45 protein-coding genes are annotated in these 45,251 nt (G+C 34.5%); 7 read left to right on the forward strand and 38 right to left on the reverse strand.

Going from position 1 to position 45,251, the window contains the following annotated elements:
- Window positions 1–122: 122 nt before the first annotated feature.
- The 5 genes from G9F74_RS25065 to G9F74_RS25085 all read right to left on the reverse strand — a co-directional run bounded on the left by G9F74_RS25065 (window position 123) and on the right by G9F74_RS25085 (window position 3,402).
- On the reverse strand, window positions 123–734 hold the full coding sequence (locus tag G9F74_RS25065; protein ID WP_080119695.1) for a hypothetical protein: 612 nt from the start codon (window positions 732–734) through the stop codon (window positions 123–125).
- Window positions 735–851: 117 nt separating this feature from the next.
- Entirely contained in the window at window positions 852–1,388 is a 537-nt protein-coding gene (locus tag G9F74_RS25070) for a C1q-like domain-containing protein (RefSeq protein WP_016108327.1), read from the reverse strand.
- Between the two features lie 131 nt (window positions 1,389–1,519).
- On the reverse strand, window positions 1,520–1,768 hold the full coding sequence (locus G9F74_RS25075; protein ID WP_000500114.1) for a DUF3947 family protein: 249 nt from the start codon (window positions 1,766–1,768) through the stop codon (window positions 1,520–1,522).
- 414 nt (window positions 1,769–2,182) lie between these two features.
- Window positions 2,183–2,461 carry a hypothetical protein gene (locus G9F74_RS25080; RefSeq protein ID WP_002093762.1) on the reverse strand — a complete coding sequence of 93 codons (279 nt, stop codon included), beginning with the start codon at window positions 2,459–2,461 and terminating at the stop codon, window positions 2,183–2,185.
- Window positions 2,462–2,661: 200 nt separating this feature from the next.
- On the reverse strand, window positions 2,662–3,402 hold the full coding sequence (locus G9F74_RS25085; RefSeq protein WP_000135303.1) for an N-acetylmuramoyl-L-alanine amidase: 741 nt from the start codon (window positions 3,400–3,402) through the stop codon (window positions 2,662–2,664).
- Window positions 3,403–4,038: 636 nt separating this feature from the next.
- Between G9F74_RS25085 and G9F74_RS25090 the strand changes: the two genes are divergently transcribed.
- Together G9F74_RS25090 and G9F74_RS25095 are read left to right on the forward strand one after the other, a co-directional pair.
- Window positions 4,039–4,353, forward strand: coding sequence for a thioredoxin family protein (locus G9F74_RS25090; RefSeq protein ID WP_001206937.1), 315 nt, complete (start codon window positions 4,039–4,041; stop codon window positions 4,351–4,353).
- 629 nt (window positions 4,354–4,982) lie between these two features.
- Window positions 4,983–5,864, forward strand: a complete 882-nt coding sequence (locus tag G9F74_RS25095) for a cation diffusion facilitator family transporter (RefSeq protein WP_016108325.1) — start codon at window positions 4,983–4,985, stop codon at window positions 5,862–5,864.
- On the opposite strand, the gene G9F74_RS25100 is transcribed toward G9F74_RS25095, so the two are convergent.
- From G9F74_RS25100 to G9F74_RS25120, 5 genes are all read right to left on the reverse strand, one after another.
- Complete coding sequence (locus G9F74_RS25100; RefSeq protein WP_002093763.1) at window positions 5,854–6,489, reverse strand: phosphatase PAP2 family protein; 636 nt, start codon at window positions 6,487–6,489, stop codon at window positions 5,854–5,856. The genes G9F74_RS25095 and G9F74_RS25100 overlap by 11 nt on opposite strands.
- A 77-nt stretch (window positions 6,490–6,566) precedes the next feature.
- Window positions 6,567–7,322, reverse strand: coding sequence for a sporulation protein (locus G9F74_RS25105; RefSeq protein ID WP_016108324.1), 756 nt, complete (start codon window positions 7,320–7,322; stop codon window positions 6,567–6,569).
- A complete protein-coding gene (locus G9F74_RS25110; RefSeq protein ID WP_016108323.1) occupies window positions 7,304–8,125 on the reverse strand; it encodes a serine/threonine protein kinase in 822 nt (273 codons plus the stop codon). The genes G9F74_RS25105 and G9F74_RS25110 overlap by 19 nt, the downstream gene beginning before the upstream one ends.
- The gene (locus tag G9F74_RS25115) at window positions 8,125–8,307 is read right to left on the reverse strand and encodes a hypothetical protein (RefSeq protein ID WP_000473369.1); all 183 of its coding nucleotides are present in this window, start codon (window positions 8,305–8,307) and stop codon (window positions 8,125–8,127) included. Before G9F74_RS25115 ends, G9F74_RS25110 begins: the two co-directional genes overlap by 1 nt.
- 110 nt (window positions 8,308–8,417) lie before the next feature.
- Window positions 8,418–8,597: a YozD family protein gene (locus tag G9F74_RS25120; protein WP_000658452.1), complete on the reverse strand. Its 180-nt coding sequence runs from the start codon at window positions 8,595–8,597 to the stop codon at window positions 8,418–8,420.
- A gap of 150 nt (window positions 8,598–8,747) precedes the next feature.
- On the opposite strand from G9F74_RS25120, the gene G9F74_RS25125 reads away from it, so the two are divergent.
- Entirely contained in the window at window positions 8,748–8,903 is a 156-nt protein-coding gene (locus G9F74_RS25125) for a DUF3930 family protein (RefSeq protein ID WP_000456536.1), read from the forward strand.
- A 4-nt stretch (window positions 8,904–8,907) separates the two neighbouring features.
- Here the strand turns inward: G9F74_RS25125 and G9F74_RS25130 are convergent, their stop codons facing one another.
- From G9F74_RS25130 to G9F74_RS25175, 10 genes are all read right to left on the reverse strand, one after another.
- On the reverse strand, window positions 8,908–9,570 hold the full coding sequence (locus G9F74_RS25130) for a hypothetical protein (protein WP_000101503.1): 663 nt from the start codon (window positions 9,568–9,570) through the stop codon (window positions 8,908–8,910).
- A gap of 247 nt (window positions 9,571–9,817) precedes the next feature.
- A complete protein-coding gene (locus tag G9F74_RS25135; RefSeq protein WP_000750718.1) occupies window positions 9,818–10,033 on the reverse strand; it encodes a YozE family protein in 216 nt (71 codons plus the stop codon).
- A gap of 72 nt (window positions 10,034–10,105) precedes the next feature.
- Window positions 10,106–10,378: a YokU family protein gene (locus G9F74_RS25140; protein WP_000995765.1), complete on the reverse strand. Its 273-nt coding sequence runs from the start codon at window positions 10,376–10,378 to the stop codon at window positions 10,106–10,108.
- The gene (gene kamA / locus G9F74_RS25145; RefSeq protein WP_000902144.1) at window positions 10,375–11,796 is read right to left on the reverse strand and encodes a lysine 2,3-aminomutase; all 1,422 of its coding nucleotides are present in this window, start codon (window positions 11,794–11,796) and stop codon (window positions 10,375–10,377) included. Before kamA ends, G9F74_RS25140 begins: the two co-directional genes overlap by 4 nt.
- Window positions 11,797–12,006: 210 nt before the next feature.
- A complete protein-coding gene (rocR, locus tag G9F74_RS25150; RefSeq protein ID WP_002038616.1) occupies window positions 12,007–13,392 on the reverse strand; it encodes an arginine utilization transcriptional regulator RocR in 1,386 nt (461 codons plus the stop codon).
- Between the two features lie 208 nt (window positions 13,393–13,600).
- Window positions 13,601–14,458, reverse strand: a complete 858-nt coding sequence (ablB, locus tag G9F74_RS25155) for a putative beta-lysine N-acetyltransferase (RefSeq protein ID WP_000878583.1) — start codon at window positions 14,456–14,458, stop codon at window positions 13,601–13,603.
- Window positions 14,455–15,723: a peptidase gene (locus G9F74_RS25160; RefSeq protein ID WP_000811521.1), complete on the reverse strand. Its 1,269-nt coding sequence runs from the start codon at window positions 15,721–15,723 to the stop codon at window positions 14,455–14,457. The genes ablB and G9F74_RS25160 overlap by 4 nt, the downstream gene beginning before the upstream one ends.
- 15 nt (window positions 15,724–15,738) lie before the next feature.
- Window positions 15,739–16,401 (reverse strand): CoA transferase subunit B, encoded by a 663-nt coding sequence (locus tag G9F74_RS25165; protein ID WP_016108322.1) that lies wholly within the window; start codon window positions 16,399–16,401, stop codon window positions 15,739–15,741.
- The gene (atoD, locus tag G9F74_RS25170) at window positions 16,386–17,084 is read right to left on the reverse strand and encodes an acetate CoA-transferase subunit alpha (protein ID WP_000208115.1); all 699 of its coding nucleotides are present in this window, start codon (window positions 17,082–17,084) and stop codon (window positions 16,386–16,388) included. Before atoD ends, G9F74_RS25165 begins: the two co-directional genes overlap by 16 nt.
- The gene (locus tag G9F74_RS25175) at window positions 17,081–18,391 is read right to left on the reverse strand and encodes an aspartate aminotransferase family protein (RefSeq protein ID WP_001205888.1); all 1,311 of its coding nucleotides are present in this window, start codon (window positions 18,389–18,391) and stop codon (window positions 17,081–17,083) included. Before G9F74_RS25175 ends, atoD begins: the two co-directional genes overlap by 4 nt.
- Window positions 18,392–19,394: 1,003 nt before the next feature.
- On the opposite strand from G9F74_RS25175, the gene G9F74_RS25180 reads away from it, so the two are divergent.
- Window positions 19,395–20,144: a DUF4397 domain-containing protein gene (locus G9F74_RS25180; RefSeq protein ID WP_000083271.1), complete on the forward strand. Its 750-nt coding sequence runs from the start codon at window positions 19,395–19,397 to the stop codon at window positions 20,142–20,144.
- Between the two features lie 33 nt (window positions 20,145–20,177).
- Here G9F74_RS25180 and G9F74_RS25185 read toward each other — a convergent pair whose 3' ends face one another.
- The gene (locus G9F74_RS25185; protein WP_000451750.1) at window positions 20,178–21,296 is read right to left on the reverse strand and encodes a BA2291 family sporulation histidine kinase; all 1,119 of its coding nucleotides are present in this window, start codon (window positions 21,294–21,296) and stop codon (window positions 20,178–20,180) included.
- 253 nt (window positions 21,297–21,549) lie between these two features.
- Here G9F74_RS25185 and G9F74_RS25190 point away from each other — a divergent pair, with 253 nt between their 5' ends.
- On the forward strand, window positions 21,550–21,942 hold the full coding sequence (locus G9F74_RS25190) for a YueI family protein (RefSeq protein WP_000247575.1): 393 nt from the start codon (window positions 21,550–21,552) through the stop codon (window positions 21,940–21,942).
- Window positions 21,943–21,982: 40 nt separating this feature from the next.
- On the opposite strand, the gene G9F74_RS25195 is transcribed toward G9F74_RS25190, so the two are convergent.
- Together G9F74_RS25195 and G9F74_RS25200 are read right to left on the reverse strand one after the other, a co-directional pair.
- Complete coding sequence (locus G9F74_RS25195; protein ID WP_000716471.1) at window positions 21,983–23,407, reverse strand: aldehyde dehydrogenase family protein; 1,425 nt, start codon at window positions 23,405–23,407, stop codon at window positions 21,983–21,985.
- 132 nt (window positions 23,408–23,539) lie between these two features.
- Complete coding sequence (locus G9F74_RS25200; protein ID WP_016108321.1) at window positions 23,540–24,892, reverse strand: hemolysin family protein; 1,353 nt, start codon at window positions 24,890–24,892, stop codon at window positions 23,540–23,542.
- A 359-nt stretch (window positions 24,893–25,251) separates the two neighbouring features.
- On the opposite strand from G9F74_RS25200, the gene racA reads away from it, so the two are divergent.
- Window positions 25,252–25,794 carry a chromosome-anchoring protein RacA gene (gene racA, locus G9F74_RS25205; protein ID WP_016108320.1) on the forward strand — a complete coding sequence of 181 codons (543 nt, stop codon included), beginning with the start codon at window positions 25,252–25,254 and terminating at the stop codon, window positions 25,792–25,794.
- Window positions 25,795–25,891: 97 nt separating this feature from the next.
- Here racA and G9F74_RS25210 read toward each other — a convergent pair whose 3' ends face one another.
- The 12 genes from G9F74_RS25210 to G9F74_RS25265 all read right to left on the reverse strand — a co-directional run bounded on the left by G9F74_RS25210 (window position 25,892) and on the right by G9F74_RS25265 (window position 40,010).
- Window positions 25,892–26,488 (reverse strand): hypothetical protein, encoded by a 597-nt coding sequence (locus tag G9F74_RS25210; RefSeq protein ID WP_000487809.1) that lies wholly within the window; start codon window positions 26,486–26,488, stop codon window positions 25,892–25,894.
- Window positions 26,489–26,758: 270 nt separating this feature from the next.
- The gene (locus G9F74_RS25215) at window positions 26,759–28,609 is read right to left on the reverse strand and encodes a hypothetical protein (protein ID WP_001243344.1); all 1,851 of its coding nucleotides are present in this window, start codon (window positions 28,607–28,609) and stop codon (window positions 26,759–26,761) included.
- A complete protein-coding gene (locus tag G9F74_RS25220) occupies window positions 28,599–30,416 on the reverse strand; it encodes an AAA family ATPase (RefSeq protein ID WP_016108319.1) in 1,818 nt (605 codons plus the stop codon). Before G9F74_RS25220 ends, G9F74_RS25215 begins: the two co-directional genes overlap by 11 nt.
- Window positions 30,417–30,521: 105 nt before the next feature.
- Window positions 30,522–30,782, reverse strand: coding sequence for a hypothetical protein (locus tag G9F74_RS25225; RefSeq protein WP_000391448.1), 261 nt, complete (start codon window positions 30,780–30,782; stop codon window positions 30,522–30,524).
- Window positions 30,783–30,858: 76 nt separating this feature from the next.
- Complete coding sequence (locus G9F74_RS25230; RefSeq protein WP_000129458.1) at window positions 30,859–32,286, reverse strand: basic amino acid/polyamine antiporter; 1,428 nt, start codon at window positions 32,284–32,286, stop codon at window positions 30,859–30,861.
- Between the two features lie 213 nt (window positions 32,287–32,499).
- Window positions 32,500–34,011, reverse strand: coding sequence for an ABC transporter permease/substrate-binding protein (locus G9F74_RS25235; RefSeq protein WP_000129124.1), 1,512 nt, complete (start codon window positions 34,009–34,011; stop codon window positions 32,500–32,502).
- A gap of 3 nt (window positions 34,012–34,014) precedes the next feature.
- Window positions 34,015–34,962: an ABC transporter ATP-binding protein gene (locus G9F74_RS25240; protein ID WP_000614062.1), complete on the reverse strand. Its 948-nt coding sequence runs from the start codon at window positions 34,960–34,962 to the stop codon at window positions 34,015–34,017.
- Between the two features lie 104 nt (window positions 34,963–35,066).
- The gene (locus G9F74_RS25245) at window positions 35,067–35,624 is read right to left on the reverse strand and encodes a YdcF family protein (protein WP_016108318.1); all 558 of its coding nucleotides are present in this window, start codon (window positions 35,622–35,624) and stop codon (window positions 35,067–35,069) included.
- A 63-nt stretch (window positions 35,625–35,687) separates the two neighbouring features.
- Window positions 35,688–36,917: an MFS transporter gene (locus G9F74_RS25250; protein WP_016108317.1), complete on the reverse strand. Its 1,230-nt coding sequence runs from the start codon at window positions 36,915–36,917 to the stop codon at window positions 35,688–35,690.
- A 1-nt stretch (window position 36,918) separates the two neighbouring features.
- Entirely contained in the window at window positions 36,919–37,455 is a 537-nt protein-coding gene (locus G9F74_RS25255) for an NADPH-dependent FMN reductase (protein ID WP_000780368.1), read from the reverse strand.
- Window positions 37,456–37,600: 145 nt separating this feature from the next.
- Window positions 37,601–38,755 (reverse strand): CgeB family protein, encoded by a 1,155-nt coding sequence (locus G9F74_RS25260; RefSeq protein WP_016108316.1) that lies wholly within the window; start codon window positions 38,753–38,755, stop codon window positions 37,601–37,603.
- A gap of 34 nt (window positions 38,756–38,789) precedes the next feature.
- Window positions 38,790–40,010: a glycosyltransferase gene (locus G9F74_RS25265; protein WP_016108315.1), complete on the reverse strand. Its 1,221-nt coding sequence runs from the start codon at window positions 40,008–40,010 to the stop codon at window positions 38,790–38,792.
- 139 nt (window positions 40,011–40,149) lie between these two features.
- Between G9F74_RS25265 and G9F74_RS25270 the strand changes: the two genes are divergently transcribed.
- Window positions 40,150–40,914 (forward strand): DUF2711 domain-containing protein, encoded by a 765-nt coding sequence (locus tag G9F74_RS25270; RefSeq protein WP_016108314.1) that lies wholly within the window; start codon window positions 40,150–40,152, stop codon window positions 40,912–40,914.
- 68 nt (window positions 40,915–40,982) lie between these two features.
- Here G9F74_RS25270 and gnd read toward each other — a convergent pair whose 3' ends face one another.
- The 3 genes from gnd to gntK are packed head-to-tail and all read right to left on the reverse strand — an operon-like array spanning window position 40,983 to window position 44,800.
- Window positions 40,983–41,879: a phosphogluconate dehydrogenase (NAD(+)-dependent, decarboxylating) gene (gene gnd / locus G9F74_RS25275; protein WP_000765981.1), complete on the reverse strand. Its 897-nt coding sequence runs from the start codon at window positions 41,877–41,879 to the stop codon at window positions 40,983–40,985.
- Between the two features lie 18 nt (window positions 41,880–41,897).
- Window positions 41,898–43,247 carry a GntP family permease gene (locus G9F74_RS25280; RefSeq protein ID WP_016108313.1) on the reverse strand — a complete coding sequence of 450 codons (1,350 nt, stop codon included), beginning with the start codon at window positions 43,245–43,247 and terminating at the stop codon, window positions 41,898–41,900.
- Window positions 43,248–43,261: 14 nt separating this feature from the next.
- A complete protein-coding gene (gene gntK / locus G9F74_RS25285; protein WP_016108312.1) occupies window positions 43,262–44,800 on the reverse strand; it encodes a gluconokinase in 1,539 nt (512 codons plus the stop codon).
- Window positions 44,801–45,251: the final 451 nt, after the last annotated feature.

The following is a 45,251-nucleotide window of genomic DNA, read 5'->3' on the forward strand; positions in this document are numbered from 1 at the left end:
TTGAAGAAAATTTAGCCATAAAAAATGCACCTCCAATTGTTAATTATGTGTCTAACAATTGGGGTGCACTTCATTTAGTGAGGGTCTTAACAAACTTGCTATAAAACATCTACTTATCAGCTTCATTCAATTGGAGAAGGAAACCTTGCCGCTTCAAAATGAACAGTATTCAAACCGTTAACGTTTTGTACAATAACGCCATCAATACTACTCTCTGCGAAAATTTCAACTACATCCCCTGCTTCTAATTGAAGAATAGAAGTGACTGAAACATCATTATTAAAAAATACCCCTGTCCCAAAGAAATCATTATCTATAGCTATTGCTGCATTTCCATTTACACGAATTTCTACTCTAGCTCTGTAATTCACATTAAAATCATTTGGAGAAAATGTTATATTTCCTAATACACTATATACTCCTCTAGTCTTCGGCTTAAAAGTGGATGTTACTGGATTATATTCATTCGCTAAATCAAATTGTTCATTTTGAAATAACACTTTAGCAGACGTATTTGCCAGAATAGGTTGATTAACCGTATTCACAGCTCTAAATGCCGACGCTCTTACAAGCTCCTCTTTCTTATTACCACAACAATTTACTTTTACATACTTCCCATCACATTGACTACTTTCCCTATAACAATCATGACTTTTCTTTTTGTACTCTTTACAATACTTACAGTAATAATAAGACGTAGTAAGTCCCCCTTTAAATTTATTATTACATACTATGCAAAATTGATTAGAAAAGCTTGGATGAGCTGTTACTATTATTTTTTTAAAAATGAATCCCCACCTGTTTGGTGAGGATCTATTTTTAAACTTCTATTCATTTTTAAATTACCTAATTTATTTAGTAGGAGACGGAAATCTTGCCGCTTCAAAGTGCGAACCATCTTCTAAAGGGCTTAAAACACCATCTATACTACTTTGTACATAAATTTCAACTGTATCTCCTGCATTCAATTGAATGATTGTTGAAACACTTACAACATTTCCAAAACCTATTGGACCAAAAAAGTCATTATCTATAGCTATTGCTGCATTTCCATTCACACGAATTTCTACACGAGCTCTATAATTTAAATTTGTATCGTTTGGAAAGAAACCAATCGTTCCAATAATAGAATATACGCCTTTCGTCTTCGGCATAAAAATAGACGTTGCTGGATTATACTCATTTGCTAAATCAAATTGTTCATTTTGGAATAACACTTTCACAAAAGTATTAGCAGGAACATTTTGATTTACAGTATTTCTAGCTCTAAATGCTGATGCCCTAACAAGGTTATCCTTGTTGGCATGACACTTACTAGTGTTATTACGACAATCATGTTGCTTCTTTTTATAATCCTTACAATACTTACAGTAGTAATAACAAGACATACTCGTTCCCCTTTCAAGCTTATTACTACATATTATGCAAGATTGATTAGAGAGGTTTGGACTAGCTATTCTTATTTTTAAAAGGGTGCTTTTTACTTGCACCCTTTTGTATTCATTTTATTCCTCTATATTTATAAATTGAATACTGTTCCATATGGAATTGAAGTAAAAGCAATTCCATATGGTGTAAAATGTTGCGTTGGGTAAAAATACTCCATTGAGGAATAATACGGTTGTATACCTTGCTGCATTTGCATTTGTTGTTGCATTTGCAATGCTTGTTGAACAGCTTGAACTGTACTTTGTGCCCCGCTATACGTTATAGCCGTACCATACGCTGGTCGTATGCCAACTTGAGAATCCACATATGAATAAAACATTAATTTCAACTCACTTCCGAATAAGTTATTACAAAGTATGTTATGTATAATTATTTCAGTGAGTGCTAAGAGCTAGTCTACTAGCCTTTAGCACGTTTTTCATTTTAAACGTTTCTATTTCCCTCCTAATTTCCTATTTCACTTCCAAGCTTCATCTGCTAATAATACTTTAACTATTAAAGGTGATTTTATGATCCAAAAATAAATGTACCTCAAATAAAAAACTATATGTGGCTAGCTCTATCAGCCCTCCTTATATAGGTGAACTTACAACCTTTTTCATACATTCTTAATTTATTAGTATTTGTGAATGAAAAGTCACTTCATATATTTTGGAGGGACTTTTCATTCACGATTTTCCGATAATTCCTTAACAAAATAAAAAAGTAGCTTTTAGGCTACTTTAAATTGCTTTTATCCCCAAGAAAAATGATATATATATTCTCCCGTTACACTTTCATTAATCCCAGTAATCCTTACAAATCGCATTAAGTCTGCTCCTTGAAGAAAATACATCGTAAGTGTAACTGGTACCTGTGACCACATAAATTGATAAAGCTCGTTCACTCTCTGCTTTGTTGAAACAGTTACATCATATACAGGACCATTATTCCACGCAGAAGTTTGAACTGCAGTGAACGGAAGGTCTTTCCCATTAACCACTATTCTTGCCACACTTTGAGTTATGTCCACAACAATCTCCTCCGCTATTCCATAATTAGACCGGTTTCCATACTCATATTCTTATAGATATTCTTAGCTTTAATAAATGTTTGAGGAAAACCTCTATTCAAATTAATTTATTTTATAAAATAAAAAAGAGGCCTACTCATCATACGAGTAGGCCTCTTTTTTCGCTTTACATAGGCTTCATTTGCATTTACATAGTATGTTTACTTAACAGTATATGCCCAGCCTTTACGGTCAAGATAATCAGTGAATGCTTTTAATTGAGTATCGCTAGTTGGATCAGTTACAGGATAAACATAGCCATCACTTCTAAGAATTAAGTTACCTGTCATCTTAACTGAGTTTAAAGCACTTACTAATTCAGCCAAGTTTTCTTTACCTATTCCACCAACTTCGACAATATTACGTTTTTGAGGTGGTTGGCTACCTCCACCAGATTGTCCAGTTAAAGCAAAAACGATTGAATTAGCGATTTTATCAACATCCCATTTTGCCATGTCGGAATCATTATCAATGAATCCTAATTCGATAAGAATAGCTGGTGCTTTAGTCCCATTCAATACTGCTAAATCTTTACGTTGTTTCGCACCACGATCACGCCATCCAATATCTTTTGCTAGTTGAGCTGAAATTTTAGATGCTAGTTCATTCTGATCATAATACAGCACTTCAACACCCTGCCCAGTCCCATCACTTGCATTAAGGTGAAAAGCAATAGCTAAATCTACAACATGTGAATTACTATTACGAATAATATTATTTAAATTTTGAGCTTGAGTGCTTCCTACTTCGTCCGTATCATCATAGACTGTGTGTCCTAAAGCTTTTAACTTGGCCGCAACCGCATCTTTAACTTGACGATCCAAAACATGCTCTTTCCGATTTCCCCAGTTAGCCCCTTGTACAATACTATTGTGTCCTCCATGTAAACTATAACGCGCCATTACTCAACATCTCCTTTTTTATTAGTATATTCAGAGATTTCCTCATGGTCTGTCCATATACCTAAGTCCATACCAAGTGCAGACAAATAAGGCGCCAATTCATCTAAAATCTTTTCGCATACCGAATTTAATATAATAAAATTCAAGTAAAGAAAAAACCGCAACCCATTTTTTCAGTTACGGAATCTTTTTTGTATTCTCTTTTGAAAAATTCATTATGAATCACTCTCACTTTCTAATTATCTAGTCCATTTAGTTTTAATGTCACTCTATTAACGATACTTCCCCATAAATATCTAAAGAAATTTCTAATCATGCCATCCCAGCTACTTGCAAAAAATGAAGAAAAAGCTTATAAAGAAAAGTGAGGTTCCTGATATTCGGTTTCTTGATCTAAAGCAATCCCTTAACATTAATGTTGCAATAATGTATTTAACTAAAGATCGTAAGCGAATGATTAGGATATGAAAGAGTAGGCAACACATTAGACACCTACTCACAAGTTGTACCAGACCTACAAGAAAAAGCAGTCGAAGATTTTGCAAACAATCTATTTCAAAAATACTAATGTTTGCAATTACGGATTTCGCATAAAAATACTAGCTTATCCGTGTAACATTGAGAGGAGTCAAAAACATGAGAGAAATCAAGTCTGAAAAAGAATTCAAAGACATCATCGCAAGTGAGGAGCCAGTAGTTGTTAAGTTCTTTACTACATGGTGCCCAGATTGTGTACGCATGGACAACTTTATCGGAGAGGTAATGGAAGAGTTCAATAAGTTTGAATGGTATTCTATTAATAAAGATGAGTTCCCAAGTATCGCTGAAGAGTATCAAGTAATGGGTATTCCAAGTTTACTTGTATACCAAAATGGTGAGAAGCTAGGCCACTTACATAGTGCTAACGCAAAAACTGAAGAGCAAGTTACTGAGTTTTTAGAAGCATACTAAGATGAAAATCCTCTGAAAAATATTTTTCAGAGGATTCTCATCTTTTTTCACAATTATTGTCGTAGCTCTTTCTTCATGACCAATGTACATAATTACACTCCTTTCCCCCTTCATCCCCTAAGTATAGATGTATACGTTCGTATCACCACTATCATATGTAATTAATATATCGTATTGTGGTATTTCGCCACTTTCCTTTTGTTTTTTCATTTCAATCCACAAATTATGAACCCCATTGATTATTTGTTTGTTTTCTATGTTCATTACATATTTTTCATTTAATCCATCGTATCCTTTACATGTAGATATTGATCATTTAGAAATATAATACTTCTTCACAATTTCATCATTTGATGAATTACATCCAGTCATTATTAGAAAAATACATAGTAAGAAAAGTATTCGTTTCTACATCCACCTACCATCTTATCCCTTTCATTGTGAATAATCCCCAATTATATTCATACCCTCACTTTGTACTTTTCAACATATTTTTCCTTAACGAAACTTTGTTACCCCCTACTTAAAAAGCTATAAAGTGTCAACAATGTTTGTATAGACCCACACGAGTTTCATTTGATACTCTATGTATAGAAAGAAATTCCTTTAAAGAAAGGTGCGTGATTAAAATGGATACTCTTTCTCATAAAGAAGCTGATAAAGGTGCTATTGTCAGCATTATGGCCTACATAATTTTATCCTCTATGAAAATTATCATCAGTTATATTACCCTCTCTAGTGCATTACGTGCTGACGGTTTGAATAACTTAACGGATATTGGTGCCTCTTTAGCAATATTAATCGGTTTAAAAATTTCTCGTAAACCTCGAGATCCAGATCATCCATATGGGCATTCGCGTGCAGAACAAATAGCTTCGCTTGTTGCTTCTTTCATTATGGCAACGGTCGGATTAGAAGTTGTTATTAGTGCCATTCAATCATTTTTAAATCCGAAACAAGCTGCGCCCAATGTACTTGCTGCATGGGTAGCTTTATTTTCTGCTGTCGTTATGTACTGTGTATTTAGGTATACGAAAAAGATTGCAATTCGAACAAAGAGTAAATCATTAGAAGCTGCCGCGAAGGATAATTTATCAGATGCACTCGTAAGTATTGGTACAGTTGTAGGCATTGTCGGCTCACAGTTCCAAATGCCTATTTTAGATCCTATTGCCGCTTTAATTGTCGGCCTTATTATTTGTAAAACTGCATGGGAAATTTTCGTAGAAGCTTCTCATATGCTAACAGATGGCATTGATCCTGATAAAATGGAAGAATATGCTGATGCTATTGAGCATATTTCTGGTGTGGAAAACATTGTAGATATTCGAGCGCGTATGTACGGAAATCAAACGTACGTTGATATTACAATCGAGGTAGACGCTCGTATGGATGTTGGAGAAAGTCACTGTATTACTGACAACATCGAAGCCATGCTTCGAAAAAAATTCGGAATTTACCATGCCCACATTCATGTTGAACCAATGGAAAAAGAACCTATTATGACATAGGTTCTTTTTTTATAAACGCTTTATGAAATATAACACATAAAACGAGCCAGCTACCGCCAGCTGCCCATCCTGCTAATATGTCAGATGGAAAATGCACGCCAAGATATATTCGGCTAACTGAAATAGATAATACAACAAAGCTTGCTATAAGAATAATCAACAGTTTTTTATGCAATGAAATACGCTCTTCAGTAATTGTGACGTATGCAATAAATCCTAAAAAAGCAGTAGCATTCATCGTATGACCGCTCGGAAAACTATATCCAGTTGCAGTAACAAGCTGCGTTACATCAGGTCTTGCCCGTTCATACCATAGTTTAAGCATACTGTTTAAATAACGAGATCCGTAGTAATTAATTGTTAGAAGTAATGCACTAAGCAACTTTTTTCTAACGAGAAAATACATTACAAGAATAATGAGTAACGGAAAATATATTCTTTTGGAACCGATAAAGGACACCCAAGTAAAATAGGTTGTCAAATAATCGTTTCGAAAACTTTGAATAAAGTGTGCGACTATATTGTCAAATTTCTCAATACAAGCGGTATGATACGAAAGTGATAGTGCGACAAAACAAATGAGTAGAGTAAAGCTTAACAAGTATAAATGTCGATATCGTTTCACATACATAACCTCACTATGCAAAAAAATGGAGCGGTTGTTTTAGTTTTCCTCTCCATTTCTTTTTTATGCATAGTTTATTAAAAAATATAATTGTTAATTTTTTGCTGCATCGTTGGGATATCTTCATTCGTTACTATAAAGCGAATAACCTTCTCATCCAGATCAAGTGCTTCTGCAAATAAACCTGCCAATCCACGTGATTTTCTATCTACTTCCATAATGATTTCTAACCGATCGTGGGAACTTGGTAAGATTAATAATTCTAATTCATCTAATTTCCCATAATACTGTCCTGAAACAGGAATAAACTCAAACTCTTGTGCGAATGGTACTTGCTTACGTAATCGATATGGTAATTCTTCGCATTCTATATGACGCGCTTTAAAACCTAATTGATTTACACTCTCTAATACACTGTTCAATAGTGCATTTGGCAACACTTGAATGTAATCACGGTCACTTGGATCAATACTATTTTTAATATCAAGGCCTGTATGAACCCAAACCGTTTTCATTCCAAGTGTTAGTGGTGCTTCAATTGGCATCTTAAATGAAAATGGAATTTCTTTCTTTTCATTTGGCTCTACAGAAAATGGATCTGTTAAACGAACTCGCTCTAAGTCAAACGTTGCTGTTACTTTTTTATCATCCACTTCTCTTACATATGATGTAGATAACGTTAAGTAAATGCTTTCAATTTGTTGGCTAACTGATCCCCCAGTTATACGAACCTTCCCTACTATCGTTTCTCCAACTACATACTCCTCTTTTTCAAGAACAGTATCTACTTTTGCACTACCAATGCCAACACTCGCTAAAAACTTTTGAAACATGGAGTCTCCATCCTTTCTAAAGCAAAAGCTATATCTTTTTTTAAATCTTGTACATTCTCATAGTACGGTGTTTTTATTTGTAACATTCGCATCAATATTTCACGATTATCATTTTTCAAAGTTAACTCTTCATACCATGGCTTTTCATGTTTTTCAATAGATTCATATCCTGCATATAATAAAAATAACGAGAAATGGCCAAGCGCATAAAAATCGCTACGAAAGTGAACTTCTCGCATCAAAGCTTGTTCACCTTCATACGTTGTAGCTCGTTCATCACCCTCACCTTTATATTTAGCTAATCCAAAATCAATAATACTAATTTGATTTTCTTTCATTAATATGTTCGGAATACGTAAATCTCGGTGAATAATACCTTTACTATGAAAAACTGAAACAATTCCTAATATTTCATATAAAATTTCAAAAACTTCACGTTCTTTATATACACGCCCATCTGAGAAAATATAATCTTCAAAATTTTCACCAGGCATATATTCCATCACAAAAAAGCTTTTTTTCTCCCATAAGAACTGATCATAGAGACTAGGAATTGCTTGATGATTCAATGTTTGTAAAATCATTTTCTCTTGCTCAAATGATTTTCTACCAGACTCATATCTTTGTTTACTTTGTCTTAACTGTTTTAAGACTTTATATCTATTTATTTGTAAATCATTAACGACATATGTAACCCCATAACTGCCCATTCCAATTACTGATTGAATTTTATAACGTTCTGCTACAATTGTATTTTTTCGCAGTGGTCTATCAAATAAAGCTAGTACACGATGCCATTTCATCAGCTACTTGAAAAGAAGCTACGGCTTTTACGTTTTCTTTTATAATGTTGGTGTCCATAACCAGAAGAACGTCGCTTATAGTCACTACTTGAATAAGAGCGCCCTCTATGACGATAATCACTACTCGAATACGAACGATTTTTTTTCTTTCCTAATAAAGAATCAATAATTTTTTTGAACATCCCTTCACCTCTTTAGTAAAATTTTCTCTTAATTATACCAATAATTTATAAGCACATTTGTGACAAGTTTGTAAAGAGTAAAAAACGACGAGTTTAGCCCGCCGTTACTTTCAATCTTCCTCTTCATCAAAAACTTCGTCAATCATGCATTTCTCTAATAAATACTCGAATGTAATATCTGCGAGATCTTCAATTTCCTCTCGCTTTGGGACGTATCCCCTTTCAATTAGTTGCTCATAAAAAAACTCCGCAATCTCTTCCGTATCAATTACGACTTCAATTTCCTTCATGAGCATCACTCCTTTATTTCTGTTTTATGAAAAAATCTCAAAATTATGTATATGAGATTAGAAAAATAGTTTTTCTTTTTTTATAGGTCATATCATTTGGACGAGGTGCATACGATGGTAGTACAAGCTATCCAAAAGGGGGAAATAATAATGGAATACCAATACGAAGTAGAACAAACAAAAGAAGAGTTCATGCATGAAGATCAATGGGCAGACTCTCTTATTAAATGGCTTTTTATTTTTTTAATAATTGTAGGCATACCTTATACTGCATATGTTGTTGTTCAATTTATTCTCTCTGTCTAGTTAACTATTTTTTCTCTGTCAATTTAACTAAATAATTATGAACAACATCCATAACAATTTTATATTCTTCATCTTTAAATGTATCAAATAACAATTGATAATCGTTATAAATATCAAGTAACCCGTCTATGATTTCTTGACGATTTGTCTTAACACTCACTTTTTTCGAGTTGTTAATTGACTTTAATTTTCCTAAATCCAATTTATTCATGCCGGCTTTATCTTGTTTCATTTTCTTCAAAATTGCATTTGCCGTTTGAGCATTGGCAAGTAAAGTTAAATCTGATTCATCCGCTTCTAACCATTCACCATCCGTAATTCGTGATAACTCATATATCGTATCTTCCCATGCGTCATTTTTGTATCTCCATACCTCTGTACGAAAACCAACAATACGGAAAACATCTTTATCATATCCAGTCACTTGCACGAGATCACCAAAGGTGAAATTATAATTTAATTCAATCCACTCCGTATCGCCCTTTTTCATTTCTTGCTCTGTAACGTGCTGCAATGTTTGTTCTACATAAAATCCATCGTGATTATTGACTTCGTATACATAAACCCCATCTAAAACTTTCATATTTGTGATTTTACCAACGGTTCCATATAGCGTAATCACGACTATGTCCCCTACGTTGTATTTAGGTTGTTTTTTTCTTGCCATCTCTATCTCTCCTTTTTTTGACGTCGTGATTTTGATAACAGTATATGCAACCTACTTAAAAACGCTTATCACAGAAGCTTATATTCATAAATTTTTTCGATAAAAAAATATCACTACATAAAATTTATGTGAAACGCAAAAAAGCTAGTAAATAGACTAGCTTTAAATCAAGACATTTCATATAAAAAAACATACAGAATACTTCACTTTCAAAAAGTAATGTATTCTGTATGTTTTCAAATCGTTTTTATCCTTCTTGTATGTATAAATCCCACGCTTCATCAAATATAGACATACTTTCTAGCATTCCACTTAACTCTAAGTATGAACTAATTTCATCATAGTCTTCAGATTGCTTCGGAAAACTTAAATCATCATACATTGCCTCTGCTAAATCTGAAATTTCATTTCTAAATAAAGCTGCGCGATGCTTCATCATATAATGGTAAAATGTCTTTTTCAAAAATATTCCCTGCCTTTCTAACTTGGGTACATTATACAAGGCAAAAAAGAAAAAAACCAGCATAAAAGCTGGTTAAAAGTCGAAATAATTTCTTTTTAATAGTCTTGGTCTTCCCATTAACTCTTCATATGTTAGTTGTTTTGGCAAATCTTTCGTATAAATTAAAAACAACTGATCTTCAATTTCTTTTACAGTATGGTCTGCTTGATAGTCCATTCCACATGAGGAACAAGAAATACATGGTGTCTTTTGGATTTCAATGGCTTTCGTACCATCTGGTAGTTCCCAATACACAGTATTCAAGCTTTCTTTCGCTTCTGTACTGTCACACCACATACAATTCATACTGCATCACCCTCAGTTTTTTTGTCGTTTTCTTCTAATTTAGCCATTTGCGATTGATATTTTTTATCTTTTAATTGGTCTCGCTTATCACGTTTATCTTTTAAAGATGCATGCGTATCATTATCTTCATAGTCTTTACGACGGTTCATACGCTGTAAATCATCTGGAACAAGGTTAAATTTCTTATCGCTCATAAGACCTGCAATACCAACATCTGAACGTTTTTCTTCATAGTTCGGATAAATTTCTTTAAAGTAACCTTCAGCTCTTCCTGGAATGTAGCTCTCTGGTTCTGGATACGTCGTAATAACCCCTTCAAAGTTACGAAGTACAACTTTATCCGCACTTTGTGAAATTAAATAGTTTGGCTGAAGCGCAATTTTTCCGCCTCCGCCCGGTGCATCCACAACGAATGTCGGTACTGCATAGCCAGAAGTATGTCCACGTAAGCCTTCAATAATTTCAAGACCTTTAGAAACTGGTGCACGGAAATGTCCAATACCTTCAGATAAGTCACATTGGTAAATGTAATATGGACGTACACGGATTTTTACTAAGTCATGCATTAGCTTTTTCATAATTGGAACGCTATCGTTAATACCTGCTAAAATTACCGCTTGGTTTCCAATTGGAACACCCGCGTTCGCTAGCATTTCACATGCTTTTTTCGATTCCTCTGTAATTTCAATAGAAGTGTTGAAATGTGTATTTAACCATACTGGATGGTACTTTTTAATAATGTTACATAAGTTTTCTGTAATACGTTGCGGGAATACTACTGGTGCTCTCGTTCCGATACGAATAATTTCAACATGCGGAATCTCTCGTAAATTTTTTAATACGTATTCTAAAATTTTATCATTAATTAGAAGACCGTCACCACCAGAGATTAAAACGTCACGTACTTGTGGTGTTTCACTAATATAAGCAATCGCATCGTCTAATTGTTTCTTCGGTACACCCATTCCAATTTGTCCACTAAAACGACGGCGTGTACAGTAACGACAATACATAGAACATTGATTCGTTACTAAGAATAATACGCGGTCAGGATAACGATGTGTTAGCCCTGGAACTGGTGAATCTTCATCTTCATGAAGTGGATCTTCTAAATCATATTTCGTTTTATATAACTCTTCCGAGATCGGTACAGATTGCATCCGAATCGGACAGCGTGGGTCATCAGGATTCATTAGCCAAGCATAATACGGTGTAATATTTAACGGGATCGTTTTCGTTGAAATTTTAACGCCCTCTTCTTCTTCAGGTGTTAAGTTAATCACTTTCCTTAAGTCATCTAACGTTTTGATTGTATTCGTTAATTGCCAAACCCAATCATTCCATTGCTCTTCAGTAACATCTTTCCATAATTCGATATCCTTCCAGTGACGATTTGGTTTGTATACATCATGTAACATTGCTATTCCCCCTTTTTATACGCTCATCCTTTATATAAGCAATTGTTATGCCAACTTCATATTCTTGATAAGTAAATGTGCGAAATACCCTATTATATAGGAGAAAAAATATTTTCAAGTGCAGTAATAACAGAATATTAACTATCATATTCATTACCTTTTATATATGTAAACGTTCTTTTATTGGTGCAAACACACAAAAACCGCCGATTATTCGGCGGTTTTGTCGTACTTGCTCAGTTTATATTGAAGCGTTTGACGCGGAATACCTAACATTTTTGCTGCTTGCAAAATATTTCCTTCCGTTTCAATCAACGCTTGGTCTATTAATTCCTTTTCTGTTTGATGAAGAGCTTCCCGAAGCGGTAATATACTTTTCTTCTTTGGAAGTTTCTCTTTCTTAAATATACGAGGTAAACAATTTGCGGTTAATGCATTTCCTTCCGCAATAATGACAGCATGTTCAATTGTATGTTTTAATTCACGAACATTTCCAGGCCATTGATAAGCTTGTAGTCTTTCTTTCGCTTCCTTATCAATTTGAAGTACACCTTTTTTATAGCTTTTATTATATTCTTTCAAGAAATAAGAAGCTAATAGTAATACATCCTCAGTTCTTTCACGTAGTGGCGGGATATATAATGAAAACACATTTAATCTATAATATAAATCAGTGCGAATTTTATTTTCTCGTAAACATACTTCTGGCGGCTGATTCATCGCGGTAATCACGCGAACATCTACTTTCCTCGTCTTATTATCACCGATTCGTCTAATGACTCCATCCTCTAATACACGTAGCATTTTCGCTTGTAAATCGAGCGGCATTGAATTCAGTTCATCTAAAAATAATGTTCCTCCATCTACAAGTTCAAATAAGCCTGCCCGTTCAATCGCCCCTGTATAGCTACCTTTTGTCGTTCCAAACAGTAAGCTTTCTAATAGTGATTCTGGTAAAGCTGCACAGTTTTGTGCAATAAATGGCTTGTTTTTTCTTTTAGAAGCTTCATGAATTGCTTGCACGAACAGTTCTTTTCCTGTTCCCGTTTCACCATATATTAAAACGTTTGCATCTGTTGGCGCTACTTTTTGCGCTAACTCTTTCGTCTGTTTAAAGCGAGAATCATTTGTCACTATCGTCTCAAATGCAGCATGCTTTTTAATCACTTTTTTTCTAGACGATCGCTTTATTTTCGACTGTAAATCGACAATGGTATCAGTTAGCTTTTGAATTGTAGAGTAGTCTTTCGCAATTTCAACAGCACCAGCAATATTCCCATCTATAAAAATAGGTAACGTCGTATTTACGGTACAAACATCTTCTCCATTTAAATTTTGATAATGTTGCACTTGATGTACAATTGGTTTTTTTGTATCTAAAACTTTCATCAATGTACTCGTTTCCCTAGTTAAAGATGGGAACGCCTCTAACAAATGCTTTCCTAACACTTTTTCAATTTTGGATCCATCGTGTTTCGCAGCAACTGTATTATAAAAAATTGTAATACCATTTTCATCTACTGCGTGTATAGCCTCATCAATACTGCCCAAAATCGCTTCAATGACTTCTTGTGTCGAAACTGCTAGCAATGTCATCCCCCCTTTTGCCGAAAATTCAGCAAATACTATGCCGAATTTCCGGCATACCTATGTGCGATTATAAGCATGACGATTCCGTTCTAATATTTTGATGAAATTTATTTTTGATTAGATAAAGTAAAACTTTAATTAGTCGGGCTTTTACGAGCAGCCCGATTCCCACCTAACTTTTTTACTTTACAGCCGAATTTTGAGGCGGGAGCCTTCATGCTTTCGAATAGCTAGATAAATCTTTTACCCATATATTCATATCTTCCAACTTATCGAAAATGTAGCAATTGTTCGCCAGTCTTCCTGTATATGTATAGCCTAACTGATGAAAGGCAGCATTCATACCGAAAGATAGCGATCGAGCAATTGTATAGGAACAGAAAATAGATTTTTCTTGAAGCTCTTCTTCTAACTTAATGAGCAAACTTTTCATAAACCCATGTTTACGATATTCAGGTAAAGTAGCACAATTCGTTAATTCTGCATTGCCTTCCTTTACGTTCATTTCTGCAGACGCTGTACTAATGATTTTCCCCTCAAATTCATATACGTAGTAAATTGTATCGTCTTCTTTCATCGTCTGTAATACATAACTCGCTTCATTTAAAGGTGTCGGATACACTTCAAATACTTTTCCAAAGACAGTTGCTAATTCTTCTGCATCTTCTTCAGTCGCTTTTCTTAACAGAAATTTCTCCGGGACTACTTTTTCTTTTACTTCTTTTGCTTTTACACCACTTAAAATAGTATCTTCCTCAGACCAATGAATACTATTTCGTCTTTCATCATTATTATATTTCACAAAGAAGTATGCATCGTGTCCTTGAAAATAATGAGGTATCGTCGCTTCCAATAAGAAACCGAAAGAGAGCCATGTTGAAACATGCTCTCCCTTTCCTTTAATAATACATTTAGTGAAAGAATGTTTCTCTGCTAGTCCGTCAATTGTCTGTATAATACTTTCAACATTTCCTGTATAGTGATCTATTCGAATACGTTTATTAAAATAATCTAAAACTCCTTCTACTGTATGGCAATTTGTCTGCTCTCTAAAAGATTCATAGTATTTCATTTTTTCACCTCACACCAATCTAGTAATGTACATGCAATAATTTTTGCGGCAGCTATCATTTTATCAATTTCTATATATTCGTTTGGATAGTGTGCTACTTTCGTCTCTCCCGGACCAAATACTATCGTTGGTACACCTGAGATTTGTGTAAATAAACCTCCATCAGTCCCCCACGGAGATGCTTCAATCATTGGTTCCTTCCCTTCAATTTCAACAAAGTTATGCTGAAGTGTTGTAATTAACTCATGGTTTTCTTCTAGTTCACCAGGAACCCATCTCGCTCCAAACCATTCTACTTCTACTGGATTTTCAACAAACCAATTGTCCACATCATGTAATTCAGCGATCCAACTCTCAAACTCTTCTTTTGCTGCCTCTATAGTCTCATTCGGCGCAATACCATATCTTCCTTCTAAAATTAACGAATCAGGAACAGAACTTGGCCAGCTACCACCTTCAATTTTCCCAATATTAATTGGAATTGGAATCGGAATTCCTTTAAATAACGGATCAGTAATTCGACCATTTCTCTTCTCTTCTAATTTTCTCAAATGATCTATAACAAACATGCTTTTTTCAATTGCACTTACTCCTTCATAACGTGTACCACCGTGTGCAGCTTTCCCTTTTACATGTAGACGGAACCACATTGACCCTTGTTGCTTCGGGAAAAACTTCATATTAGTCGGTTCTGGAATAATGACACCATCTGCCTTATATCCTCGTAATATAGTCGCTAATGTCCCTGCCCCGCCACTTTCTTCTTCTATGACACTTTGAAAATAAATATCTCCTTTTAATTCAACACCAGATTCAATAATCGCTTCCATCGCAAGCATAAGTGCGACATTGCCGCCTTTCATATCCGTCGTTCCGCGGCCATATATACGATTCCCTATTTTCTCACCACTATATGGGTGATGGTCCCATTGATTCACATCGCCTTCTGGTACTACATCAATATGCCCATTTAATATCATAGATTTTCCATCGCCGCTTCCTTTTAAAGTTGCCACAATGTTCGGGCTGTCTGAAAAACTTGTACGTGGTGATACAAAATAAGGATGATCTTTCATTTTAGAAAAAGATGGTTCCCAAATATCAAGATCTAAACCTAGCTCACGTAATTTTTCAATCACAATTGCCTGCGCACCACTTTCATCACCAGATACGCTTTTTTCTTGAATTAACCGTGTTAAAAATTTCACACTTTCCTCTTCATGACTCTCAATATAATCACAAACTTGCTTTTTTAATTGCTTCATATATTATATCTCCCCTCATTCAATAACTATTAAGTTAGAGCCAATTTGAAACTCAGCTTCCGTATGTCGCTTTATATCTTCTACTGTATACGGGCTCATTAATTCTTGTAAAATGAGTCCACTCGAAGTCACTTCCATAACCGCCATATCTGTAATAATTAAATCTACACATTTCTTTGACGTTAATGGCAATGTACACTCTGAAACAATTTTTGCATTTCCGTATTTATCAACATGATTCATCACAACAACGACACGCTTCGCTTTTTGTGCTAAATCCATCGCTCCCCCAATACCGGGCACACGTTTCCCTGGTACAATCCAGTTTGCTAAATCTCCATTCTCACTCACTTGTAATGACCCAAGAATCGTTATATCTAGTAAACCTTTTCGAATCATCCCAAACGCAGTGCAGCTATCAAAATAACTCGCTCCTGTAATAAGAGAAGTCGGTAAACCTGCTGCATTACATAAATTCTCGTCTTCATTCCCTTTACTTGGCGTTGGCCCCATACCGACGATTCCATTTTCTGCATGAAACATTACATTTATATCGTCAGGCAAATGATTCGGTATAAGCGATGGAATGCCAATACCTAAATTTACAATCATGCCATTTTGTATTTCTTTCGCCGCACGCCTAGCAATCTTATCTCTCACTTCTACGCCCATACCCATTTCCAATTCACTCCTTCCGACGGTACGATATAATTTACGAAAACACCTGGAACGACAATTTCCTCAGGATCTAAACTTCCAAGTGGAACAATTTCTTCTGCTTCTACAATCGTTATGTCCCCAGCCATAGCAACATGAGGATTCATATTCCGCGCACTTTTGTCGAATACAAGATTACCAAACGGATCAGCTTTTTTCGCATAAACAATCGCAACTTCAGCAGTTAATGCAGTTTCAACTAAGTATGTCTTGCCATTCATTTCGACTGTTCGTTTTCCATCTTCAACAATCGTATCAACACCAACATCAACTAAAACACCACCAAGCCCTACGCCTCCAGCGCGAATACGCTCTGCTAATGTTCCTTGCGGGGAAAACTCAATTTGTAATCGTCCTTCATTTAACTGTCTTCCTGCATTTGGATTTGAACCAATATGGGAAGTAACTAAAGACTTAACCCGTTCATTTGTAACAAGACGACCGATTCCTACATCAGGAAAGCCAGTGTCATTTCCTATTAAATTTAAATTTGTAACTCCCTTTTCTAAAATAGCCTGTATTAAAGTTGGAGGGGATCCAATTCCCCCAAATCCCCCAAACATTAATGTCATATCATCATGGAACAAAGAAATTACTTCCTCTATCCCTTTTAATTTATTGAATGTATTTGTAATTGTTGTCATACGATACTATGCCCTCCTTTTTGCATCATCTCTTCTACACTTTTTGCAAAAATTGAAAGTAATTCATCTAACTCGGAATATGTAGTTGTCATTGGCGGTGCCACAAGCAGTGCGCTATCTTCTTTTCCTGCTTGCCCTGAAACAGCTTGGTATAAAAGGAGACCATTTTTAGCTGCAACCGAAATAAGCTCCGAAGCTTTTGTAAACGGTTGCAATTCTATTCCGATCAGCAACCCTTTTCCACGCACATCCGCAATAATTGTCGATTGTTGCTGAACTTTCTGTAGTCCCTTAATTAAATATTCTCCCTTTTCCGCTGTTTTTTCAGGTAGATTATGTTTCTCCATGTATTCAATAACAGCTAGAGCCGTTGCTGCAGATAATGGATTTGCACTTAGCGTATGACCACTCATAACAGAACGTGACCCACGTAAAATTGGCTCCATAACTCGGTCACTAACAATCGTCGCAGCCATTGGTGTATATCCCGCTCCTAATCCCTTACCAAGCGTCATAATATCCGGTTCTACACCCCAATGCTCCATCGCAAACCATGCACCAGTACGACCAAGCCCAGTCATTACTTCATCCGCAATGAATAAAATATCGTAATGACTACAAATATCTTTAATCACTTTATAATATTCTTTCGGCGGTACAACCGCACCGCCAGCTGCTCCGATAATCGGTTCAGCAATAAAAGCTGCAATATGCTCCGCACCAATTCTTTCAATTGATCTTTCTAGTTCAGTTGCACAAGCAAGCTGACAAGTTGGATATACCTTTTGTACAGGGCACCTGAAACAATATGGGGCTGGAATAGTTGGATAATCTTCCAAAATAGATACGAAACGTTGTCTGCGCAGCGGATGCCCAGACATTGACAAGGCTCCCATCGTAATACCGTGATAGCTCATCCAGCGTGATAAAATTTTATGTTTCCCTTGAATACCGCGCTCCTGAAAATGCTGAATTGCAATTTTCATAGCTGTTTCATTTGCTTCCGTACCACTATTTACGAAAAAGCTCCAGTTCAAATCTCCTACACTTAAATCACTTAACTTCTTTGCTAGTTTTTCAGCTGGTTCACTCGTAAACTGTGATCTATATACGAAAGCAATCTCCTCTGCTTGCTTTTTAATAACATCTGCAATCTCCTTTACGCCATGTCCAATACCTGCCGTAATTGCTCCTGACGAACCATCAAAATATTTATTTCCGTTCTGGTCATACAAATATACACCTTTTCCATGTGAAATCATTGGATACGGCTGACCAACAAGTGGTTTAATTAAGTAATCGCGCATAGCGCTCCCCCATTTCTTCAATTTGTATATGTATATGAAGAAAATTGACGTTTCTTTCATAAAAAAGAATCCTCTGCACAAGCAGTGAATTTATCAAAATACTATTATAAAATATACAAATGAGTGCTAATAAATGTTTCGAAAACAGAAAATTCAGAACTTAAAACGAAGACCAATCCTTATCTATACGCTCAAATAACCCTCCCTTATATAAAAGTAACGTATTACTAAATGTTTTCCTAACATAATGCCAGCTTCCCTCAAATGCCGACATTGTGTAAACTTCGACGGAACTCCCTTTAAACTCCTTCCTATTATCCTACTTTAAATTGCATATTTCCAAAAAAATTTCGACAATTATCTCGCCGCAATGATAACAATCTTTTTATAGAAACTAATTTTCCACATTTAATATTTTCAGTTTATACATAAAAAAAGAACCGATTAACCACATTAATCAGTTCGGCACGACGCTCTTTTATCAATATTACTGGGACTCGCTAAAATAAATCAAAAAACCATACGTTTTACGAATTCAACAGTCATATAACGATTTTTCACACAAATTCCTTCATAACTTCATTCACAATCATAATCGGGATATCCCCATCCCAAGGTGCCACTCCTTCCACCGAAGTTAAACTACCTTTCCTTTATAAATTATGTAGGACAATTATCCCTTTGTATGTGTGTTTGCCTATAAATTAAAAAATCCCTTTACTAAAAATTTTTTATACATGTATTCGATACGTTGATTGAAATGCCCTTATAATTTAGTCTTTTTATATTTTTATTACTCCTAGTAAATATAAGCTTCTATTCAACTTAACTAACTCCATATACATCTCTTTTAGCACCACTTTACTAGCCAATAATACTCAGACATACTTCTCCCAAAATATGTTTTTAATCTTTTACTTTTCCCATTCAGAAATACAAGTTTTTCGCATAACCTCTTTCTCACTTCGCATATAGTTTTAATGATGACAAAGGAGGAATGTGCATGTCTCAATCTGAAATCGAAAAATATGGACAAGAAGCTGTACGTTACGATCAGCTCGCCCGTTACTATCAATATAGCAATCCCAAAAAATATGTAGAACTATATATGAAGTATTACGATGCACTTACAAAACTTGTACAGGCATATGAAAAAAGAGATTCACAAGAAGCTGCTTTACCGTCACATATAAGAATTTTTCATTCTGCTCCAAACACGCCTGCGGTTGACATTTTAGTAAATGGACAAAAGGTAATCAAAAACATTTCATTTAAGCAATTTAGCCCCTATTTATCATTAGTGCAAGGTAAATATCGCATTGATATCGTCCCTGTCGGGAACGAAACTCCAATTTTTTCAGCTTTAGTACCGATAATGGGAAATCATACGTATACACTTGCCGCAATAAATAGTGATAATCACCTACAATTACAACCTATACTTGATAATACACATATACCATCTGGGCAAGCCAAAATTCGATTTATGCATTTTTCTCCAGATACCCCTGTTGTTAACGTAGATTTAAAAGGTGGAGATCATTTATTTGAAAATGTGCTCTTTAAACAAATAACAGATTTTTTACAAGTTAGCCCTGGTACAGCAGATATTGAAGTTTCACTCGCAGATAATAAAAAAATCCTGTTAACTTTACCTAAATTCGATGTTGAACCGAATATAATTTATACCATTTCAATAGTAGGTTATTCAACTAAAGACCCTAAATTAGAAGCCGTTATACTTACAAATTAAAACAGTCTACACCATTTATTTGGTGTAGACTGTTTACTTTTGAAATGCAATTTGAAATTCTGTCCAATCGCTATCTGAACGACACATAATGGACCCGTTATGTTTTTCTACAATTTGTTTACATACAAATAACCCAATACCAGTTCCTAATTTTTTAGTAGTTACAAATGGTTCAAAAATCGTTTCTACATTTTCAGCTGGAATCATCGGTCCATTATTTTTTATCACAATTCGAATAGCTTGCTCTTCTTCAAAAACATCAATGATAATTTTCCGCTCTTCTTTCATTGCTTCCATAGCGTCAATTGAGTTCATTAAAATATTTAAAAATACTTGCCTCACTTCACTCCGATAACCAACAAGTGGTATTGGATACGGCAAATTCTTTTCAATCGAAACATTTGCATTAACCAAACTCGGATATAAGAACTGTATAATATCTTGGAACAAGTCATTAAGCCAAAAACGTTCCGATTCATTCCACATTTCTTTTTTCGAAACGAGTAAAAATTGCGAGATTCGAAAATTTAATTGATCTAATTCATGCGAAATGATATCTAAATACGATAAACTCGGATGGTCTGCCTTTAATAATTTGACAAATCCCATAATTGAAGTAAGCGGATTACGAAATTCATGTACAAAACTAGCTGACATTTGGCCTAAAATCGTCAGCCTTTCTTTATGTGTTTCATTAATATATTGCTGTTTTTCCTCTAAATTCCTCGATATAATTTCCGAGTATTTTAAAACGGTATAATAAATTAATTTGTCAAAACAAGTATGTATTTTGGCCATAATTGGTTTCAATTCACGAGCGCTAACATCTAATTCACACATCGCTTCAAAAAGTTCATTTCTTCCCACATTTGCATTATAAACAAAGTCTCCAATATTCGCATCTGCTCCTGCTCGTTCAATTGCGATTTTCTCGCATAATGGTTGAAGATAATTTATATCTTTATCTTCCATAGTAAGTTCGATTATTAACTCTAATAAATCCTCTCCATTTTGAACTACTTCTAGTTTAAATGGATCTTTTTCGGAAATTATCATTTTGTTTTTCCAGTTCTCTACGAATTGGTGCCTATTGTTTTTCAAGTGTGAACAAAATACTTCTTTAATATCCTTATCGATTGGAAAAACCTCCATTCACTCCATTTCCATACGACGAATACCCTTTATATTTTGAATATTAACACAAAAAATATGTTTCGTTAATAGATTATTGTCACATTTTGTTAATTTCTGTTGATAAAATTATTTTTTTCTTTCTTATTTAATTATTTATATTCAAATCTCTCTTTTTCCTTCTCATTTTTTTAATTATTTCCGTATTCAAAACGACTTTTTTTGCATCATTTTTAATTCTTGCGTACAATAGGAAGTGAAAGGTGTGAAAAATATGGTAAATAAAAATGTGGAAGACTATCTCCAAGAAGGCATTTATGGCCAAAAGCAAAACAAACCAGAAGAACGTAATATGTATTTAACTACATTACGTGAGCGCGTAGAAATCGCTTTAACTATCGGTCAAGTAATGCAAAGTAATGTATATACTGAAGTAGCAAGTAGCATACGCTCTTCTCAATCATTACAAATCCTCCTAAACGGTGGCATTGCTTACCCACATTTATCAAAATACATTAAATTAGCAAACGAAAAAAATATTCCTTTTACAATTGTTCAAAATAAAGATACAGCAACACCAATCGGTTTAGTATTATCTCATAGCACAGCTGTAGATAAAGAACAAATTTATGTAGAAGATGCTATTTTCAAACAAGAAATGAAGTAAAATAAAAGGTACACTTAATTAAACAAGTGTACCTTTTGCTTTATTTTTTAATACACACTAATTTCATTTCTGTCATTTCTTCAATTGCATATTTAATTCCTTCACGACCCGTGCCACTTTCTTTCACACCACCGTAAGGCATATGATCTACTCTAAACGTTGGAATATCATTAATCATAACCCCACCAACCTCTAACTCATCAATTGCACGCATCGCTTTAAATAAGTTATTTGTAAATACGCCTGCTTGTAAACCGTAACGTGAATGATTTACTTTCTCTATCGCCTCATCAAATTCTTTAAATGTATTTACTGTCATAACTGGACCAAATACTTCTTGGCACTGTACAGATACATGCTCTGGAACATTTGTTAATACAGTTGGTTCGAAAATTCTTTCATCACGCTTCTTACCACCGTATAAAACAGTTGCTCCTTCCTTAATTGCTTCTTGCACCCACATTTCAATTCGCTTTACATCTTTTTTCGAAATTAAAGCTGATACATCCGTTTCCTCATTCATTGGATCACCAACAACAACAGTTTCCATCGCTTTCTTTAGCTTCGAAAGAAATTCATCCATTCTCTTTTCGTGTACAAACACACGTTGTACCGAAATACAAACTTGTCCATTATTAACAAATGCGCCCCATTTCACGCGTTCCATTATCTCATCAGTTAACTCTACATCTTCATCAATAATAACGGCAGCATTGGATCCTAATTCCAACGTAACTCGTTTTAATCCAGCCTTTTCCTTTATTCCGATTCCGACTTTCGGACTTCCGGTAAAAGTAATGGACGCAACATCATCATTTTTAACAATTGCCTCGCCAACAGTTGCACCAGGACCAGAAATGATATTCAAAGCTCCCTTTGGCAACCCTGCTTCTTCAAATAATTCAACTAATGCGTAAGAAGATAATGGCGTTTGATCAGCTGGTTTTAACACAACTGTGTTTCCGGCAGCAATTGCAGGGCCCACTTTATGCGCTACTAAATTTAACGGAAAGTTAAATGGCGTAATAGCTCCTATAACCCCAATTGGTTTGCGAATCGTATAGGCAATCCGCCCATCTGCACCAGGTGCTGCGTCAAGTGGCAATGTTTCACCATATATACGCTTCGCTTCTTCTGCTGCAAATTTATATGTTAGAACAGTACGATCTACTTCTCCCCTTGCAGCACGTATTGGTTTTGCAGCCTCTTTTGCAATAATTTCTGCAAACTCTTCTCTTCTTTCATCCATTATTTGCGCAACCTTCTCTAAAATAGTTGCCCGATCGTATGCTGTTAATGTATTCATTTTTTTCATTGCATTTTTTGCAGAAGTAACAGCCTCTTGAACATCTTCTTCCGTTCCTTGTGCAATTTCCGCTAACGTTTCTTCAGAGTATGGTGCATATAATGGTTTATACGTGTTTACTGACTTCCAATCTCCATTTATATATAAATGCTTTTTCATCTTTCTTCCCCTTCCAAATATATGTATAAAATAATACTTCACCTAGTGAAAGGTCTGACTTATGTAATTGTATCATAGCCCGTATTCCTCCAAAAACATTATGCTCAAAAAAACTCTGCTATATAGCAGAGTTTACGAGCTAATTTGCTCTTGTAAAGAAATTTGTTTTTCATCTTCTAAAACGACAATCGATTCTACTGTTTTTGTAACTTCTAACCTTTTAATATAGCGCCCGTCTAATTCTTTCACACAAAACTTATAATTTTCAATTTCAATGGAATCCTCTTCAGCAATCTCTATATTCTTCGTTAATATCCAACCACCAATTGTATCAACACCATCATCAATCGCTAGACCAAATAACGTATTCACTTCACTAACGAGTACTTTTCCCTCTAGTATCGTCTTTGTTTCACTAACTTGTTGAATTTCTGGCTGTTCATCCGTATCAAACTCATCCTGAATATCTCCTACAATTTCCTCTAAAATATCTTCAACAGTAACAAGTCCAGATGTACCACCATATTCATCTATCAATATAGCAATATGTGTTCTTTCTTTTTGCATTTTTAAAAACAAATCATGAATTGGAATAGAATCAATAACTAAAATAATTGGTCTAACATATTGCTCTACTGTCTTTTTATTAACAGCTTTATGCTGTACAAACTCAGTAAAAATATCTTTAAAATTTACAAAACCTATTACGTGGTCTTTGTCGCCATCAACAACTGGATACCTTGTATATTTTTCACGAGACATTTTTTGCAAAGCTTCTTCAGCGGGCATTTCTTTACTTATAATATTCATTTCAGTTCGAGGTACCATTATTTCTTTTGCAATCCGATCATCAAATTCAAAAATTTTATTTACATATTTATATTCAGATTGATTAATTTCACCATTTTTGTAACTTTCTGAAACTAATAACCGTAATTCTTCTTCCGAATGAACCTCATCATGCCCTTTCGGCGGTTTCAGCCCTAGCAGCTTCGTAATGATTCGAGCTGAACCATTTAATAGCCAAATGAATGGGAATGCAATACGATAAAAGAAAATTAACGGCTTAGAAACAAGCAAACTCACTTGTTCAGATTTTTGAATTGCAACTGTTTTTGGGGCCAATTCCCCTATTACAACATGTAAAAAAGTAATTAACAAAAATACTAAAATTACAGCAAAAATATCTGCGAGCTGAGTAGATATGTTCCACTTTGCAAAAAGCGTGTCAAATATTTGCTTTAGCGCAGGTTTACCAAACCACCCAATTCCAAGAGCTGTAACTGTTATTCCTAACTGGCAAGCCGATAAATATTCGTCTAAGTTTGTAATGACTGTTTTGACAGAAGTTGCACGATTATTTCCCTCTGCAATTAAATTGTCAATTCGTGAACTCCTCACTTTAACAATTGCAAATTCTGCTGCAACGAAAAATGCCGTTAAGGCAATTAAAACAATCACTATACTTATACTATATATGTCCAAATACTTTTCCTTACTTACATTGTAAGCAAGGAAGCCACCTCCTACTTAATTTTATTCAAGTGAAGTAAGCATTCTAATACTCTAACAAAATTCTACATTAGCAACCACCTTTTTATATATTATATGCATACATAAAAAAGATATTTATCATTATGATAATCTAATTCATTTCCCCTCGTCAAATCAAATTATTCTAAATCTTAAGATGAATCATTTTTATATAAACGATATATTCTTCACAACTTAATTTCGTGAAAAAACACTTTCTTTGCCGATTCCACACTTCTTTTGTCATACCGGAAGGGAACTTACTTCATAGATCGAAATCATTCAACAGGATATATATAGGAGGGATTATTTTGGAATATAAAACACCATTTATCGCAAAAAAGTTAGGTGTTAGCCCCAAGGCTGTTGTCCGGATTGCACAACAATTAAATCTTACGATAGAAAAAAATAAATATGGTCACTTTATTTTCAAACAAGATGATGTAGATCAAATGTTAGAATACCATCGTTCTCAAATTGAGCATTCGCAAAACTCTCAACCTACTCAAAAAACATCATCAAATGATGTTGAAGAATTAAAAACTCAAGTAAACACAATTTTTCAAAACACATCATCAAATGACTTTGAACAATTAGCTATTCAATTACACACAATTACACGAAGGCTAGATCGAATGGAGGAGCAAATGCAAGATAAGGCAAATGATGTCGTTACGTACCAACTTTTGCAACACCGTCGTGAAATGGAGGAAATGTTAGAACGAATCCAAAAGCTAGAAGCTTCCCTCAAAAAAGAAGAGCCCATATATATTACTCCTGATTCAAAACCAACATATGAAAGAGAAAAGAAACCGAAGCGCCGCAAAATGATTTTTAGTATATTTGGATTATGATTTTTAGACCCTTATTAAAACAATAAGGGTCATTTTTTCATGAAGGATACTGCCATATTAATATATCATTCTCTATATTATATATATTCACTTCTAATTATTTTGTTAACATAATATTCTTACTGTATTCCGCGATTAATGCCTGTGCATGAGCATTCCCTTGAATCACATCGCGAAATTCTTTTAAAGAATACAAATGCGTAACTCCTTTTCGAGCATGAATTCGCACTGGTACACCTTGTAAAGTATCATGAAACTGAAATGGATTGTCTATCGGCTCTATAGGAAAACCGAGTGTTAGTAGATACATATACATTCTTTTTGTAACTGCTGCAATATACCATTCCGCTTTCGTTTCTAACGCATGCACAAATAAAATAGCTGTTAGCCTTTTGAAATGCCCTCTCCCACGAGACGTTTTCGCAATACTTAGCTTGCCTATTTCATACACATTTTTCAAATCTTTCACTAAATCATTTTTAGAAAACGGATAGAAAAACTCAGAATTTGATTGTTCGGGTACCGTATACTTAATACACTCTACTGTACCTATATGATGCTCATCTTCTATTAATAAAAATCGTGTTGGATTTAAATTACGTTCTACGAACATTAAGTTTCTTTCTTCACAAAAATCTCCCCATAGTTGCTCGAACCAAAAATGTTCTTCCTTTGTTTGAACACGCTGGAACATATTTCCCCGCCTTTCCCATCGTCGCTCTGTTTTGATAACGCTTTCACTATCTATCATATAAGAACAAATCTTCGTATGCAACTAAAAATATTTATGACTTATTATATTCTGCAAAATGAATTAAATTCCAACTTCGTCGTCTTTTACCTCACATGTACAGTTATTCTAATAACTTATGTGTATCACTTTTCAAATTACATCCTACTTACTTCCATACAGCATATAATTCTTCTTAATCTAAAAGAAATCCTTTATGAAAAAGGATTTCTTTTACTTCTTATTATTTTTTAACCACTTCTCAAAGATTTGTACCATCCCATGTTTTCCTGCTAATTTTTCTTCTCCTTGTTTCGTCTTATATGGATATAATTGCAAAAAGACACCGCACCCAGATTCAATTTTTTTACTATGCATATGACTTCCTGGATATACACAAATAACTTCATAAATTGCCCGTCGATGAAAAACACGTTTTCCATTCTGTTCTTCTACATACTTTATAGACCAGTATTTATACATTTGCTCAGTCGCTTTCGTATTTCCAACGTGCTGAAAAATATTGTACATTGGGCTATACTTCACTTCAATAATAATAGAAGATTTATATACGTATTTCCCTTCTTCCTTTACATAACAGTCTAAGCGAATATCTGGTTTTTTTGTATCCTCGCCATTATAAAAGTTACTCCCTTTACTTAATGCAATAAGGGGGTGTGTTTCAATTAAGTCATTAAATGCAACGTGGACCTTCATATCATCTTGATGTAAAACTACTGTCGTCCCATCTTGTAACCCATCTACATAAAAATGCTCTTGTATTTGTTCACGAATGGGATTTCTAGCTTTAAAACCAATTTGCTCTAGCATGGAAATAACGATAAAAAAAGCGTAATATTCATACACTAAAAACGTTGGTTTATATACAAATAATAAAGATGGAGATTGATCTGTATATTGTGGAAGTAAGTTTAAATGCTGTAGTAATTGTTGATGTGGAATTGGTAAATCGTATGAGTTCATATTACCCGTTTCAGAAACTTCTCTCCAAAAGGGGGAATATATTAAAGTTTTAAAGTATTGTACACTTTCACGTACAATATGAGCTAATATTTTATATTCTTGTATTTTCACAGAGCTTTTACGTAAATCGGCTTCTTTTAGTAAATGTATATTTTTATATTTTTGCTTCTCTCTATCAGTCACAGATCCATTACGCTCAATTGTTTGCATAATCGTTTTTACAGCTTGAAACTCTTCTAATTTTTTCTTTTTTTCTCTTTCTAATATTTCAATTGTTTGACGTAAAAAACTTTCGGCTTCAAGTAAATAATGATAAAATTGCATCGCTTTAAATTTAAGAAATGCATTTTCCCTACTATTTTTTTGTTCAATAAACTTACGATTATAATATTTCGTATAGGACTTTCTTTCCGCCATTATTGTTCCTTTTCTCGTTGCCTTCCGTTCCTTCACTTCCCATTTATATTCATGTATAAATTTTGAACTTGATTCAATCTTTTTAAAAACTTGTTTTATCTTTTTCATTTTTTGCGGCAGCTTTCTAAGTAATACTAAATAAGAAGAATCCTCAATATCACTAAGGGCAGAGAAAGTCTTTTTATAATAACCTCTATCTAAAATCAACTCATTTAAAATTGACTTTACATAGTTTTGAATCATTTCAAATTGGTCATCAAAAAAATTTTTTGGAACGATTTGAAAAGCACCATAATACGTTGTGTCTTCTATGCGAACTTCAAAATGATATAAACCACATCGCCATGGATAAAAGAATTCCGTTTTTCCATGTTCATAAATTAGTACCTTTTGTTTTTTTTCATTTATTTCGTATTGTGACTCTTTTATATTTTTCTGGCCCTCATACACTTTATTCCATATGAAAGTAATATTCATTGGACTTTCATAATGGTAATGCAATCTTATCGGTTTTAATTCTTGTACTTTGTAAATACATTGAACTAATGCTGTAGTAGATGTGCAAAGACGATTTAATAAAATATACTCCCCTTTTGCCTCTGTTCCTATGATTAACTTTAATACAAAAGGGAGCGTTTCATTCGTATCAACGATTTCTGTTTCATACCGCTCTTCATTTCGCATATCCATACAACTCCAGTTCTCTACGTTTTTCTCTTATATATGCTAAAGAGTGTTCAAATGTAGAGACTCTGTTTGCAAGTGGCGATTGCAAAAGAGGTACTAAAGTCGCTCCCCTTTTTACTTCTTCAGAAAGTAATGACCCAACCATCATTTCAGTACCTCTTAATTTCGTCAGTACACGTTGCTTTATTTGTAAATCAAAACCTTCTTCTCTGCTAATCATATAAGAATGATTATTTTGAAACGGTATATTTTGCAAATACATAGCAATTGCATTTGCACATCGAAAAGAAATTCCCTTTGACGCATCATGTGATGACAATACAACATGCAACTTATCTAATAGCTCTAACTCTTCTTCAGAAAACACTTCAATCATAGATTTCTTTCTGATCCAATTTATCCGAAATTCTCCCGCTGTTACTTTCAGAGGTGGTTGTAATACACCTTTCTCTTGTACCATGCACATCTCACAAAACGGAATTTTTTGTAACGTAATTAAATTGGTTCGGTCTAATAATCGATCAGAGAGTTCTTTCGTTGTTTCATCAAAATTCACAGTACCTACAAAGATAATATTTTCTCCAATTTCAATTGTTGATGGAATTTGGTTTTCTAATTTCTGCGCACCCTCATACAAATTCAAAATACGATTTTCCTTTTCAAGTTGAAGAACAGATAGAAATGGAGTAAACCAATGCTCAATATGTGACATGTTCATTTCATCAAAAACGATTATATACAATTGATTTTGATTTTCTTTTGCCTTCATTAACGCTCTAACTAACTTTGTTTCACTTTCAATAAAAGTACCATTTGGGTGAAGATATCCAAGTAAATCATGTGGTTCTTGATACGATGGAGAAATCGGAATCCAAACCAATTCTTCTCCATACTGTAATCCAAGTGCCTCTGCATAAGCTTGCACAAAGCGTGATTTTCCAACTCCCGGTATACCACCAAGAATCGTTAACATATTTGTTTTTACACTTATATGAAAATTATAAATATCTGTTTCGTCCAAATACATCCCTTTATTACGCACCGTACTTTGTACATACTGTAAAAAGGATGATTCACGCTCATCCCATTCCCATACTTCCTTGTGTACTTTTATATCCTCTACTTCAACTAGCTTCCCTTCTTCCGTTATTCGTTTTTTTAATTGCTCATACACTTGATCACTTACGAAATACAATTGCTCTTCTACCGCAATTTCTACATGCTTCATCCAGTCACTTAAGTCTATATATTTACATTCTCGATTTTGTTCAAAATACGCGATTGAACTAATTGATGACTTTAACAATATATTTCCATATAACCTTCCATCATGCCACAGTAATTCAGGAGACTCAAAGTCTTTTGGATATTTCGGCATAAGAAATGATAAATAACCATTACAAAGCTTTCGTTCTAAAGACTCTCTTTTTTTATTATCTGCAACTTTAGGTGCTGGAATCATTTTATAGCCAGTTGCTATTTCTCTAGGTTCTTCTGTACATATTAACTCCACGTATACATTTCCTCTTTCATAATAAAGACGAAACATAACCAATTGCTTTTCTAATTTCTTCTTCTTTAATTCTGAAAAAATCTTTTCATTCTTTTTATTGCTACATAACCCTTCAAATATATAATGTTCATTTGTAAATTGCTCTTGTAAATTAGATGGTATTGGCGATAGACATTGTACAAAAAAATTCTCTCCATTCTTCTCTTTCTCCGCTTTTGTAAATTTCCCGATAAACCTCATATAGTACATTCGTTTTATAAAACTTGGCTGAAGAGCTTTATGTAATTTCATCTTAATCACCTTCTTTTTTCATACTATTCTTAGTGTATGAAAGAAAAAAAAAACTAGAAATAAAAAACCTGACGTTATCCGCCAGGTTCAAAATTAAAACGTATATTAATGAGATGGAAATGCTTTTTTCTCTTGTAAAATAGCATTGTGAGCAATTTTCATTTTAGCCAGTACATATCGTAATCGATCCTCAGCGTTTTCATCTTTATTTTGCTGCAACTCCGCTAAATTCTCAACAGAACTCGCTAAATTTTCAATTACTCCCCTTAGTTCAGGATGATGATTAAAAAAAGATTCTTGTACTAATACTTTCCTTAACTCACTAGCTAAATCAATTATTCTAGACAACTGTTCTTTTTCTTCCATTTTCATCCCTCCTGAATATCTTATGTATTAAATATTCTCTACACAAAGAAAAAAGCCCTTTAAATGAAAAGGACTTTTACATTTTTATCGTTCCAGTTATCAACAGATAAAGTGATGTGATAGCTGCGACAACAATTGCCCACATCACATATCTCTCTATACCTACAAAACAACGATTCCCTTTTTCTTTTCGTGCAAACATGTAAACGATAATCCCAATTCCATATACGATTGAAACGAGTAATAAATTCTTTAAACCCGCTGCATAAATAAGCCATACAGAATAAATAGAGGCAATTAAAGCTAACGAGCCATTTTTTACTTTTGCATCTTTTAGTTCATTTGTAATTACTAATTTGAATTGGTATAGCGCTGATAATAAATATGGTAATAATATTGATGTTGACGCAATAAAATACATAATTTGATATGTCGATTCTGAAAACAGAACAATTATAAATATAATTTGAGCAACGATATTTGAAATCCATAATGCCATGTGTGGCGTTTGCTTTTTATTGGTTTTCGTAAAGACCTTCGGAAACACGCCATCTTTTCCTGCTACGTGAGAAATTTCCGAAACAAGTAAAAACCAGCCAATTAATGTACCTACAAGTGACGCAACTAATCCAATATTAATTGCCATTGCACCCCATGGCCCAACAACATGTTCTAATACATGTCCCATTGAAGGAGTTTCTAAAACGGAAAGTTCTCCTCGCGTCATTGCTCCCATTGACAGAACAGAAATTAAAATATAAATAGACATAACTAAAATTAATCCAAGTACTGTCGCTTTTCCAACGTCCCTACTATTTTTTGCTCTTCCTGATAATACAACTGCTCCTTCAACCCCAATGAACACCCATAGCGTTACAAGCATTGTATTTTTCACTTGACCAAGAATAGCGGAAAGTGAGATTGTTCCTTCTCCCCAAAAATCATGTGTAAATGTATCCCAGCGAAACGCTGTTACCATTACGACAATAAATAATAAGATCGGAACTAATTTCCCTACTGTTGCAATAACATTCATAATGGAAGCTTCACGAATTCCAAATAAAATTAGAAAATGCAATGTCCATAGTAAAAGTGATGCACCTACGATTGACGCAACATTATTTCCACCTTTAAAAATTGGGAAGAAGTAACCTAATGTACTAAACAGTAGCATAATTGTTGCAACATTTCCTAAAATCCCTGCCAGCCAGTATCCCCAAGCACTGTTAAAACCAATATATTCACCGAATCCAGCTCGTGCATAACTATAAATTCCGCCCTCAAGCTCCGGTTTTTGTCTTGCTAACGTTTGATATACGAGCGCAAGTGGAATCATTCCCATTGCTGTAATACACCAACCAATTATCGTTGCACCACTATTTGCTCCTACTGCTAAATCATGCGGTAAACTAAAAACACCGCCACCAACCATCGTTCCAACTACTAATGCGATTAACGGAAAAAATCCTAACTTCTTTTCTATTTGTACCACCCCATCTGTCATTCTAGGTGTTATGTTCGTTCAACTATTAAAGTCACCTTTTTCTCTAATAGACGTTTCTCTTATATTTTTTCAGGAAAACATTACTTATTCTAAAAGAAAATGAAGAAAAATGGAATACTTTTTTGAAAAAATGTATAAGTATGCACAAAAAAACCGCTCATTTTGTAATGAGCGGTCATTTTAAACATATAAAATTGTATATTTCTTGTAAAATTAACGAAGTAAATTCTCTTTTTGTAAAAATTGTTTCGCTACTTCTTCACTACTTTTACCATTCACATTTACTTCATAATTCATTTTTCGCATTTCTTCATCTGTAATCTTTCCAGCTAATTTATTTAATACTTTTTCAAGTTCAGGATATTTTTGTAATGTCTCTTTTCTTAATAACGGCGCACCTTGATAAGGTGGGAATAATCCTTTATCATCTTTTAGCACTTTAAGTCCGTATTGCTCCAATTCACTATCCGTTGAATATGCATCGATTACGTTCACATCACCAGATTGAATTGCACTATAACGCAGTTTCGGTTCCATCGTTTTAACATTTAAAAACTTATAGTTATATAACTTTTGCATTCCTTTATAACCATCTTCACGATCTGCAAATTCTAATGTAAATCCTACTTTAGCTTCCTGTGCAATATTTCCTAAATCAGAAATTGTATTTATATTCTTTTGATCTGCTATTTTTTTCGGCATCGCTAGTGCATATGTATTGTTATACTCCATTGGATTTAACATAACCATATTATATTTTTTTTCCATTCCAACGCGAGCTTGTTCATATACTTCCTCACGATTTGTGCTTTTCGGTTCTTCTTTCACGAAAGTAGATAAGGCTGTTCCTGAAAATTCTGGGTATATATCTACTTCACCTGATTTTAACGCTTCAAATACAAATGCTGTTTTCCCAAGACCCGGCTTTAATTCTACTTGTAAATCTGTATCCTGTTCAATAAGTTGTTTGTACATTTGAATTAAAATTTCTGGCTCCGATCCAAGTTTTCCAGCAATAACTATATCTTTCTTTTGTGTATTCCATAGAAATGGAGTAGCAATCATAACTACAACTATACATATCGTCAATATAACGCGCTTAGAAGAGCGTTTGGGACTCTCAAGTATGCGAAGTACTATATCAAAGAATAAAGCGAGTAACGCAGCTGGTACGGCCCCTAAAATGATAAGCGCATGGTCATTTCGATCGATCCCGAGTAGTATGAGCTTACCGAGCCCACCAGCACCTATTAAAGCAGCTAATGTAGCCGTTCCAACAATTAATACCATCGCTGTACGAATACCAGCCATAATAATTGGCAACGCGAGCGGAAGCTCTACCTTCCATAACCTTTTCCAGCTATTCATCCCCATAGCTCTCGCCGCTTCTATAAGTGATTCATCTAATTCCCGTATTCCTGTATATGTATTTCGTAAAATAGGTAATAGTGCATACACAACTAATGCGATTATAGCTGGCAGTTTTCCAATTCCTACTAACGGAATTAATAGTCCAAGTAAAGCAAGTGAGGGCACTGTCTGCATAACAGCAGAAGTCCCTATTATAAATTCAGCCATTCGTTCTTTTCTCGTTAATATAATGCCAAGTGGCACTGCAATAATTACTGCAAAAAATAGTGAAATAAGCGATATTTGTAAATGCTCACTTAATGCACTTAGCAATTCTATTTTTCTTTCTTGGAACGTTTGAATAAAATCAGTCACTGTTTAGCCTCTCTCCTTCATTTGTTCAACAATATAATTGACAATATGACGACTTGTTAACATACCAACATATTGACCATCTTTTTCAACCGGCACTGATTCTTCAGTTTGTAAACGGACTAGTGCTTCTTGTAAAGGAGCATGTAAAGATAAAGCAGCTCCTTCTATTCGTGTATGATCGTCTAGTGGCATTACATCTTCTATAATTATTCCCTCATACCATTGTCGCCCACGATTTCCAATGAACTCCTCAACAAACTCATTTTTCGGATTATGTATAATACCTTCAGGTGTATCTAATTGAACAACTTTTCCTGCTCTCATTACACAAATGCGATCACCAAGTGATAATGCCTCTTGCATATCGTGCGTTACAAACACGATCGTTTTTTGAATCTTTTTTTGCAGTTGTACGATATCCTTCTGAAGTTGCTCCCTGCTTAACGGATCTAACGCACTAAATGGTTCGTCCATAAGAACAATTTTCGGATTAGCGGCTAATGCCCGTACGACACCGACACGTTGTTTTTGCCCTCCTGACAATTCATCAGGCATACGATCACGATATACATCTGGATCGAGCCCAACCATCTGTAGCAAGTCATCGACACGTGCTTTTATTTCTTTTTTGCTCCATTTTCTCATTTCAGGAACAACTGCAATATTTTCAGCGATTGTCATATGTGGAAATAAAGCAATTTGCTGCAACACGTATCCTATATTCCAACGTAATTCATTTATATTATATTGTTGAATATCTTTTCCATCGATTAAAATTGAACCTTCTGTCGTTTCAATCAAACGATTAATCATCTTCATTGTCGTTGTTTTCCCGCAACCACTCGGACCAATGAGAACAAAAAATTCTCCTTTTTTAATTTCTAAATGCAATGAATCCACTGCTTTTGTGCCATCTTCATACGCTTTTGACACATGATTAAATTGAATCACAAATACAACTCCTTTATTGTTGTTTCCTTTATTTTGATGGAATATGGAATTCATTTCAAATGATACGCATTATTTCTATATAAAAAAGAGCTCACATTTGAGCTCTAACGGTCGAACAATATTGTTTTCATAATAGCAGCATATTCACGCACATACATTTTTCTCTTAGAACGCATTGGCGTTTCTGCAGCTAATGCCTCCATCTTTATTCCTAAACGCCTTGCAATTATTTTTGTTCGATATAAATGATACGTATTACTGACAACTACCGCATGTTTTACATCAAATAAATCCATACTAAACTTCAAATTTTCATACGTATTTGTCGAACGGTCTTCCATTAAAATACGACTCTCATCTATACCGTGTACCATTAAATAGATTCTCATACTGTGAGCTTCCGGTATATCTTCATCTTCTCCTTGACCACCTGAAACAATTACTTTCACCTCAGGGTGAGAATATAAATATTCCAACGCTACATCCAAACGGTTTTGAAGTGATAAAGACGGTCTATCTCCAAATAACTTTGCACCTAATATAAGAACGTATGGAGAGTGATTACTCAATTTTTCACGAGCAACTTTATTCATTCGAAACGTCATATAAATAATGTATAGTGGCGGTAGTAATAAGATTATAAGTAATATCCATTTGTTCATAAATAAGTTAACACTCCCTTTCTTTTTATTATATAGAAAAAGAAAGGGAGGCAGAAGTAATTTTTAAACGAGTGATTTATTCGGAACATCCGCTCTGATTTTACGTTGTGATATCACATAGTAAAGAGCGATTCCTAATGATAGGATCAATATACAGCTTAATAGGTAAAATGGGAGCATTACCCCAACTTTAGATACACCTGCTGTAAACACCATTAATAATACTATTCGTATTCCTGTACCAATTAAGCGAAATAAGCTGTCCACTCGTCCCATTACTTCGTTTGGGATTTCCTCCATCATCAATACATTTCTCGCCACTCTTGTTCCAGCGTTTCCAATCGCATGAAAAATCGCTAGTCCATATAACAGCATTACGGACGGTTCAATGATCATTATGGTAATTGAAATTACATAAATGATCATCGTCAAAACGATTGAAACTTCTGTTTTGACATACTTCATTATGAGTGGAATACTGATTCCCGCAATAACCGCTCCGACACCGTACATCATACCTTCTACTGCGTATACAGAAGCATTGGCTTTAAGTATATCTGAAATATAAACTGGTATTAAATAATTTGCCATCATAACACCGATAAACGGCATATAAGTGGCAAGTAAAAACCAAAAAAGCTTAGGACACTTTTTCATAAAGTGAATTCCTTCGAACAATTGCTTCTTAAACGGTACTTTCCGTTTCACTTCTTTTTTCTTTACGTACGGTATACATAAGAAAAGAAAAAATGCTCCTGCAAAAGTTAACATATCTACTAACAAGATCCATTTCAAAGAAACAATTTCAATTAAAAAACTCGCAGCTGCTCCTGAAATAACTTGTGTTAACTGTCCTTGTATTTCCATCGTTCCACTTAAACTTTTATAATGTTCCGCTTGAAATATCTCTTGGTTGAACGCAAATATTGTAGGATAAAATAATAAATAGTAGAATGATCCGGCTATATAAATAAGAATATAGTGAATAGAATGATAAGGTTGCCCCGCAAATCCCCATATAACCATTATTCCAATTACGGCAATTCCGATTCCTTCGTTACATAGCAATAAAGATTTTCTTGAAAAACGATCAATACTTTGCCCAATGAATGGTGTTAATAAAAACATAATGAGGGTTGCAATGATAGAAACATAACCAAACGTTGTCTCTCCTCCACTCTCTTTAATTAACAGCCACGGAATCGTTATCATAACAATTCCGGAACCAATAGCAGATAGACTATTGGCCCCTAGAATGTAATACAAGCGAGAATCATGATAAAGTGAGGACATATCACTCCACTCCTAGTTGCTTTTTCACCTCTTTATATACGCTCATATATGCTTTTAATTCTTTAACTACATCATGAATTAATGGTTTGGCATCTTCCCCAAGTTCACCATCTTGTACGTGAAGTCCATCAAGCACTACTTGTTTTGGGATTGCATTTGCGTAAACACCTCTAGCAACAGTTCGCATACTATTTAATGCGTTAATTCCTCCTTTACCGCCCCCCGCAACAGCTAGTAATGCGACAGGTTTATGGATAAACTCACTACTACTTAAGTAATCTAACGAGTTTTTCAGCGCTCCGCTCATCGCATTATGATATTCTGGTGTACATAGTACTACACCGTCTGCTGCTTTCACTAACGCTTTTAATTTTTTTACTGCCTCTAAATCACGTTGCGATTCTTCGCCGTTATATAAAGGCAATTCCTCTATTGCTAAATCGTATAACTCCCCTTCAAATTGATCTGCAATATATTTTGCCACAACGCGAGTTCTACCTAATTTTCTTGGTGTACCGTTAATAACGACTAGTTTCATAAACAATTCTCCCCTTTGTTTTCAAATTCTACTTATATATTATCAGAAATTTCTATACAAAACACAATATAAAGAGGGAACTTCCTTAATCAAATAGTATGATACACGAAAAAAGAACTCATACTTTCGTATGAGTTTCGCGCTATTACTTTGTTTCACCATTCTGACTTATTGTACCTATGCTTTTATTTGCTTCAAAATGGTAATATGCTTTTTCCGCTAATTCTTTTCGTTCTTCTGGTAATTCTATATATTTCATTACGTTTTCAATTATTTTTTCGTATGGAGTAAATACAATTCCTGGCCACTCTATCTCGTCTTCTGGATTACTATTTTCCGAAATAATAAATTTCTTATTCGCGACCGCATAAGAAACACGTGGTGTTTCAAGAATTCCCGATAAGTAAAAGTGAATATTTAATATAATTTTAGACCTAGCAATTAACTCATTTCTAGCAATTCCCCACGCATTATTTTTAAAAACTATATTTAAATTCGGTGCAATGGCTTTTAGGTGATTAAAAATAGCTTGCCGCCTCGGATTAAGAGCACCTATAAACAAAATATCAATATCTTCAGTAATCTCACCTTCAAATATATCTTTTTTTATTTCCAAAGTTGGAGCATAGTTCATTCCTACATGTTTTATTTCTTTTCCTACCCCTTTTTGTTTTAACCATTCTATATTTTGTTTACTATAATCCCAAATCACTCTATTTTTTAATAATATTAAATAAAGCGGGTGCGCATATGGACTTCCTTCATATAGCTGTTCTAAATTATAAATAATTGCATCTTGCGGAAGGAGATTCGGGTTATAAGCGTATGTATGCGCTCCAAAAACAACTGTATTCTTTACATTTCCCAGTATTGTTTCTGATATAATTACTGTATTTCCCTCCTGCTCCAGCCTCCATTTCAAAGCTCGCGCAACATCTATGAAACTACCGTACGTCTTCGGGCATATAAAAAGACAATAATCATATTCTTTATTCAAATAAACTTCCATTAATTTTAAATTATTTTTATATAAATCTACATCCGGATGTTTAAGTACCAACTCATTTGCATGTTTTCTTGCCACTTTATATAATCCAGCATAATAAGCAGCGATGCATCTTCTTAATTCGATTCTTTCCCGATCTTCATCTAATACATCCATGTTTAAAAGAAGATTTGCGATACAATACGCTTTTAAATGATCACGATCATAATAATAGTCTAGTAGTGGCATCAATTCTTCATACGTATTTCCATGCACCGATTCCCCTAGTTCAATCGCCCATCGTATTAATTCCATGATTATTCCACTACTCCTTTAACCGGAAATGTATTTAATAAAATTTCGCATTATTTTCTACCACATTTGCTATATGAAATGGAATCTCTTCTTTTATCGATTCCAAATACTTTTGCGACACCGCCCCTAAATGTTTTTTATGAGGTATATAGAAAGCACTAATAGAAATTTCATAGTCAAATAAGTAATCATACACATGATAATCCACAAATAGAAGATCATCCTTTGGAAAAGGAATTTCCTTCCCTTGCAGAGCATACATCAAAGCAATATTGTTTTGAGATCTTAATCGATACAACCTTGCAAGTTGGTATAATGGTTCAGCCCGAGTTGGTCTATATTCCCACGCTTTTTGAAAATAAAAAACAGCTAATGCTAAATATTGCTCTTCTTGCCCTTTAACATTTTCTTTTTCATCAGCATCTGTCACTTCATTTTGTTTATTTGCTGAACGATTTGCTAACTGCTCATAACAAAATCCTATTCGCAATAACGAATAGAATACCTCTTCAACCCATCCCCCTGCTTCCACTCGTTTTTTATACCATTTAATCGAATCTTCAAATTGACTTAAATGAAAATAAGTCTGAGCTAAATAAAATAAATATCTTATATGCAAATCTGGCGTTGTTTCTGGGTCGTTTATTCCTTGTAACAACAACCTCTCATCTCGTTCAAATTTATCAGCTTTACTTCCGCCATCTCCAGGATCATTCACGACAAGAGTCTCTAACCGATCTACCCTCGTATTGTAATTCGCTCCAACTTTTGAACGATCTATATCCCAATACTCATGAGTAACACCGACAGATTTCCATGGTAAAGAAGCTTTTAAAAGACGTGTAAGCCAATATTTAATATGAACATCATATTGCAGTGTAAGATAATGATCTTCCGTTAAGCTCGTTTTATCAAAATTCGGATCCACCTCTAAAATCATATCTGCATCTAATATTAATAAATAATCCGCTTCTGGATATGTTTTTTGCGCTAATGAAACAGCTAAGCTTCTGTTATAACCAAAGTTTTTAAACGGCTCATGATGAACCGTCCCAGGTATCTCATTTTCCTTACACCAATTTTCAATAATTTCAGGCGTATTATCCGTCGATCCAGTATCACAAATAGAAACATAATCTACAATTGATTTCGTTGCATTTAAACATCTTTCTATAATTCTAGACTCATTTTTGACGATCATACAAAGACATAACTTTTTTTCTTCCTTTACAGACTTCACTTGCTCATTTCCCATTTAACCACCTCATATTTTATTAACACGCTCTCCTCATATGTAACAACATTTCTTAGCTATACTGATGACATAAGCACCCTTTTATTATTTATGAAAACTTCATTTTATTTATTCTTACTTTTATGTTGGGACATATTTCATGCTTCGCTTTATATTTGATACAATCAATACAAAAAAACATAATACGGGAATCCGTACATTTCAAAGTCTAAGAGGAGGTTATATTTTGTTGGATTACATTTGGCTAGATGACAAATCACCAATTTTAGAACAACTACCAAGTAATTTTAAATCTGCAGCTATATTGCTACATCCATTTGTCCAAATGCCTTTAGGATGGGAAAAGTCTGTGAGAAAAAGACCATATGAGCACATCTATCCTAGCGCTGAAGAAATCATTCACAATGGGAAATCCGTTTCTTGGAAGGAAATGATGTCTTGTAGTGGATTACATTCATACGCAGACCTAGCAATGGCCATGTTGACTTCCATTAGTGCCTTTTCAGAAGAATATAAAAGAGAGGATTTAGCTGAAAAGCTACATTCAAACTTAAAAAAAGATCTTTATTATCCAACAGAAGATTATACGTCTATATTTTTATTACACAAATTACTTAAACTCCTCGGTTCTAAAGGTGCAAAAAATCTATATTTCTCTGAACCAATTCTTGATACAAACGGATTATTACAGGTAAATAATACTACTCCATTAGATATTTGGGACATTAGCAATAATGAGTTAATTATTACTGGAGAAGACAATGAGTATGCATTTATGAGTATATACGATTCCTTTACAACCTTATTATTAGCTAAAGAAGAAAATATAGAATATATTGTTCAATCAATGAATGTTGAAGCTGTCATTTGTGACAAAAAAACGATGATTGATTGGTATTTTTAAATTAGTAATTTCTTAAACTATAAAAAAGAAACTTGCGCTTATGCACAAGTTTCTTTTCAAAAACATCCTTATTTTTTTACAACTTCATGTCCACCGAACTGATTACGTAGTGCTGAAACTACTTTTCCGTGGAATGTATCATCTTCCTGAGAACGATAGCGCATAAATAATGACATCGCGATTACTGGTGCCGCTGCTTGTAACTCAAGCGCAGTTTCAACAGTCCATTTCCCTTCTCCTGAAGAGTTCATTACACCTTTAATGCCATCAAGTTTAGGATCATCTGCAAATGCTTTTTCAGTTAAGTCCATTAACCAACCGCGGATTACTGATCCGTTCGCCCATACTTTTGCAACATCTTCATAATTGAAATCAAAGTCACTCTTATCTAGTACTTCAAATCCTTCAGCGATTGCTTGCATCATGCCGTACTCAATACCGTTATGAACCATTTTTAAGAAATGACCACTACCAACGCGGCCAGCATAAGAATAGCCATTTTCTACTGCTAAATCTTTAAATAAAGGTTCTAATTGGTCATAAATTTCTTTTTCTCCACCAACCATTAAACAAGCACCGTATCTAGCTCCTTCTACACCGCCAGATGTACCGATATCTACATAATGTAATCCGAAGCTTTTTGCTTCTTCAGCACGGCGTAACGTATCTTTATAGAATGAATTTCCACCTTCAATAACGATATCACCTTCATCTAATAACGGATACACATCTTTTAATACTGACTCTACAACTTCTCCTGCAGGCACCATTACCCAGATCGTACGAGGAGCTTCTAATTCAGCGATCATTTCTTTTAATGTATGACGTGCAGTAATCCCTAGTTTTCCTGCCTTTTCTACAAGCTCTTTATTTACATCGTATACAACTACTTCATGCTTGTCTTCATGTAAGTGTTCAGCTAATGGGAATCCCATTTTTCCTAATCCAATTAAACCTAGTTTCATATTAATCAATCTCCCATTCTATACAAATATATTTAATATGGAAATTAATCCAAGTGCTACAACTGATAGTATCGTCTCCATTGCGGTCCATGTTAATAATGTTTCTTTCACAGTCATTCCGAAATACTCTTTAATCATCCAAAATCCAGAATCATTCACGTGTGATAAAATTAATGACCCTGCGCCTGTTGCAAGTGCTAGTAGTTCAACATTTACCCCAGGTGTACTTGCTGCAATCGGTGCTACAATTCCAGCTGCTGTCATCATAGAAACAGTAGCTGATCCCGTTGCAACTCGGATAAGTGCTGCAATTCCCCATCCAAGTAATATTGGTGAAATATGTGATTCTTTCGCCATTTCAGCAATTGTAGTACCAATTCCAGAATCTAATAACACCTTATTAAACGCACCACCAGCACCAATTACTAACAGTATGTTTGCAATTGGCCCTAAGCAATCATTTGTAAATTGTAATACTTTATCTTTAGAAAATCCTTTTGCATAACCAAGACTAAAGAAAGAATAAATCGTTGCAATTAATAAAGCGACTATTGGATCTCCAATAAAGTGTAACACTTGTGCAAGTTGACTCGTTTTATGTAACGCTACTTCAGCAATGGATGCACCAAGCATAAGAAATACTGGCAGTAAAATAGTAAACAATGTATTTCCGAAGCTAGGAAGTTCTTTCTTCTTATCTCTTTCAATAAATTGCTCCGCTATATCTAACGGCACTTCTTTATGTATACGAGCACCGATCCATTTTCCGTAAAGCGGCCCCGAAATAATTGCAGTTGGAAGTCCGACAATTAATGCATATAAAATTGTCTTCCCTACATCTGCTTTAAAAATACCTACCGCTGCCATCGCTGCTGGATGTGGTGGAACAAGTCCATGTACAACTGAAAGACCTGCTACAAGCGGAATACCGATTGTAATAAGTGATACCCCTGTTTCTATGGCGATTGTAAATACTAATGGAATTAATAGTACAAATCCAACTTGGAAAAACACCGGAATCCCTACTAAAAATGCAACAAACATCATTGCCCAGTGAACACGTTTCTTCCCAAAACGATCAATTAATGTGTTAGCAATTCGTTCAGCACCGCCAGATTCGGCCATCATTTTCCCAAGCATCGTTCCTAATGCTAAAACAATTGCTAAAAACCCTAACGTACTTCCAAGACCCGATTTAATAGAATCAATAATCCCTGGATGTTGTGGTGAAGTTGCAACCAAGGGCATCCCCATTGCTAGCCCAACTCCGATTGCTGTTAAAATTAATGCGACAAATGGATGCCATTTCACTACTGTAATAAGTAGAAGTAGTATGACAACTGCCGCTAGTACAATCCCAACTACCATTTCTCCCAATCCCCCTATTGTTTACGTTGGAAAGCAGCTATACAATCAAATTCTTCTTTCAATCGATTGTAAAGTCGTTCATACATATAAAACATTTCTAAATAAATAGCCGTATTTTCTTTATTTGGTACATGGTGATGGACAATATCAATCCAATCCTTCACCTCGTCAAGAGAATCAATTTTTCCTACCGCATATAAAGCAAGTGCCGCTGCCCCAAGCGCAGATGCTTCATGACTTTCAGGAACAAGCAATTCTTTTCCCATCATATCGGAGAGCATTTGTCTCCAAAATGCAGACTTCGCAAATCCTCCTGAAACACGTATTTCAGTAAGTGGTCCTGTACAATCACGGATTGCAAGTGCAACTGAATATACACTCATACAGACACCTTCCATAACTGCTCGTATAAAATGTTCTCGTTTGTGCTGAAGGTTAATTCCAAAGAATGTACCACGCGCATTTGCATTCCAGTAAGGTGCACGTTCTCCAGAAAGAAACGGTAAAAATAGCAATCCACCTGCTCCAGCTGGTACACTTTCCGCATACTTAATTAATAAATCATAAGGATCAATCCCAAGCTTCCTCGCTACCTCTTGTTCCGGGCTACCAAATTCATCACGTAACCATCTCAGTAATATCCCACCGTTATTCGTTGGTCCGCCGATAACCCAGTGTTCGTCTGTTAATGCATAACAAAATGTTCTTCCTTTTTCATCCGTATTAACACTTGATGAAATTGTTCGAACTGCACCACTTGTTCCAATCGTAATTGCAGCTGAGCCAGGCGATATTGCACCAACGCCTACATTTGCAAGAACCCCATCACTTGCACCAATAACAACTGGAGTATCTTTACGAATCCCCATCTTTTGTGCTAATTCTGGTTTCATACCCGATAAAATATATGTAGTCGGCACAGGTGTCGATAATTGTTCTGAAGAAATATTTAATATTTCCAATACATCAACATCCCAATTTAGCTTTTCTAAATTGAAAAACCCAGTAGCAGAAGCAATGGAATAATCAACTACGTAGCGTGAAAATAATTGATAAATCACATACTCTTTAATAGAAATAAATTTATAAGCACTTTTATATAATTCTGGTTCCTCTTCTTTCATCCATAACAACTTAGATAGTGGAGACATTGGATGAATTGGTGTACCTGTACGTTTATAAATTTCATGTCCATTCATATGTTGTAATAATTTTTCTGCTTGTTTCGTACTACGATTATCTGCCCAAATGATAGAACGCGTTAACGGCGCACCGTTTTCATCTACTGCAATTAATGCGTGCATTGCTGTACTAATACCGATTGAAGAAATATCTTCTGGTAATACATTACCCTTTTCGATAGCAACGCTTACAGTTTTATAGACAGCGGCACATATTACATCAGGATCTTGCTCAGCCCATCCGAAGTTCGGTTGAATAATTGGATAATCAACTGCATGTGATGCAACGACTTTTCCTTTTTCTGTGAACACAACCGTTTTTGTACTTGTGGTACCGATATCAATCCCGATTACTCTCCCCCTTGTTTCCATGCGAATCTTCCCTTCGTTTCTAGCAAAATACGATCTAGTAAACCGTTTACATGAATTAGTATATAAAATATTTTTTCATTTATCAAGTTATAAAAAGAAAATTTTTTTCATAAAAAAATAAATCCCCTCATTCCATTTCATTTACATACTATATATAGCTTTTTCGTTCGGTAAAGTTACATAATATCCGTTTCGAAACACACTCTTTTTCTAGTTTTTGAGTAACTTGTTCTTTAGCTTAATAGGTATGTGGTTTGTTGTACAAACTCAACATTTTTAGTAAGATTTCGTAAGGTGTTAGGGGACAAAAAGTTTTAAATTTCGTGAGCAAATTGTAGTAATAGATTAGATCAAAAAACGCCATCCTTTCCTATTTGGAGTGAACCCTGAGAATGAGACGATAAAAAACACCTCTCTAAATCGTAAGTATCAGTTATGATTTTAATGGAGG

This window comes from Bacillus sp. EKM202B (assembly GCF_011066025.1).
Lineage (GTDB): Bacteria > Bacillota > Bacilli > Bacillales > Bacillaceae_G > Bacillus_A > Bacillus_A toyonensis.

Excerpts from the sequence above, each read along its gene's own strand:
- G9F74_RS25160 (WP_000811521.1), bottom strand. The coding sequence starts at position 15,723 with ATGAAGCAATTAAAAAAGCAAGTTTGTGATTATATTGAGAGTCATGAA.
- G9F74_RS25270 (WP_016108314.1), top strand. The coding sequence starts at position 40,150 with ATGCTTCGCTTTATATTTGATACAATCAATACAAAAAAACATAATACG.
- G9F74_RS25195 (WP_000716471.1), bottom strand. The coding sequence starts at position 23,407 with ATGAAAAAGCATTTATATATAAATGGAGATTGGAAGTCAGTAAACACG.
- G9F74_RS25120 (WP_000658452.1), bottom strand. The coding sequence starts at position 8,597 with ATGAAGGAAATTGAAGTCGTAATTGATACGGAAGAGATTGCGGAGTTT.
- G9F74_RS25245 (WP_016108318.1), bottom strand. The coding sequence starts at position 35,624 with ATGAACAAATGGATATTACTTATAATCTTATTACTACCGCCACTATAC.
- G9F74_RS25070 (WP_016108327.1), bottom strand. The coding sequence starts at position 1,388 with ATGTCTTGTTATTACTACTGTAAGTATTGTAAGGATTATAAAAAGAAG.
- G9F74_RS25140 (WP_000995765.1), bottom strand. The coding sequence starts at position 10,378 with ATGAATTGTATGTGGTGTGACAGTACAGAAGCGAAAGAAAGCTTGAAT.
- gntK (WP_016108312.1), bottom strand. The coding sequence starts at position 44,800 with ATGGAAACAAGGGGGAGAGTAATCGGGATTGATATCGGTACCACAAGT.
- rocR (WP_002038616.1), bottom strand. The coding sequence starts at position 13,392 with ATGACATTGCTAGCAGTTTCGACACAAGAAGTCATTGAAGCGATTTTG.
- G9F74_RS25105 (WP_016108324.1), bottom strand. The coding sequence starts at position 7,322 with ATGTTTCAAAAGTTTTTAGCGAGTGTTGGCATTGGTAGTGCAAAAGTA.
- G9F74_RS25115 (WP_000473369.1), bottom strand. The coding sequence starts at position 8,307 with ATGTTCAAAAAAATTATTGATTCTTTATTAGGAAAGAAAAAAAATCGT.
- G9F74_RS25180 (WP_000083271.1), top strand. The coding sequence starts at position 19,395 with ATGTCTCAATCTGAAATCGAAAAATATGGACAAGAAGCTGTACGTTAC.
- G9F74_RS25095 (WP_016108325.1), top strand. The coding sequence starts at position 4,983 with ATGGATACTCTTTCTCATAAAGAAGCTGATAAAGGTGCTATTGTCAGC.
- G9F74_RS25165 (WP_016108322.1), bottom strand. The coding sequence starts at position 16,401 with ATGGGTATGGGCGTAGAAGTGAGAGATAAGATTGCTAGGCGTGCGGCG.
- G9F74_RS25110 (WP_016108323.1), bottom strand. The coding sequence starts at position 8,125 with ATGAAATGGCATCGTGTACTAGCTTTATTTGATAGACCACTGCGAAAA.
- G9F74_RS25230 (WP_000129458.1), bottom strand. The coding sequence starts at position 32,286 with ATGACAGATGGGGTGGTACAAATAGAAAAGAAGTTAGGATTTTTTCCG.
- G9F74_RS25265 (WP_016108315.1), bottom strand. The coding sequence starts at position 40,010 with ATGGGAAATGAGCAAGTGAAGTCTGTAAAGGAAGAAAAAAAGTTATGT.
- kamA (WP_000902144.1), bottom strand. The coding sequence starts at position 11,796 with ATGTTACATGATGTATACAAACCAAATCGTCACTGGAAGGATATCGAA.
- G9F74_RS25220 (WP_016108319.1), bottom strand. The coding sequence starts at position 30,416 with ATGAAATTACATAAAGCTCTTCAGCCAAGTTTTATAAAACGAATGTAC.
- G9F74_RS25210 (WP_000487809.1), bottom strand. The coding sequence starts at position 26,488 with ATGTTCCAGCGTGTTCAAACAAAGGAAGAACATTTTTGGTTCGAGCAA.
- G9F74_RS25175 (WP_001205888.1), bottom strand. The coding sequence starts at position 18,391 with ATGCGCGATTACTTAATTAAACCACTTGTTGGTCAGCCGTATCCAATG.
- G9F74_RS25085 (WP_000135303.1), bottom strand. The coding sequence starts at position 3,402 with ATGGCGCGTTATAGTTTACATGGAGGACACAATAGTATTGTACAAGGG.
- atoD (WP_000208115.1), bottom strand. The coding sequence starts at position 17,084 with ATGACAACAATTACAAATACATTCAATAAATTAAAAGGGATAGAGGAA.
- G9F74_RS25225 (WP_000391448.1), bottom strand. The coding sequence starts at position 30,782 with ATGGAAGAAAAAGAACAGTTGTCTAGAATAATTGATTTAGCTAGTGAG.
- G9F74_RS25260 (WP_016108316.1), bottom strand. The coding sequence starts at position 38,755 with ATGGAATTAATACGATGGGCGATTGAACTAGGGGAATCGGTGCATGGA.
- G9F74_RS25250 (WP_016108317.1), bottom strand. The coding sequence starts at position 36,917 with ATGTCCTCACTTTATCATGATTCTCGCTTGTATTACATTCTAGGGGCC.
- G9F74_RS25185 (WP_000451750.1), bottom strand. The coding sequence starts at position 21,296 with ATGGAGGTTTTTCCAATCGATAAGGATATTAAAGAAGTATTTTGTTCA.
- G9F74_RS25255 (WP_000780368.1), bottom strand. The coding sequence starts at position 37,455 with ATGAAACTAGTCGTTATTAACGGTACACCAAGAAAATTAGGTAGAACT.
- G9F74_RS25130 (WP_000101503.1), bottom strand. The coding sequence starts at position 9,570 with ATGGCAAGAAAAAAACAACCTAAATACAACGTAGGGGACATAGTCGTG.
- ablB (WP_000878583.1), bottom strand. The coding sequence starts at position 14,458 with ATGAAATACTATGAATCTTTTAGAGAGCAGACAAATTGCCATACAGTA.
- G9F74_RS25190 (WP_000247575.1), top strand. The coding sequence starts at position 21,550 with ATGGTAAATAAAAATGTGGAAGACTATCTCCAAGAAGGCATTTATGGC.
- G9F74_RS25075 (WP_000500114.1), bottom strand. The coding sequence starts at position 1,768 with ATGTTTTATTCATATGTGGATTCTCAAGTTGGCATACGACCAGCGTAT.
- G9F74_RS25280 (WP_016108313.1), bottom strand. The coding sequence starts at position 43,247 with ATGGTAGTTGGGATTGTACTAGCGGCAGTTGTCATACTACTTCTACTT.
- gnd (WP_000765981.1), bottom strand. The coding sequence starts at position 41,879 with ATGAAACTAGGTTTAATTGGATTAGGAAAAATGGGATTCCCATTAGCT.
- G9F74_RS25090 (WP_001206937.1), top strand. The coding sequence starts at position 4,039 with ATGAGAGAAATCAAGTCTGAAAAAGAATTCAAAGACATCATCGCAAGT.
- G9F74_RS25125 (WP_000456536.1), top strand. The coding sequence starts at position 8,748 with ATGGAATACCAATACGAAGTAGAACAAACAAAAGAAGAGTTCATGCAT.
- G9F74_RS25215 (WP_001243344.1), bottom strand. The coding sequence starts at position 28,609 with ATGCGAAATGAAGAGCGGTATGAAACAGAAATCGTTGATACGAATGAA.